Genomic DNA, 56,775 nt, shown 5'->3' with positions numbered 1-56,775 from the left:
CGCTGCAGTGCCTGGACCAGCTCCTCGCGCTTGACCGGCTTGAGCGCGTAGCCGACGGCGCCACGGCCCATGGCCTCCTGCGCATAGTCGGCGACCGAGACCACATGCACGGGAATATGGCGCGTATCCGGGTTGCGCTTGAGCTGGTCGAGCACGCCCAGACCCGAGAAGTCGGGCAGGTTGATGTCCAGCACGATGGCATTGGGCTGGTTGGCCGCCGCCATGGCCAGCCCGTCGGAGGCGGTGTTGGCCACGTCGCACACGAAGTCCATCTCGCGTGCCAGTTCGGCCAGGATGTCGGCGAACCGCAGATCGTCCTCGACGACGAGGATGCGGCGGCCGTCGATACGGCGGCCGTCGATACGGCGGCCGTCGATACGGCGGCCGTCGATACGGCGGCCGTCGATACGGCGGCCGTCGCCCAGGGCATTGCCCTGCGTGGCATCTGTCCGCGGTGTCGCCGTGGCCACGGCGGGCGCGAACGCGGGTGCGAAGGCCGGCGCAGCCGGAGCCATGCCCGCCGATGCCACCGCAGGCACGGCAGCCAGGGGCGTGCGCATGGCCTGGGGCGGCGGTGTGCCCGCGGTGCCCTGGTCCGGCAGCGCGCAGTCCAGTTCCACAGGCACGGTGAGCGTGAACACGCTTCCCTGTCCGGGCGTGCTGGCCACGGTGAGGGTACCGCCCAGCAGCCCTGCCAGATCCCGCGAGATGGACAGGCCCAGCCCCGTGCCGCCGAACTTGCGGTGGGTGCTGCCGTCCGCCTGGCGAAAGGCATCGAAGATGAATTGCTGCTGCTGCTCGGCAATGCCTATGCCGGTATCGCGCACCGCGAAGGACAGCATGCCCTGCGGCGCACAGGACACCTTCAGGTCCACCGAGCCCTTGGCCGTGAACTTGAGCGCGTTGGACAGCAGGTTCTTGAGCACCTGGGCCAGCCGCATGGGATCGGTGTGCATGGACACAGGCACGCCAGGGTCCACGGACCAGGCCAGTTCCAGTCCTTTTTCGTGCGCGATGGGGCGCAGCGGCTCCATCAGCGTCTGCAGGGCCGAGGCGATGACCACGGGTTCGGTCGAGACGCTGACCTGACCCGCCTCGATCTTGGCCAGGTCCAGGATGTCGTTGATCAACGCCAGCAGATCGCTGCCGGCAGCGTGGATGGTCTGCGCGTACTTGACCTGCTCGGCCTGCAGGTTGCCGGGCCTGTTGTCGGCCAGAAGCTTGGCGAGGATCAGCGTGGAGTTCAGCGGCGTGCGCAACTCGTGGCTCATGTTGGCCAGGAACTCGCTCTTGTACTGGCTGGCCAGCTCCAGCTCGCGGGCCTTGCCGGTCAGCGCGTCCTGGGCGCGCAGCAGCTGCTCGCGCTGGTACTCCAGCTGCTGGGTCTGCTCCTCCAGATGGGCATTGGTCTGCTCCAGCTCGGTCTGCTGCTGCTCCATCTGCGCCTGCGACTCCTGCAGCACGCGGCTTTGCTGCTCCAGCTCCTCGTTGCTCACGCGAAGCTCTTCTTGCTGGCTTTGCAGCTCCTCCGACTGGCGGCGCGTCTCCTCCAGCAAGGTCTCCAGTCGTGAACGGTCTATTCCCGAGCGGATGGCAACGGCCAGCATCTCGGACGCGCGCTCCAGCAGGCTGCGCTCGGTCTCGCCCACCTCGCGCAGAAAGCCCAGCTCCAGCACCGCGAAGACCTCGCCATTTTCCATGGCGGGTGCCAGCATCAACTGCAGCGGAGCGGACTGGCCCGTGCCCGACGAGATCTGCAGGTGCTGCGCCGGCAGCTCGCTGACATGCAGCAGCCTGCGCGAAAGGGCCGCCTGGCCGGCCAGTCCCTCACCGGCCAGCAGCCGGTGCTGGAGCCGCTCGCGCGGCAGGGCGTAGCCGCCGAACAGGCGCAGTCCGCCATCGGCACAATCCACCACGTAGGCCGCCCCTACCTGGGCTCGCAGATAGCCGGCCAGATAGTCCATCACCTTCTGCCCCAGATCCTCCAGGCGTTGGTCGCCCTGCAATTGCTGGCCCAGGCCCGACAGGCCGGCCGCTACCCATGACTGGCGGGCCTTGGCACGGTATTCGCGCACCGACAGTGCCGCCGAGGCGAGGATCAGGCCCAGCAACAGGAAAGAACCGCCCCAGGAATAGTAGGCCGAGGTATTGGCGGCCTCCACCCACAGCTGGCGGCGCTGCTCCAGTTCGCGGCTCTGACGGGTATAGAGATCGTCGACCAGCTCGCGCAGCCTGTCCATGGCATTCTTGCCCAGGTCCAGGCGAACCAGGGCCATGGCGGCATCCAGGTCTCCGGCCCGGCGAAGGTCGATGGTCTCCTGCAGCTCGCGCAGTTTCTGGTTCGTGATGTCCTCGATCTGCGCCAGCAGCTTGTGCTGCACGGCATCGCTGGACGTACGCGCCTTGAGCACCTCCAGCTGCTTGCCCATCGCATCACGCGCCTGCTGGTAGGGTTGCAGATAGGCAGGGTCGCCCGTCAACAGAAAGCCCCGTTGCCCGGTCTCCGCATCCTTGAGCGAGGCGTTGAGCAGGCTGAGCTGGCGCATGGCCAGCGTCGTGCGGTCCATGGCTTCCACGGCCTGGGCCCGCATCTCCGAGGCCCGGAAATTGACGAAGGCAATGACCAGCGTTGCAAGAGCTGCCGCGCCAAATCCGGCGACGAGAGTCCACGGGATCGCAAATCGCTGGGTCGATCGGGAACTGGAGGAACGTTGCATGCGAGGGATGATGCGCAAGAGGGCGGAAAAAGGGCGGGAGGGACCGCCAGGGACTGTAACGTCTTTACGGGGCCATGGGAGGCGGCCGTCATCAGTTTCGCGACGCAATGCGAACAGACCCGGCGGACGGTGGCCCGGGCAGCCGTTAACATGGCCCGCTGCATCCCGCTGGTGGATGCCCGCGAACTCTCCAGGAAACAGTCCATGAAGAATCTTGCCCTCACCACTGCCTCGCTGGCCGCACTCGCCTGCCTGGTTTCGCCTGCGGCCGGCGCTGCGCCAGTGACATTTCTGAACAGCACCATCGTTGCCCGCATTCCCGCCAAGGACCTGCCCGACGCCAAGGCCACGGTGGCCAGGGTGCTCAACGAGGCCGCGGATGGCTCGGTGACTGAATGGAGCAGCCGCCCGGGCCGGGCAGGCCAGCGCGTGCAGATGGCACTGAAGCCCGAGCAGACGGTGCAGACCCAGTCCGCCGGCAACTGCCGCCTGCTGTCCGCGCAAGTGCGCCAGCTGTCGACCTCGGAGAACTGGCGTTTCTGGTTCTGCCGCCAGTCCGATGGCTCATGGAAGGCCAGCGGCAGCCAGCCTTGAGCCGGTGCGCCAACGCCCCGGCCCCTGCGGCGGTGAATCCGGCATGGGCCTACGCCAGGACCTTTCGGCGCGTGCGAGCATCCTGCCCATGCCTTTCAGCCTGCGGAGAAAATGCCATGCCCCTTGAATTCCTGACATCTGCCCGGCCGCCGGCCACCCCGCGCCTGGCCGCTGCCCTGGCCGCGCTCTCCTGGGCGTTGCTGGCCGGCTGCACGGCGGAGGTCTCCGCCCAGCGCGCGGGCTTTCCCATGGCCGACGTGGCCCGGTTCAATCAGCCACCGCCGGACCAGCCGCTGCTGGGCCAGCCCGTGATCCTGGCCAGCCAGGTCCTGCCACCGGCCAAGGCCGATCCGCATGAGCCGCTGCCGGCGGCCGTGCCCCTGCCCGCCAAGGCTTCCCTGCCCGACGGTACCGCCAGCACCAACATGGAGGATGCTGGCGGCGTGAACCCCGCCGCCGGTCAGGCGGCGGCCATCAGCGATGGCCAGGGCGAGGGCTCCAAATACCAGCTCGGCGCCCCCAAGTAGCTGCGGCCATTGCGGGACGCATCAGAACGAAGTCCAGTCCCCGTCGTCCGCTGGGGAGCCGGCCGGTGCAGGCGCTGCCGGCTTGGTGGTCGACGCGGGCAACCGTGCGGCAGCGGAGGCTGCCGGTACCGAGGGTGTCGCGGGCGCCGTCGCCGCACGCGCGTTGCTTGCGGCCTTGGCGGCCAAGGGCCGTGCCGGCCCCTGAGCCATGGAGGGCGGGGTGTGCGCCGGAGGCCGGGCCGCCGCGGCGCTCGTGGCAGGCGCGCCATCGATGCGGAACACGCTCACGGCCGCGGCCAGCTGGTGGACCTGGGACTTGAGCGACCCCGTGGCCGCCGCGGCCTCCTCGACCAGGGCGGCGTTCTGCTGGGTCACGCTGTCCATCTGCGAGATGGCCTGGTGCACCTGGTTGATGCCGCTGCTTTGCTCCTGGCTGGCGGCCGTGATCTCGGCCACCAGGTCACTGACACGCTGCACGCTCTGCACGATGCCGTCCATGGTGCGGCCGGCCTCGGCCACCTGGCGCGTACCCGCCTCCACCTTGGAGACGGAGTCGGCGATCAGATCCTTGATGTCCTTGGCCGCCGAGGCGCTGCGCTGGGCCAGCGCACGCACCTCGCCCGCCACCACGGCAAAACCCCGGCCCTGCTCGCCCGCGCGCGCCGCTTCGACAGCGGCGTTCAGCGCGAGGATGTTGGTCTGGAAGGCGATGGAGTCGATCACGCCGATGATGTCGGCGATCCTGCGGCTGGATTCGCTGATGCCGCCCATGGTGTCCACCACGCCTGCGACCACCTTGCCGCCCTGCACCGCCGTCTGCGATGCCGAAGCCGCCAGCTGGTTGGCCTGGCGCGCGTTCTCGGCATTCTGCTTGACGGTGCTGGTCAATTGCTCCATGGCCGCAGCGGTCTGCTCCAGGGAACTGGCCTGCTGCTCGGTGCGCGAGGACAGGTCCTGGTTGCCCGCATCGATCTGGCCCGAGGCCGTGGCGATGCTGTCCGCGCCCGAGCGCACCTGGCCCACGACCTGTGCGAGGTTGTCGTTCATCTGGCGCAGGGCCTGCAGCAACTGCCCGGTCTCATCGCGCGAATCCACGGTGATGCGGCTGGTCAGGTCATTGCTGGCCACGGTGCGCGCCACGCGCACGGCCTCGGCCAGCGGGCGGGTGATGCTGCGCGTGATCCACCAGGCGGCCAGCGCGCCCAGCACGAAGGCCAGGGAGACCACCGCGATGATGGCGCTGCGGCTGGCCGAAAAGCGCGCCAGCACGGTCTGGGCCGAATCGTCGATGGCTGCGCGCTGCATGTCCAGCAGGCGCTGCACCATGTCGATGTAGCGCTGCGTGGCGGGCTGGTACTCCTGGGTGAAGAGCCGCTCGGCGTCCTCGGCCCGGCCCTCGGCCTTGGCCTTGGTCACGACGTCGCGGCCTGACAGGTAGCCGGCACGCGCCTTCTTGATCTCCACCCAGATGTCTTTTTCCTCCTGGCTTTGCAGCAGGGGCTCGATGCGGTCCTGCAGCTTGCCGGACTGGCGCGAGGATTCGGCGGCGTCCTCGGCGAAGAAGGTGGCCAGCGAGGGATCGCTGCTCTTGGCGATGGCCGTGGTGCGGCGCGATCCCGAATGGATGTTGCGGAACCAGTCGCTGATCATCCGCTCCTTGGCCAGGGCCACGTCGGTGATCTCGGTGGTGGAACGGGCCATGTGGCCCATGCTGAGAATGCTGGTGACGCTGATCAGCAGCATGATCAGCAGCAAGATGGTGAAGCCGCCGCCGAGACGGAGACCGATGCGCAGGTTGTTCATGTTGGAAGATGCGGAACGCTGGACGGTGACGGGATCTAGTTCCTGAGGTAGGCGTCCAGCACCATGCGGTTCCAGTTGGCCGAGCCGACCAGCGAGTCGCCCAGTTTCTCGGCCGTGGCGACCACGGCGCTTTGCTGCTGCTGCAGGGCCTTGACCCTATCCCCCAGGCTGGACATCGAAGCGCTCAGGCGGCTGCCCGAGGACAGCGCGCCGTTGGCGCTGTTCTCCACGGCCTTGCCGATGCCGGCCAGTGCCGAGGTCACTCCCGCCGCATCGCTGGCCAGTGCCTTGTCCAGCGCCTTGGCATCCACGGACAGGCTGCCGTCGCTGCCCTGCACGATGCCCATCCGGGTGAGGCTGGGCGCGGACGCGCTGCCACTGACACTCATGATGGCCGCGCGCAGCTCACGCATGGCGCGGGTCGCGCCGATATCGGTCGTGGAGCCGCCCTTGGCCACGCTGGTGTTGTAGCGCGCCACCAGTTTTTCGAGGGCTCCCTGGACGGATTCCTTCGTGCTGGTCGCCGTCAGGGCCGCCAGATCCTTGCCGGCCGACCCCAGATCCACCAGGGAGGACTTGAACTGCCCCAGGGCCGACAGCGAGGTCGATCCCGCCTGCGCCTGGGCCGCGATGCGCTCGTGTGCCTTGGACAGGGAAGGCGCCAGCTTGCGGACCTTCTCGGCCTCGCTGGTCTGGGTCTGGGTGTTTTCCGTCTTGTTCTCGCTGGTGCCGGTCTTCTGCTTGCCGTTGTCCGAGGACGTCTGCGCCGTGCTGCTGGCGTTGAGCCGGGTCTGGGCCCGGGCCAGCAGGCTTTGCACGTTCAGATTGTCTGCTCTGATGCTCATGTTCTCTTCCCTGTGAGTTTCGCGGAGGGCACGGACGCGAGGCCTGCCCATGGTCTGGCGGGAAGACTACCGGGATGGATGCGTGGCGATGCCGGGAAAAGCGGGCTGCTTGCCCGCGACTTGCGCCCTTTGCCGGGCACGTTCCGTGCCGGGCGCGCTTGCGGGGCAGCGGCGGGCGCAGGCTGATCGCCTGCCGCAGACAGAAAAGCCTCCATGCGATCCGCATGGAGGCCGTGGCAAGGCAGACCTTGCGCTTTTCTACTTGTTCGGCGTGGCGGCCGGGCCGGCCGGGATGGGGGCCACACCGTCGGGCTTGACATAGGTGACCGAGGTCACATAGTGCACGCCGTCGTATCTTTCAGCGCCGTTCGGGCCGACGCGCTCTCCGCCGCTGCGCTCGTCGTGCGTGGCCTCGGCCACATAGGTGCCCTGCCAGGGCATGTCGAACTGCACCAGGCCCTGCCCGTCGGCGTGGGCCTCCTTGCTCCAGCCCGATTGCACGGTCAGCACCACCTTGGCCTTTGGCAGGGGCTGGCCCTTGTAGATGACCTTGAATTCGCCGGCCTTGCCCGAGGGCACGACGTCCAGTGTCAGGCGCGGTGCCTGGGCGGCAAAGCCGGTGATCAGGCGCGCGGCCGGGTGGTACCAGTTGCGCAGCTCCTGCCCATCCTTCTTCGTGGTGTAGAGCGGGTAGCCGGCATCCTCGGCCACGATGGTCTCGTCCTTGCCGGCCTTGAAGGGCAGCGCAAAGCCGTTGCCGGTCTTGCGGCCGTCGGCGGCCTTCTCGCCCTGGGCGCCCACCAGGGTCGCCACAGGCCTGCCGAACTTGTCGAGCAGGCCCGGCGAGGTCTCGCGCAGGTTGTCGCCGAACTCGCCGAAACGGATCACGGCGCTTTCGCCGGCGGGCTGCTCCAGCCAGATCTGGTGGGCCTGGCTCGCGCCGCTGGCGGCCAGGAGTGCGGAGACGAGAATCCGGTGCATCTTCATTGCTGCTTCCTCAAGGGACAAAAAACAGCCGCCGGCACGATTGCGGGCCGACGGCAGGGGCGTTCTTCACAGGGGCACGCTGTGCCGCTGTGCCGCTGTGCCGCTGGTTCATTGAATGCGAATTGTTTGCATTCTATGCGCAACGGACACGCCAATGAGGCAAGGCAACCACCATTCGCGGATCTGTCCCCCAGCAGATCCGTACTCAGATGCCATCGTCGATGCGTACGGGTTCGCCGATGAAGGACAGGGCCTGCGCCAACTCCATCCAGGGCCTGCGGTCGGCATGCGTGCTGCCGGTGCGCAGCACGAAGCCCTCGCCTTCCGTGTGGGTGGCTCCGGCGCCGGGCGCCAGGTCCAGGCCTCGCCGCCCGTGGATCTGCTCGACCAGGGTCCGGGCATAGGCTTCACAGGCCATGCTGCGCATGCGCGGCTTGTAGACCTTGCCGACGTTGGTGGTGGGCAGCGCATCCAGGATGCGCACATAGCGCGGCCGTGCCGGCGCCTCGTCCACGCCGGCCGAGGCAAAGGCCAGCAGCGACGCCTCGTCGGCCCGGGCCCCGGGATGCAGTGCCACGAAGGCCACGGGCACCTCCCCCGCATAGGGATCGGGCGCGCCCACGGCGGCACAGGCCTTGACGGCCGGGTGGCGCTCCAGCGCCTGCTCGATGACCTGGGGATCGATGTTGTGGCCGCTGCGGATGATCACGTCCTTGGAACGACCGCGCAGCCGCAGCAGGCCGTCGGCGCCGACCGAACCCAGGTCGCCCGTGATCAGCCAGCCGTCCTCCGTCAGGTAGCCGCCGCGCTCCACGCCTCCCAGGTAGCCGGAGAACAGATTGGGCGACCGGAACAGCACCATGCCGGTCTCGCCGGGCGCGGCCTGCTCCGGCGTGGGCCGTCCGTCCGGCCCCATGCGGCGCACGGCCAGGCGCGCGAACGGCAGGCGCAGGCCCACATGGCCGGCCGCCGCATGCAGGCCCGGCGGCGTGATCGTGGAGATGCCCGTCATCTCGGTCATGCCCAGGCTCTCGTGCACATGAAAGCCGCTGTGGGCCTTGAAACGCGCAGCGACCTCGGGCGACAGCGGCGCCGCTCCCGTGCGGAAGTAGCGGATCGAGGAGACATCCGCTCCGTCCAGGGGCACCTCCGCCAGCGCCGCCAGCACGGTCGGCACGGCCGACATCAGCGTGGGCCGCCATTGCGCCACCAGGCGCCAGAACGCGGCGATCACGGCCTTGTTGCGGAACAGCCCCGTGGTCGGGATGATGACCTGGGCCCCGGCCGAGAAGCAGGCCAGCGAGCCCGGCAGCACGCCGGCCACATGGAACAGCGGATAGCCGTTGATGGTGCGGTCGTCCGTGTTCAGGCCCTGCATCTGCACGCTGGCCCAGGCGGTGTAGACCTGGGCGCCATGGGTCTGTACGGCGATCTTGGGCGCGCCCGTCGTGCCCCCGGTGTGAAAGAAGGCGGCCACATCGCCGGGCCGGACCTGGCGGCCGCTCACCAGCCGGTCGCCGGGCTGCGCGGCCATGGCCGCATGCAGGTCGCCGCAGGGCCAGCGCAGGCCCTGCATACGCGGCGCATTGCCCTCATGCGAAACCCAGAGCACATGCGTGAAGTCCGCATCCAGCGCCGCCACCTTGTCGCGGATGCCGGCATCGTCCTCATCCGCCCAGGCAATCAGAAAGCGCGCCCCGGTGGTCCGGATCAGTGCGGAGATCTTCTCCACGCTCAGCAGCGGGTTGACGGGCTGCACGATGCCGGCCACCTCGCCGCCCCACAGCGCGAAGTGGTACTCGGCACAGCCGGGCAGCAGGATGGCCACGGCGTCGTCGGGGCCCATGCCCAGCGCATGCAGGGCATTGGCGGTCTGGTGGATGCGGCACAGCAGCTCGGCATAGCTCAGGTGGACCGCGTCGTCCACGCTGTCGGCGCGGGGCAGAAAGCTCAGCGCCCTGCCCTGGCCATGCTCTCGGGCCGAATTGCGGAAGATGTCGTGGACCGAGGACGCCGTGACCAGTTCGGCCATGGGCCGGCTTTCGATGGCTTCGACATCGGCCAGGCTGCGCACGGCCCGCAGCGGCCGGAACATGGATTGCGGCATGGGTTGTGTCAGGGCCATGGCCTCATTCCGCGCCCAGGCCGTTGGTGCGCACGACCTCGCCCCAGCGCGTGTAGTCGCTGCGGATCAGGGCCTCGGTGTCCTGGGGACCGAGGTAGGCTGCCGCCACGCCGATCTTCTCGAAGCGTTCACGCACCTCGTCGGTGGCCAGCAGCTGGCGCGAGGTGGCGCTGAGTTTGTCGATGATGGCGCGCGGCGTGTCCCTGGGCGCCACCAGGCCGCCCCAGGACGAGGCTTCATAGCCGCCAAAGCCCTGCTCGGCCATGGTCTGCACGCCATCGAGCGCCTTCACCCGCTGGGGCGTTCCCACGGCCAGCGCCCTCAGGCGCCCGCTGCGGACATGGGGCAACGCCGAAACCATGTCCGCGTAGATCACGGGCACCACGCCGCCCAGCGTGTCGTTCATGGCAGGCGCACTGCCCTTGTAGGCCACGTGCTGCATGGTGTGCAACCTGGCCGACTTCATCAGTTCCATGCTCAGATGGCCCGAGCTGCCCGCGCCGGAGCTGGTGTAGTCCAGGGTCGCGGGCTGCGCCCTGGCGTACTGGAAAAGGGACTTGAGGTCCGTCACCTTCGGCAAGGACTGGGCATTGACCGCGATCACATTGGGCAGGTCATAGATCTTGGTGACCGAGGCGAAGTCCGCGGCCGGATGGAACTTGACGTTCTTGAAGAAGTGCGGCGCCATGATGGTGGGCGTGACCATCATCATCAGCGTGTAGCCATCGGGCGCCGCCGCGCGGAACTGGCCCGCCGCCACCGCGCCCGAAGCGCCGGGCCTGTTCTCGATCACCACCGGCTGACCGAGTTGCCGGGCCAGTGCCTCGGCGTAGACGCGCGCCGCGCCGTCGGTGGGCCCGCCCGGCGGGAAGGGAACCACCAGGCGGATGGGCTTGTCGGGCCATGCGCCCGTGTCGGCCAGTGCCGATCCGCCCGGTGCCGCGAACGCGGCCATGCCCAGTGCCAGGCCTGCCGCCAAGGCCTGCCGTCTTGTCTTTCCTGCCATCTTGTCTCCTTGGATATTGCTCTGTGGATGGTGTCCGTCCAGGCCATTCTGCCCAGTGCTCCTGCTTTGACAATGGCGGCGCCGATTGACATCATGTCAAACAATATTGACACCCTTGCTGTTTTCCACGCATGGATCTCCTCGCATTCAACATCCTGGTCCAGATCATCGAGCACGGAAATCTGAGCCAGGCGGCAAAGTTCTTGAACATGTCGCGGGCCAACGTGAGCTATCACCTGGCCCGGCTGGAAAAGTCCCTGGGCGCCTCGCTGCTGCGCCGCACGCCCCAGGGCGTGGAGGCCACCGAGGTCGGCCGGCGCATCTACCGCCATGCGCGCAACATCCTCGACGAAGCCGAACTCGTGCGCGACCTGGCTCAGAGCAGCACGGACGAGATCTCGGGAAAGATCGGCCTGAGCGTGCCCACCGGCTATGGCCACCTGGTCATGGCGCCCTGGCTGATCGAGTTCAAGCGCCGCCATCCCCAGGTGGTGCTGGACATCCGCCTGGAGAACTTCATCGACAACCTGCTCAAGGACAGCGTGGACATCGCCATCCGCGTCATGTCCGACCCGCCGCCCATGCTGGTGGCACGCGACATGGGCCCCGTGCGCTACAGCCTGTGCGCCTCCAGCGACTGGCTGCGCGAGCACCGCATGCCGCAGACGCCGTCCGAGCTGCAGCGCACGCCCCTGATCACCTCCGGCGGGGAAAGCGGCCGGGTGCGGGTGCAGGTCGCCAAGGTCGGCCAGCCCCTGCAGGAACTGGACATCACGCCCACGCTGATGTCGCGCAGCTACCCCTTCCTGTGCGACTGCATCGCGTCCGGCCTCGGCGTGGGGCTGGTGCCGGACTACATGGTGCGCGAGCCGATACGGCAAGGCCGCATCGTGCCGGGCATGTGCGACCATGAATTCCACATCAACCAGGGACGCATGTTCATGCTCTACATGCCCAACCGCTTCCAGTCGGCGGCCACGCGGACCCTGATCGACTTTCTGGGCGACCGGATGGGGCTGGCACGCGTGATCCGCCCCGGAGATGCCTCCGCAGCATGAATCAAAACTTGTAGACGACTGGTCGGTTTTTGCATTAGACTTCCATCCCATGAAGAAACCCGCCCAGGAAACACGCCAGCACATCCTCGATGTGGCCAAGGCGCTGATGACCCAGAAAGGCTATACGGCCGTCGGCCTGGCCGAGGTGGTCGCGGCCGCGGGCGTGCCCAAGGGGTCCTTCTACTACTACTTCAAGTCCAAGGAAGAGTTCGGCCAGGCCCTGCTGCAGGAATACTTCGACGAGTACCTGGCCAAGATCGACGCACTCATGGAGACGCCCGATCCGGCCATCACGCGGCTGATGAGCTATTTCCGCCACTGGACGCGCAATCAGTGCTCGGCCCAGGCCGGGGGCCAGTGCCTCGTGGTCAAGCTGGGCCCCGAGGTCTGCGACCTGTCCGACGACATGCGCTCCGTGCTGCGCACCGGCACCGACGCCATCATCAACCGCCTCACGCACTGCGTGCAGGCCGGCCAGGCCGATGGATCGATCACCTCCACGCTGGCGCCTGCCGTGCTCGCGGAATCGCTGTACCAGCTCTGGCTGGGCGCCTCCCTGCTGTCCAAGCTGGGCCGGCATGAAGAGCCGTTCGCCGCAGCCCTTGTCTCCACCAGGCGGCTGCTGGGCTGAGCAGGCCCGGCCGCCGCTTTTTATTTGCCCTGCTTGTAGACGACTGGTCAACTTCAATCACCACCTCCTTTCTTCAACCACCACCTCCACACACCATGATTGACCACAGCCTCCACACCGATCTGTTTTCCCCCGCCCGACTGGGCGGCCTGTCCCTGGCCAACCGCTTCGTGATGGCCCCGCTGACGCGCAGCCGCGCAGGCGAGGACGGCGTGCCCACCGAACTGCATGCCGCCTACTATGCCCAGCGCGCCAGCGCGGGCCTGCTGATCAGCGAAGCCGTCAACATCTCGGCCCAGGGCCGCGGCTACAACCTCACGCCCGGCATCTGGACCGAGGAACAGGTCGCCGGCTGGAAGAAGGTCACCGACGCCGTGCACGCGGCCGGCGGCAAGATCGTCGCCCAGCTGTGGCATGTGGGTCGCTACTCGCATGTGGACCTGCAGCCCGGCGGGGCCGCCCCCGTGGCCCCCTCCGCCATCAAGGCCGAGGGCGTGACCTTCACCCCCAAGGGCGTGGCCGAGGTCTCCATGCCCCGCGCCCTGGAAACCGGCGAAATCCCCGGCATCATCGAGCAGTACCGCCACGCGGCCGAGTGCGCCAAGCGCGCGGGCTTCGACGGCGTCGAAGTGCATTCGGCCAACGGCTACCTGCTGGACCAGTTCCTGCGCGACTCCACCAACCACCGTGGCGACGCCTATGGCGGAAGCATCGAGAACCGCGCGCGACTGACGCTGGAAGTCACCGACACCGTGGCCAAGGTCTGGGGCGCGGACCGCGTGGGCATCCGCCTGTCGCCCGTGACGCCCAATGCCGGCAACACCCCTCTGGACAGCGATGTGATGGCGCTCTATGGCTACCTCATCCCCCAGCTCAACCGCTTCGGCCTGGCCTACCTGCACTTCGTGGAAGGCGCCACCGGCGGCTCGCGCGAACTGCCGCCCGGCGTGGACCTGGACGCGCTGCGCAAGCTCTTCGACGGCGCCTACATGGGCAACAACGGCTATGACCTGGCACTGGCCATGGACCGCCGTGCCAAGGGCCTGGTCGATGCCGTGGCCATCGGCCGCCCCTTCATCGCCAACCCCGACCTGGTGGCGCGCCTGCGCCACGGCAAGGAACTGGCCGTGGCGCCGCACGAGGCCTACTACGGTGGCGGCGCCCAGGGCTATACCGACTGGCCGGTGGCCGCCTGAGCGGGCCAACCGCCCCACGATCTGCGGCACACTGGCCGTTCTGCGTTCGCATCAAAGGACCAAGCCATGCAACTGCTGATCGTGGGCGCCACCGGCCTGGTGGGCAGCCAGGTGCTGCAACAGGCCCTGGCCGACAGCCGCATCACCCGCGTGGTGGCCCCGGTACGCCGGGCGCTGCCATCGCATCCCCAATTGTCCGCCCCCGTCGTCGATTTCGAGCACCTGCCCGAAGACGCCGACTGGTGGCAGGCCGACGCCGTGGTCTGCACGCTGGGCACCACCATCAGGACGGCGGGCAGCCAGGCCGCCTTCCGGCGCGTGGACCATGACTATCCACTGCTGGCCGCCCGCCTTGCGCGGCGCCACGGCACACCGACCTATGTGCTGAACTCGGCCATGGGTGCCGATGCGCGATCGCGCATCTTCTACAACCGCGTCAAGGGCGAGCTGGAGCATGACCTGCAAGGAGAAGGCTTCACCTCGCTCACCTTCGTTCGTCCCGGCCTCATCAGCGGCCCGCGCACCGAGCACCGCGCGGGCGAGCGCGCCATGGTCACCGTGCTGGGCGCGCTGGGACCGCTGCTGCCCCGGCGCTGGCGGCTCAATCCCGCCCACCGCATCGCCCAGGCCCTGGTCGACGCGGCGCTGCGCGCCGAGCCCGGTGTCCATGCCGTGGGCTCCGAGGCGCTGGCCGAATGACTTCCCCGTGATTCACAGGATTCCTGAATGCCTGCCCCTATCGCCCCGGTCGATCTCTCCAAGTCCTACCGCCTGATCAACCACGGCCCCACGGTCCTGGTCTCCGCCCGCCACGACGGCGTGGACAACGTCATGGCCGCGGCCTGGTGCTGCGCGCTGGACTTCGCCCCGCCCAAGCTCACCGTGGTCCTCGACAAGGCCACCGCCACGCGGGCGCTGGTCGAGCAAAGCGGCCTGTTCGTGATCCAGGTGCCCACGGCGGCCCAGTTGCGGCTCACGCACGAAGTCGGCACGCGCAGCCTGACCAGCGATGCGCACAAGCTCGCGGACAGCGGCGTCGCGCTGCTCGATTTCGCCGGCTTCGACCTGCCCTTCGTCGAAGGCTGCGCGGGCTGGCTGGCCTGCCGCCTGATCCCCGAGCCCCACAACCAGCAGGCCTACGACCTGTTCATCGGCGAGATCGTCGGCGCCTGGTCGGACACGCGCGTGTTCCGCGACGGCCACTGGCATTTCGAGGACACCGACCCCGCGCTGCGCAGCCTGCACTACGTGGCGGGCGGGCATTTCTATGCGATCGGGGAGGCTCTGGAGGTACGGGACGAATCACCCTGACCTGGCCTGTGCCAGGCCTGTTCCGGAGGAGGCATCGTTGTATTGCACAATCCAGCAATGCCTCCAGCCGTCATCCGCAACGCTCCCACCCGTGAAACCTATGCCGAGCTGCAGCAGGCCTACGAACACTTCAACCATCGCCTGTTCTGCGACACCCTCCCCCACTGTCTGATCACGCTGCAGCGCGAAAAGCGCACCTGCGGCTATTTCTCGGCCGCGCGCTTTGCCTCGCTGGACGGCAGCACCACGGACGAGATCGCGCTGAACCCTGCCTATTTCGCGGCCGTGCCCATCATCGAGACGCTGCAGACCCTGGTGCATGAGATGACGCATCTGTGGCAGCACCACTTCGGCACGCCGGGCCGGGCGCGCTATCACAACGAGGAATGGGCGGACAAGCTGGAATCGCTGGGCCTCATGCCGTCGTCCACGGGCCGGCCGGGCGGGCGGCGCACGGGCGACATGATGGCCGACTACGCCATCGCGGGCGGCCCGTTTCTCGCGGCCTGCGAGGCCTTGCTGACCACCCGCTTCCAGCTCAGCTGGTACGACCGCTTTCCCGCCATCGAGCATGTGGTCACGGGCCAGTGGAGCATGGCCACGCAGATCCAGGGCATGCAGGGCACCCAGCCGCCCATGTCGGCCGTGCCGGCCCTGGCCGAGGCCGTGCGGCCCGTGGGACAGTCCGTGGCGGTGCCGGGCTCGGCCACGGGCGAGACCACCGTGCAGCCGGTCAACAGGTCCCTGCGCCTCAAGTACAGCTGCGGCGGATGTGTCGCGCCCGTCAATGTCTGGGGCAAGCCGGGGTTGAACCTGGTCTGCGGCGATTGCGGCAAGGGCTTCACGGCCTTGCCCTGAGTCGCCGGGGCAAGCGACCGCCGCCACGCGAGAGATGGACGGGAAACGTCGCGAGCCTGAACTCCAGCGGCTGCCCCATATGCCATGCACCGCCCAGGACCCGGCACCTACTGCCGCAGCGTGGCCACCAGCGTCACCTCGGGCACGCCTGCCAAGGCCTTGGACAGCGGGCACTGGGACTTGGCCTCCTGCGCGATCTGCTGGAACTGCGCCTCGTCGATGCCGGGCACCCTGGCCTGCAGCGTCAGGGCGATGCGGTCGATCCTGAAGCCCTCGCCATCCTTGGCCAGCCTCACCTTGGCCGTGGTGTCCAGCATCTCGGTGGCGATGCCGGCCTTCTCGCAGGCGAAGGCAAAGGCCATTGTGAAGCAGGCGGCATGCGCGGCGCCCACGATCTCCTCGGGATTGGTCCCCTTGCGGTCATCCCCGAAGCGGCTGCCGAAGCCATAGGAATGGTCCTTGAGCGCGCCGGTTTCGGTACTGATGCGGCCCTGGCCTGTCTTGCCTGCACCTTCCCAATGGACGGAAGCGGTTTTCTCGGACATGCGTTTCTCCTGTGCGTTGAGTGGACAAGCTGCCATCACAGCACGGACTCACCAACTCCCGGCGTGGTCCCAGGACGCACCAGCCACCCCGCGCACGTCCTACAGCCTCGACGCCTCCCCGATCCCATGGCTGCATGCAGTCCGATGCAATTGCCAGCTGTGTGGAAACCATGCCTTTTTCCCTCGACCACATCACTCCAGCCAAGCCAGCTGTGCCATGCACCGGCACAGCTCATCGGACAGCGCCAGATCGTGCGGCGGCATCGCACCGGCAGCCAACGCCACTGCCGAGGCCTGGCCGCCTTGACCATCTCCAGCGTGACACGCTCGGAACACTGAACGCCGGCGCGCGAGCCGGTCACGCCAAGGAACCCGGAGACGGGGGCCTTCTTCGACCGCAGCCGATCTCCCTGACCGCTGAGCGCCCCCGGAATCAAGGGGTTGTTCATACCCCCACGGAATGCTGCACGGGGATCACAGCCTGCCCAGGCTCGATCGCAGCCACGACAGCACGGCGTCGAAGGTGCCGGCATCATGGTCGCCTGCGGGCGCCAGCAGAACGTAGCACGTGCCATCGGCGACAAAGCCCCGGGGAGCACACAGCACACCGTTGGCGATGTCGTCGGCCACCAGCGCGATCGGGCCGATGGCGATGCCCGCGCCGGCCGTTGCGGCCTGAAGGCTCAGGTAGAAATGCTCGAAGCGCAGTTCGCGCGCGGGCTGCAGACGCACCCCGGCGGCCTGCGCCCACTGTGCCCAGGCCTCTGGCCGCGTCTGGGCATGCAGCAGCACACCGGTGACCGGGCCCGGGCCGGCCAGCGCCGGAGCCAGCTCGGTCCTGCACACGGGCCCCACGCGCTCGTCCAGGAAGGCTTCGGCGCGCACATCATCGGAGATGGGAAAGTCGGCGCGGCGAATCGCCAGGTCAATGCCCTCCCGCGCGAACGCCACCCGGCCACCGGCGGCGACCAGACGCAATTCACGGTCCGCACCCAGCGCGTCCTGCAAATCGCCCAGGCGGGGGATGAGCCAGCGCATCAGCAGGGTCGGCTCGCAGGACAACACCAACGGCCGATCCAGACGGCCGCTGCGCCGGGCCCGCGCCAGCGCGTCATGCAGGCGTTCCAGCGCGCCCTGCACATCCTTGGCCAGCATCCTTGCCGCCGGCGTGGGCTGCACTGCGCGGTGGGCGCGCTCGAACAGCGCGAAACCCACGCTGGCCTCCAGCTCGCGCACCGCCCGGCTCACGGCGCCGTCGGTCAGATGCAGTTCCCTCGCGGCCTTGCTGACGCTGCCGCAGCGCACCGTGGCTTCGAAGGCGCGCAGCGCGGACAGCGGGGGAAGGCGCAGTGAAGCGGGCATGGTGCGAGTGCCTTGCAGTTGAGCATCAATCAATGATTGATTTCATATTAATCCATTTACCCATTGATAGCTTTCATGCAAATTTGAACCGCTGATTGATCTTCAGGCAATAAAAAGCCCGGGGCCTGCCTCGGGAACAGGAGACAAGAGACATGGGTATCCCCGCTGAAAACGCCGGCCTTCCCAGCCTGCCGACCCGGCTGCGGCTGTTCGTCGTGGCCGCCGCCATCGTGCTGGTGGCCGAACTCATAGGCACCTTCCGCCTGCCCCTGGGGCCTGGCAAGGTGGTGCTGCTGCCCATGATCTGGGCGCTGCTGCTGGGTACGGCCCTGGGCATGATCGGAGCGCGGGGCCGCGGCCTGCAGCGCCTGGACGTGAAGACCCAGTTCTATGCGGCCGCCATCCTGCAGCCCGCGCTGCTGCTGTTCGTCGCCAAGCTGGGGCTGATGGTGGGCACGGCCCTGCCCGAAATCGCCAAGGCAGGCTGGGCACTGGCCTTCCAGGAGCTGGGGCACTTCGTCGGGACGATCGTGCTGGGCCTGCCGTTGGCGCTGTTGCTGGGCATCAAGCGTGAAGCCATAGGAGCCACCTTCTCCGTCGGCCGTGAACCCAGCCTGGCCATCATCGGCGAAAAGTACGGCCTCAACTCCCCCGAAGGCAGGGGCGTCATGGCCGAATACCTGACCGGAACCATCTTCGGCAGCGTCTTCATCGCCGTCTTCGCGGGCTACGTGGCCAGCCTGGGCATCTTCCACCCGCTGGCCCTTGCCATGGGGGCGGGCATGGGCTCGGGCTCCATGATGGCCGCTGCCGCGGGCGCAATCGCTGCGCAGCAGGCCCCCGAAATGGCGAAATCCGTGATGACCTTCGCCGCCGCCAGCAACCTGCTCACGACCACCATAGGCACCTATTTCACGCTGTTCCTGTCCCTGCCGATGGCAGTCTGGGGCTACCGCCTGCTCGAACCGCTGATCGGGCGCAACCGCAAGAATGCAGCGCCCCCAGCCGAAACGCCCTCCACGGCCGTGCGGGACACCGTCCCGGAAGCGATCCCCCGGCTCGGCTTTCGGGGCAAGCTGGTTGCCTGGGGGCTCACGGCGCTGTTGGCCATGGCATGCGACTGGATGTCGCGCGGCGCCAGCCCGCTGCAGGCCCTGCCGGGCATGGCCATCCTGCTGGGCGCGACGCTGGCGGGAGAGTTGCTGTGCGCGCTGACGCGGCGCAAGATCCCCGCCGTCTGCACGGTCTCCGTCGTGGCGATGTTCATGGTGTCCCCGCTGTCCCCCTGGGCGGCCCAGGTCACCGAATTGAGCAGCTTCAACAGCTTCCTTGGCTTCACCACTCCCATGCTGGCCTTCGCTGGCCTGTCCATCGCCAAGGACATCCCGGCCTTCCGACAGCTCGGCTGGCGCATCGTCCTCGTCTCGTTCGCCGCCAATGCCGGCACCTTTCTCGGCGCGGCAATGATCGCGCAGGCATTCCACATCTGAACGCTGTTTCGCAGGCAGGCCCCAGACCGGCAACCACCCACAGGAGATTACCCATGACCACCCCGGCCCCCCCCACCCCGCCGCCGCCCTCTCGCAGCCCGCCCTGGATTGGACCCAGCGCCTGGTCAGCCTGGACACCACCAGCCGCAACTCCAATCTCGGCCTGGTCGAGACGGTGCGCGACCACCTTCGCTCAGAGGGCTTCACCTGCCATCTGAGCTACAACGCGGATGGCGGCAAGGCCAACCTCTTCGCCACCCTCGCCGCAGCCAATGGCGACACCCAGGGCGGCATCGTGCTGTCCGGCCATACCGACGTGGTCCCCGTGGACGGGCAGTCCTGGGATACGGACCCCTTCTGCCCCAGCACCAAGAATGGCCGGCTCTACGGCCGTGGCACCTGCGACATGAAGGGCTTTCTCGGCGTGGCGCTGGGACTGGTGCCCATGCTGCGCCAGACGGCGCTGGCGCGGCCCATGCACCTGGCCCTGTCCTATGACGAAGAGGTGGGCTGCGCGGGCGCGCCGGGCATGCTGCTCGATCTGCAGCAGCGCGGCCTGCGGCCCGACGGCTGCATCGTCGGAGAGCCCAGCAGCATGCGCGTCATCGTCGCCCACAAGGGCATGAACGCCTACCGCTGCTGCGTCACAGGCCATGCGGCGCACTCCTCGCTGACGCCGCGCGGTGTCAACGCCATCGAATATGCCGCGCGCTTGATCTGCCATATCCAGGACTTGGCCCGCGAATTCGAGACCCAAGGGCCCTACGACCACGCCTTCGACGTGCCGTTCACTACCGCCTCCACCGGCACCATCCGGGGCGGCATCGCCTTCAACACCGTGCCCGACCAATGCGACTTCGATTTCGAATTCAGGAACCTGCCCGGCTGCGATGCAGCGCAAATCCTGCAACGCATCCGCGACTACGCCGAAGGCAGCCTGGTGCCCCGCATGCGCAAAATTCACGCGCAGGCCGGTATCCGCTTCGAGCCCATCTCGGCATCGCCCGCGCTGGACATGGCCGAGCAGGCCGCCATTCACCAGCTCGTGCGCGCCCTGCGCCGGGACAGGGACACCCGCAAGGTGGCCTACGGCACCGAAGCAGGTTTGTTCCAGCAGGCAGGCATTCCCAGCGTGGTCTGTGGGCCGGGCAGCATCGAGCAGGCGCACAAGCCGAATGAGTACGTGGAACTGGAGCAACTGGCCAGTTGCGAGCGCTTTCTCCGCAAGGTGATCGCCAGCCAGTCGGTCGAGGGTGCTGCCGGTACCTGACCATCCAGGCGATGGTGGGCCGGCCAGGTGAATTGCCTGGCGTGGACCGAGGGCCGGATGGCCGGATCGTCAAAGCTCCACAGCGGCAGGAAATCCGTCCAGTACGGACTTGTAGGTATCTCGCATGCGGTTGAGGTTTCCGAGCGCCTTGCGGGCGAACCAGATCATCGCCGCAGCGACAACCAGGCCCAGGATGCCCACCCCGAACAGCAAGAGCGGCAGGGAAATCAGGCCGATGAGGATGCCTGTCACCAGCACGACCTTCATCAGCAGGTTGCCCAGCGACATCTGCCGGGCATATTCGGGATGCACGCTCCCATAGAGATCCAGCTTGTATGCAGGGCCTTGCACCGGCTGGAACAGCATCAGGCGGCAGGTCTTTCTGTTCCCGAGCAGATGGGCGAACTCATAAAAAATGAACCGGGTCCCGGCCTCCCCCAATGTGGCTTCGAACATCGGCTCCGCCGCGGAGAAGATCTGCACGTTGTGGATACGGCCATGCTCCTTGAATTCCAGATAGGCATACGTGACCCAATCGTCCTGGGCATCGACGACGGCATGACCCCACTCCACCAATTGGTCCACGATATCGGTCTTTTTCCCCATGAGCCCTCTCTCCTCCGAATTTTTTTATCGATGCACTGGACTGTGCCAGCACCGAGAGCATACACGCGAAACCAGCGGTTACACGATGGGGCCGAAAAGATCCCGTCATCGAACTATATCACTGGCGAAATGACCTGATCCACCGGATTCAACGCTTCACCAGAAAAAACCACCAATGTCAACTCTGGAGAATTTCATTGAATACATGGACTGCGGAATCCAGTGCATCCAAAAGTGTTGCAAAATGTGCAATCGTCAGCCAGCCGCCGCTGTCGCAACTCCATGATCTGGCATGCCGCAAGGCTGTTCGATATCGCTGGAAAAGAATTGCCGGATTGCGCCGTGTTCGGTGCAGGTGGCTGGATAGCGATGAAGATTAACTGAAATAATAACTGCCTAACATGGCCCAAAAATCAAAAAACAAACAGGATTTCAATGACATGCAGATAGATATCCCAAACTATACGCTGCCGAAAGTTGGCTAAAACAGTCAATACCATCAAATTCAGACCTCAGATGCCAGCACTCCCCCAGGAGGCATCGAAAATCTTCTCCATTGAATTCAAGGGACTACGGCATGGCCGTCACTGTCAAAAAAGTCATTGAAGCATTTGATCTGTTGTTTTCTTCGATGCATCGCAAAGAGTTTTGCAAAAGCCTGCGATTGAGAGACTTCACAGAGCGAGAACTGCAACCGTTGGTCAGGACATTCCTTTTAGGATATTTTGGAGAATCACTCGTACCCGAAGCTGCCGCAGTTCTTCCGGGCTCGTTGAGCGGCACAGGTCGTGTGGACTATCTCATTGGGAATGTCGCAGTTGAATTGGCCGTTCGCAACAAGGGAAAAGCAAAATCAACAATCTCTTCTTCCGTCAATACAAACGAAGTAAAGAAACTGATGAAGCATGATGGTCTGGCCGTGTTGGTCTTGCTGGACTTCTCTGACTCCCCTGCCAGCGATGAGGAAATAAGTCGCTTCAGGGAATGGCCTTCCTTGGGGCGCGGGAATCACAGGAAATCGCCTTTCAACATTGCTTATTTCCATAAAGAGCAGAAGAGCCTGGAATTGGCATGCATCAAGAAGAACATTCGCGTCAATTCATAGATCTGATTTTCATCAGAAAATGCTGCAGTCCATATACCACATGCAATGAACATGGTACGAGAAGAGAGGTTCTTCTACCTGCTTCAGCATTTCACCGGAATGAAATTTCTCCCGCAGCGGCACCTGTCCAAAGGCCAATGAAGAACCGCCAAACTGCCGCGCAGGCCAGGAGCATGCCGCCTCAGCCTCTTCCCACACGCTGCCCCGGCGCAATGGTGTGAGCTGCGGCATTGAGCGTCTCGATCGCAAAACCTGCCGCTGCCTTGTACCGGGCCATGAAGCCCTCGCGCTCCTCGCGTGGAAGAACGTCGTCGATGTGCTCGAAGACGCCGCCGCAGCGCTCATCCACCAGGCCCAGCAGGCCGAACGGCCCGGCCCCCCGGTTGCGCAGCACCAGCGCCGAGATGTCCTTGCACAGCCTGTCGTCATAGGCGCGCAGGGCCTGCGGGCCCACGCCGTGCGCGATGAGCTGGGCGCCCAGCACGCGGGCGTCCACGATGGCCTGGCTGGCACCGTTGGAGCCCACCGGGTACATCACATGCGCCGCATCGCCCAGCAGCGCCACGCGCCCATCCACCCAGGTGGGCACGGGGTCGCGGTCGATCATGGGGTACTCGAAGACATCCCGCGCCCCGCGCAGCATGGCCGGCACGTCCAGCCAGCTGTAGTTCCAGCCCTCGAAGTGGTGGATGAACTCCTGCAGCGCCACGCGCCGGTTCCAGTCGCCCTGCTGCCAGCCCCCGCCGTTGTCCACGGTGATCTCGGCGATCCAGTTGATGGTGGCCAGGCCCGTGACCGGGTCCGGCGGCGTAATGGGGTACAGCACCACGCGGTGGCGCAGCGAACCCAGGCCCACGAAGGACGCGCCCGTGCGCACCGGCACCCCCGGCGTGGTGCCGCGCCACATGATGGCCCCGCCCCACTGGATGGGCGGCTGCGCGGGATGCATCTGCGCGCGCACGGCCGAATGCAGGCCATCGGCCGCCACCAGCAGCGAACCCGCCACTTCCAGCCGCTGGCCGTCGCGCGTGTCGATGAGCGCCGTCACGCCATCGGCGTCCTGCCGGTAGCCCGCCACGCGCTGGCCCAGCCGCACGGCGCCTTCGCCCAGGCGCTGCTTCACGGCGTCGAACAGCATCATCTGCAGCTGCCCACGGTGCACCGAGTACTGCGGCCAGCGGTAGCCCGCCTCCAGCCCCCGGGGCTCGGCATAGATCTCGTTGCCGTTGCGGCCGACCAGCGCCCATTCCCGCGCCTGCAGGCCGATGGTGTCCAGCACATCGTTGCCGAAGCCCAGGTCATGCAGCTCCCGCACGGCGTTGGGTTGCAGATTGATGCCCACGCCCAGCGGCTGCAACTGCGCCACCGATTCGAGGACCACGCAGGGCACGCCAATCTGGTGCAGCGTGAGGGCCGTGGCCATGCCACCGATGCCGCCGCCGGCAATGAGCACGGGGCGGGATGCATTGTTGTGTGAAGCAGCAGCAGACATGCCGGGATTGTCCATGCAATGGCGGCCGGGGAATGTCGCGCCTGCGGCGCGAGGCAGACAAGCTCCTGCGGCTCCATCACACGCCAGTACTGGCCAAGGGAACGGCTGGCGGCAGGCCGCATGACGGCAATGCCCTCGATGCCGTCCGCATCCGGCACGATGGCCTCCGACAGGAACCGGTTGTAGAGGTGGAACTCGCCCGGCCGGTCACTTGGGGGCGCAGCGCCATGGCTTCGGAAAACTCCAACCGAAACTCGTCCTGCTTTTGCATGCCCAGCATGGCGTGTATCAGCTGCGTGCTGGTCGGGTTGTCGGTCACCGCCGTCTCGAAGAACGTCGTCAGCTCTATCCCGCCGCCGGAACCGAGGACGGAGATACCGCTGTAGATATCGGAAGACGGGGTGAAGGCATTCGTTGAATCTGCAGAAAGCACTGGAGATATGGACAGTCGCCGGGCCGTTTTCCCGAATCAGGACAAGCTGTCCCCTGTGCGACCCATGGCAATGGCCACGGCCAAATCACAGCGTCAAACGACAAGCCAATGAATTCCGTGAGCCCTGTCTGCAATGGCTGCTACGCAATCAGTAGCGCATTGCACGTATCGTTCACCCTGCAGAAAACCAGCCCAATGTCAATTCCTCCTGATTTCATCGCACCCCCATACGCAGGAATTCAGTGCGCCCGCAAATGTTGCAAAATGTTCCGCAATTTGAAGCAATGGGGGCAAGGGAGTGGCAAGAAAGCGCAAGACCAGCACGGCGGAAGATTTCATGGACCTGATCGCCCTGCTGCCCTGGTGGGCCGGTGTGGCATTGGCGCTCATCAGCTACATGGTGCTGCACGCCATTGCCATCCGCCCCCTGCCCTCCGTGCAGAACCCGCAGCAGATCGGCTCCCTGGCCACCACGGCCATCTGGCAAGGCCTGGCCACGGGGGGCCAATACCTTCTTCCCCTGCTCTGCCTGGCCGGCGCCGCCATCTCCGCCATGCGCAAGCGCCGCCGCAACCGGCTGTTTGAATCCACCTCGGCCAGCGCCAGCGCGGACGCATTGCAGAGCATGTCCTGGCAGGCATTCGAAATCCTCGTGGGCGAAGGATTCCGGCGGCGCGGCTACCGGGTGCAGGAAAACGGCGGTGGCGGCCCGGACGGCGGCGTGGACCTGGTGCTGACCAAGGACGGTGAAAAGACACTGGTGCAATGCAAGCAGTGGAAAGCCTTCAAGGTCGGCGTCTCCACGGTGCGCGAACTCTATGGCGTGATGGCGGCCACCGGTGCGGCGGCGGGCATTGTGGTGACTTCGGGGAAGTTCACGCAGGACGCCGAAGCATTTGCCGAGGGACGCAATATCCGGCTCATGAATGGAGCGGCGCTGATGAAGCTGCTGCGCGAGGCACGGGAACAGACCGGCGCATCACCCCGGCCAGGAACCCGAAAGGCCGCAGATTTCGCGGATACCGTGGCCGTGGAGATGCCGACTGAATTGCTGCCTTTGGAGCCGCGAGCCGTGCTGTCGCGTGAGCCTGAATGCCCGCAATGCGGGAAGGCCATGGTTCGGCGCGTGGCCAAGCGGGGGGGCTACGGCGGGGAAGGCGTTTTGGGGTGTTCGGGGTTTGGGGCGGGGTGTCGGGGACTAGGGAGATTGGGTGATGTGTTGGGTTCAGGTTGGTGGTGGACTGCTTCCGACCCAAAGCAGTCTTATGCGGTTCCCCATAGCAGTCTTTGGAGGGCTGCACTTCATGGGCTATCCTGACGGCATGAAATCCTCCTGCCCCCCAGTGCCATGGCACAACAGAATTTAGCGAAGCTGGGGGGCTATTCGAGCTTCACTGCCAGCGCTGTGATCGGAATGTCGAGGGCACAGTCAGCTACACCTGGCCGGACATGCCGCCTTCAGAACGCATGCCGGTGATGGCGGCTAAAGCCATGCCCCCCAGTATCAGCGGCCGCACTCAAGTGTGTGCGAGACCTATTCGCTGAGGCACGACAGATTCCTTTGAGTGTGCTTGCGGCGCAACTCTCGTCGTGCGACGGACTGCTGGTCGGCTTATTGCAGGCTTATCGCCTGCCAGAGGTGGAAATGCGGCTCTCTGGGACTGGAGTGCATTTGGCGCGGGTGCCTCATGAGGAGGATGAGTATTAGCAGCTCCACAGTTTGGTTGAACCAAATGGACAAAGACCGTTATTGGCCGAGCACAGCCCCCCAGTCAACCCACCCCCCACCACACCACCCCTCGCTCACTCACCCCGCCCATCACCCCCCTCCAGCGCCTCTTCCTGCGCCTGAATGAACGCCAGCAATTGCCCGGGGGTTACGGGCTCCAAAGCACTGGCCGGATAGCCGACTATGAGCAGCCCGGAAATCAGCCCCAACTGAGCCTGCACGCGCCGCAGGCTGTTGTACTCAGACTCGGAAAGTTGAAAGTACAGCATGGCAACTCCTCAGCGCACGCATCTGGAGGTGATGACACAAACGAAGGAATGCCCAGTTGCCAGAGGCAATGAGCCATGCGATGGATGGGGAGATGCGCCGGGCATTGACACGCCCGCAGAGAAAGCAGCCATAAGGCCTCCTGTGAGTACGTCCAACTGCTTTCGGGAGTGTGGCGGAGTCCGCCTGTGAAGGTGTGTTCAGCACCAAGGGCGAATGATACAGCCCCCTGTCGGCGCCAACGCCACAGGAGCCGGCCGCACGCTGCGCTCAAAGACCCAAGTGCCCCCGCAACACCAGCAACGCCACCCCGGCCCCGCCTAACGTCTTGACACGCTTTAGCCCTACAAGGAGCCTGCCCGCATCCGAAAACCTTGGAACAATTTGCGCCGCGTGCCGAAGAGCGAGACAGTCCGTTACCCCGCCCCGGCCGCTGCCCGAAAGCCCACCATGCACCCCACCCCACAGGCCACGGCCTCCACGCCGCAGCCGCCCGACCGAGCGCCCTCGACTTCCTCCCCGGCCTGCGCAGAGCCGGGCCGCCTCGGCCAGGAGCCGACGGGTTCCTCGATGCTCCCGGCCATGGCGGCCTCCCTGGCGGCCGCCATGCTGGTGGCTTGCGGGGGCGGGAGTGGTGGAGGCGATGCGGCTCCGGGTACCGGCAACCCCGGCACCGGCCCCGGAACCGGTAGCCCAGGCACTGGCACCACGGCCACCCCCGCCAGCGACGAGGAAGCCGCTCGTTTCCTGCTGCAGGCGCAGTTCTCGGCCACCGACGAGGAAATCGCCGCGCTGCGCGCCAAGGGCTATGGCCCCTGGCTGGCCGAGCAGTTCGCGCAGCCCATAGGCACCACGGGCACGGCCTGGCTGATGCAGCGCGGCTACGGCGTGGCGGCGACGGGTACGCGCTACGACAACGTCTCGTATCCCGCCGATTTCATGCTCTGGAACCAGCTCTTCGTGGAGCGCGACGCCGTGCGCAAGCGTGTGGCCCTGGCGCTGTCGGAGATCATGGTCGTCTCCACCACCGGGCTGGAGCAGCCCTGGAGCATCTTCCTGGCCTCCGGCTACTGGGATCTGCTGAACCAGCACGCCTTCGGCAACTTCCGCGCGCTGCTGGAGGCCGTCACGCTCAGCCCTGCCATGGGTGTCTATCTGAGCACGCGCGGCAACCAGAAGGAAGATGCCCGCACCGGCCGCCAGCCCGACGAGAACTACGCCCGCGAGGTGATGCAGTTGTTCACCATCGGCCTGTACCGCCTCAACCCCGACGGCACCGAGCAGCGCGACGGCAGCGGCAACCGCATCGACACCTATTCGGCAGCCGATGTGAGCAACCTCGCGCGCGTCTTCACCGGCTACGACTACGACACCAGCAAGAACCAGCCGACCACCCTGGGCGGCAGCACGGTGACGGGGCTGCAGCAGGCGCTGCTGCCCATGGCCTTCAACGCCGCGCGCCACTCCACGCTGGCCGCCACCTTCCTGGGCACCACCGTGAGTGCGGGCGCGTCAGGGGATGCGGCGCTGAAGACCGCGCTGGACACGCTGTTCAACCACCCCAATGTCGGGCCCTTCATCGGTCGCCAGCTGATCCAACGGCTGGTCACCAGCAACCCCAGTCCCGCCTATGTGGGGCGCGTGGCCGCCGCTTTCGCCGACAACGGCAGCGGCACGCGGGGCGACCTGCGCGCGGTGATCGCCGCCGTGCTGCTGGACCCGGAGGCGCGCGGCGCGGCCGGGCTGGCCAACCCCCAGTACGGCCGCCTGCGCGAGCCCATGGTGCGCTTCGTGCAATGGGGCCGCACCTTCGGGCTGCAGTCGGCACGCGGCAGCTGGAAGATCGACAACCTGAGCGACCCGGCCACCCGCCTGGGCCAGAGCCCGCTGCGCTCCGGCTCGGTGTTCAACTTCTTCCGCCCGGGCTACGTGCCGCCCTCCACCACCCTGGCCACGGCCGGCAGCGTGGCGCCGGAGTTCCAGATCGTCACCGAAACCAGCGTGAGTGGCTACCTGAACTTCATGCAGAACGTGATCCGCTTCGGCTACTACGTGAACGCGCCCGACCTGCCCCAGGGCGGCAGCAGCGCGGCCAACGGCTTCGACATCACCTGCAGCTATGCCAACCTGCTGCCCCTTGTGGGCGACGCCACCGCGCTGGTGCGCAAGGTGGCGCTGCTGCTGTCGGCAGGGCAGGTATCGGCCGCCACGCAGGCCCGCATCGTGGCCGCGCTCGATGCCACGCCGGTGACGGCCACCAGCAGCGCCGCCGCCAGGCTCAACCGCGTTGCCGCCGCCGTGCTGCTGGTGATGGCCAGCCCCGAATACCTGGTGCAGAAGTGACCGATCGACCGGAAAGCCAAGCGACACCGCCATGAACTTCATCGACCCCGCCCGCCATACGCGCCGCGCCTTCCTGCGCCGCAGCACGCAGCTCGCCGCCGCCGGTACCGCCCTGCCCTTCGCCCTGAACCTTGCCGCGCTGGGCGAGGCCGCCGCCCTCGAGGCCAGCGACTACAAGGCGCTGGTCTGCGTCTTCCTCTACGGCGGCTGCGACTATGCCAACACCGTCGTGCCGTACGACAGTGCCCGCTACGGGCGGTACTCCACCATCCGCGGCGGCAACAGCGACGGCACGGCCGGTGGCATCGCCCTGGCCCGCAACGCGCTGGGCGGCACGCTGCTGCAGCCCCGCACGGCGCTGGCCGATGGCATGCAGTACGCGCTGCACCCGGCCATGACGGGCATGGCCGGCCTCTTCAACGCGGGCCGCGCGGCCGTGCAGCTGAACGTGGGCCCGCTGCTGGTGCCGCTCACGCGCGCCCAATACACCAGCGGCGACCGGCGCAGCTACCCGCTGCCGCCCAAGCTCTTCTCGCACAACGACCAGCAGTCGGTCTGGCAGTCGCAGGGCGCCGAAGGCTCCACGGTGGGCTGGGGCGGCAACCTGGGCGACCTGGCGCTGTCGGCCAACGCCACCTCGCTGTTCACCTGCATCTCGGCCACAGGCAACGCGGTGTTTCTCTCCGGCGACCAGGCACTGCAGTACCAGATCAGCCCGGGCGGCGCCGTGCCCATCAACGCCGTCAAGAGCGCCAGCGTCTATGGCTCGACGGCCGTGCGCGGCCTGCTGGGCGAGCTGATACAGACGGTCGGCCCCCACGCGATGGAGGCCGAGTACGCCCGCGTCACGCAGCGCTCCATCAGTGCCGAGGGGCAGATCTCTTCCGCCCTCTCCAGCGCCAGCCTGTCCACCGCCTTCCCGGCCAGCAACCCGCTGGCCGACCAGCTCAAGGTGGTGGCCCGGCTCATCGCCGGACGCAACGCGCTGGGCACGCGCCGGCAGGTGTTCTTCGTCTCGCTGGGCGGGTTCGACCTGCACGACAACCTGATCGCCAACCAGCCGCAGTTGCTCGACAAGGTGAGCAGCGCCATGACGGCCTTCTACAACGCCACGGTCGAACTGGGCGTGGCCGACAAGGTCACAGCCTTCACCGCGTCGGACTTCGGCCGCACGCTGACCTCCAACGGCGACGGATCGGACCACGGCTGGGGCAGCCACCACTTCGTCGTGGGCGGCGCGGTGCGCGGCGCGGCCTTCTATGGCACGCCACCGCCCATCAGCGTGGGCAACGGCAGCGGCAGCGAAGACCAGTGGCACGTCGGCCAGGGGCGCCTTCTGCCCAGCACCGCCGTGGACCAGTACGCAGCCACCCTGGCACGCTGGTTCGGCGTGGCGTATACCGAGCTGGCGGGGGTGCTGCCGCACATCGGCAACTTCGGCGGCTCGGCCTATCCCATCGATCTGGGATTCATGGGCTGAAGCCGCCCGCGCGGGAGCTTCACCACCGCTGCGGCAGAGTCCTTGTTCGCAGCCCCACGTTTCAAGCCCGCAGGCCGGGTCCGGGGTCCATGGGGAGGTCCAGCGATCCGGCCAACCGCAGCTGTATCAGTTCCAGCAGCGCCCTGACACGCCCGGTCACGGAATGGCGATGGCTGTAGGCCCCCAGCAATTGCAGTGGCGCGGGGCGCAGGTCCAGCGGGACCTCCTGCAATCGGCCCGCAGCCAGGTCTTCCCGGCAGGGATAGGCCGCCACCATTGCGAATCCGATGCCTTGCCGTGCGCCTGCCACGGCCAGTTCCCCGCTGTTGACGCGATAGCGGCTGCGGACCGGTACCTTGACGATTTCGCCCGCAGCGTCCTGGAACTGCCAGGGCTGGCCCTTCAGCGCGCTGAGGGTGGTGATGCAAGGCAGGGACTTCAGTTCGCGCACATGGCGCGGCATGCCGGTCCTGGCCAGCAAGGAGGGAGCGGCCACCACGATGCTGGGCAACGTGGCGAGTTCACGCGTGATGAACGCACTGTCTTCCTGATGGCCCCGGTGGAAGACGATGGAAAGGTCGACGTCCTCCCGAAGCACCTCCAGCCCGGTCATCCGGGTATCGCACTCCAGTTCGATGCCCGGATGGAGGCTGCAGAATTCGGCGAGGATCGGAGCCAGCAGCCTGGGGGCCTCCCCAGGCATGCACATCTTCAGGGGACCGCGCAGTTCGCGCTGTACGGCACCCAGCTCTTCCTGCGTGGACAGCAGGGTCTCGAGCAAGGGCTTTGCCCGTTCGTAGAGCAGGCGACCGGCTTCCGTCATGCGCAGGTGGCGCGTGCTTCGCTCCAGCAGTCGTGTGCCCAGTCTGCTTTCCAGTGCGGCAACGTGGCGGCTGACGTTGGAGGAAGGCATGGCCAACAGACGCGATGCGCCGGCAAAGCTCTGCTCGTCCACCACGGCCACATAGACGCGGACCGTGTTCAGATCGAGTGAATCGCGCATTGATTATCCCGATTGAGGTATGAAAACGTCCCATTTTTGCACGCTAGTTCTCTGTATTGACGAAATCTAAGATGCCCTTCTGCCCGATGTGACGCGGTGGTTCGTGCACCGGGCACCGTATGAGCAAGGAGAGCTTCAGCGTGGAAATTGGAATACTTGGCGGCGGCATTGCGGGCCTGAGCGTGGCACTGGCATTGCGCAAGCAGGGTTACAGCCCTCGGGTCTATGAGCGCCGTGCCGTGCCCTCGACCATGGGGGCCGGCGTGACGCTGTGGCCCAATGCCGGCTTTGTGCTGGAAGAGCTGGGACTGCTGCAGGACATTGCAGCCATTGGCGGTCGACTGCGGACCGTGCGTCGCCAGGATGCGGCAGGAAATCCGCTCGGAGGCCTCGATATCGGTCTGCTGGACCGGACCATGGGATACCCGACCTACACGGTGCTGCGCAGGCACTTGCAGGAAGTGTTGCTGGACCATGCGGCACGGCAGGGGATTGCGGTCGAGTTCGGGCGCCGGGCGGTGGCCCTCGAGCTGGATGCCCATGGCAGGGCCGTGGCCCATTTCGGACATGGCGCGAGCATCCGCCCGGATCTGCTCATTGGTGCCGACGGCCGCATGGAGTCCGTGGCGCGCAAGTTTGTCGCGGGGGACAACACACCCGTCTATCAAGGCTTCGTGAACTGGATCGGCGTGGCGCAGGGGCCGCATGCGCTGGTGGACGATATTTCGATCCAGGACTTCTGGGGGACCGGCCAGCGCTTTGGTTGCGTGGCGATTCGGCCCGAACTGGTGTATTGGGCTGCGGCGCAGACACGACCCTTCCATGAGGCCAGGCCCGGCGCGGATATGCACAAGCAGATCGAGAATCTGTTCGCGCAATGGCCCGAGCCGGCCTCACGCATCATCCGTGCCACGCCCGAGCATGCCATCCGGCTGATTGCGGTGCATGACCTGGAGCCGCTGCAAGCCTGGAGCCGGGCGAATGTACTCCTGGTCGGGGATGCCGCACACGCGCCGTTGCCGACGTCGGGGCAAGGCGCCTGCCAGGCGCTGGAGGATGCGTGGCACCTGGCCCGGTGCCTGGATGGAGCAGGTCCAGGCCTGGAGGAGATTTTCCAGGCCTTTGCGAAAATCCGCACGCCCAAGACCGTCAGGCTGGCGGAACAGGGCCGGGTCTTCGCACGCGGGCTGTTCGCCGCGGATCCTGAAACCTGTCGCATTCGCAACGAGAGGGCCAAGGCGTCCGACCCTGTGCGCGACGTACAGGTCCTGGCGGCCGAATGGGCACAGGGTCTGCCGATGCCTGGCGGCGTCGATGGCGCGTCCGTGGAAGGAGGCAGCCTCGGCAGCCTGTACCGCATCGAATGACGTATGCCGGGCTGCCTCTAGTAGCTGAGACTGGCCACTGCACGCGCAACGGCCTGCAAGGCCCCTTTCAGCTGGTCATGGGAGATCGAGCCCAAGGCCAGCCGAATGGCATGCGGAGGCTGGGCCCCCATGGCGTAGGGCGCCGCAGTCGATACCAAGATGCCTTCTCCTTCAAGCCGCATGGCGACTGCATCTGCCCGCACTTCATCGGGCATGGGCAGCCAGACGAAGTACGACGCTGGATGGCGGATCGTCCCGAGCCCTGCGAGCGCCTCGGCCGCGATGGCCTGGCGCGCGCTGGCATCGCGGCGCTTTTCCTGCTCCAGCCGTGCCACGGTGCCGTCCCGCAACCAGTTGCAGCAGAGAGAAGTCACAAGAGTGGGCGTACTCCAGACCGTGGCGCGTATGGCGCGGTTGATCCTGGGAACGAAATCGGTGGGCGCGCATATGAATCCGAAACGCAGGCCTGCCGCCACGCTCTTGGACAAGCTGGAGACATACACGGTGATGTCAGGCGCCAGCGCAGCCAGGGGGGGCGGAGCCTGCTTCTCCAGAAAGGCATAGGTACCGTCCTCCAGCAGCAGCAGGCCATTGCGCCGGGCCACTTCTATCAGCGCAAGGCGCTGATTCAACGACATCACCCAACCCAGCGGGTTATGCAGCGTGGGCATGCAGTACATCGCACGCACCTTGCGGGCATGGCACAACGTCTGCAGCGCATCCAGGTCGGGGCCGGCGCCGGATGCCGGGATGGCAACCAGTTCCAGCCGGCCCTGCTCGGCCACGACCTTGATGCCTGGATAGCTCAAGGCATCCACGGCCACCACGTCACCCGGTTGCAGCAAGGACATGGCCGCCGTGGCGAGGCCGTGGATGGCGCCACTGACGATGAGCACGGCATCGCTGGTCGCCGACAGGCCTCGGCTCTTCAGGTGCTCGGCCACGACGGCCCGCTCGTGGGGGCGGCCTCCATGCGGCTGGTAGCGCAGAACCGACTCCAATTCACCCGCCGAGGCAAGCTGCCTGAGCGCCGTGCGCAACATCTCCGTCTGCGTGGGCAGGGCTGGATAGTTGAAGGTCAGATCCACCAGGTCGTCGCTGGCGGCGTGCATCGCGACCTCGCGGCCCATGGGGATGGGTTCGCGGACAAAGGTGCCGCGGCCAACCTCGCCAGCGACCAGCCCCATGGCTTGCAGTTCGGAATAGGCGCGTGTCGCCGTGGCCAGCGAAATACCCTCCCGAGCCGCCAGCTGCCGATGAGGCGGCAGCACCGTTCCCGGCCTCAGCCGCCCCTGCCGGATGTCGTCGGCAAGCCGGTCCACCACTTGCTTGTAGCGCGCTTGGGGCATGGGAAATTGTATCTATGACAATAATTTGATTGTACTGGATATGATGCATAGGATGCCGGCATGGAACTGACTGCCACCACCGTCCTCGTCACCTTCGCCGGTGTCTTTCTGATCTGCTTCATGAAAGGCGCCTTCGGCGGCGGCTTTGCCATCATCGGTATTCCATTGCTGTCGCTCGTGATGGATCCGGTCACGGCAGGCGGCCTGCTGGCGCCGTTGTTCATTGCGATGGATCTGTACGGCCTGCGCTACTGGAAGCCGTCCACCTGGTCGAAGCCCGATCTGCTGATGCTGGTGCCCGGGCTGGTGGCCGGCATCGGTTCCGGCTATCTGCTGTTCCAGGTGCTCGATCACCGGGCCATCGCCATCCTGATGGCCGTCATCACCCTGGCCTTCGTGGGACTTTGGTTTCTGCGCGGCGGCGAAGTCGTGGTGCGGCCACGCTCATCGCCCAAGGCCGTTGCGGCCGGCGTGGCGTCAGGCATCACCACCATGGTCGCGCATTCAGGAGGGCCACCATTGGCGATGTATCTCCTGCCGCTGGGACTCAGTACACAGGTCTATGCGGGCACCACGAGCATTTTCTTCACGGTGGGCAACCTCATCAAGGCGGTGCCGTGGCTGGCGATCGCCGCGCCAGCGGGCAACATCTGGGTCTTGATGGCAATCTGTTTGCTGGCGATTCCTGCTGGAGTCGGGCTGGGCTGGCACTTGCATGCCAGGCTGGATCAGCGCCAGATGTACAAGGCCTGCCATGGCTTGCTGGTCGTCACAGCGGCAAAGCTGCTGTGGGATGGGGTGTCGGGGTATTGGCCGGGCATGTTGGCAGCCCTGGGGCACTGAGCCCCTCCCACTTTTGCAACCGGGAGCAGAACCATGCCGGATGCGGTGTCCTTGCATGGGCGGATGTCCTGTGGAAGTTGATGCAAAGGGATGGGTGGTGATCACTGGGCGGGTGCCGGGTCAATGCCGTGGCACACGGCCCAGGAAGCTGCGCGTGCGCTCCTGGCGCGGCGCGTCGAAGAGTTGCGCGGGCGACCCGTCTTCCAGCACCCTGCCTTGGTCCATGAAGGCGACGCGGTGGGCCACCTCGCGGGCGAAGCCCATTTCGTGGGTGACGACCATCATGGTCATGCCTTCGGCGGCCAGCTCGCGCATGACCTGCAGCACCTCGCCCACCATTTCGGGGTCCAGGGCGGAGGTGGGTTCGTCGAACAGCATCAGCTCGGGCTCCATGGCCAGGGCGCGGGCGATGGCCACGCGCTGCTGCTGCCCGCCCGACAACTGGCCGGGGTACTTCTGGGCGTGGTCGGCCAGCCCCACGCGCTCCAGCAGCCGCCGCGCCGTGGACTGGGCCTCGGCGGGGCTTTGGCGCCGCACGCGCAGGGGCGCCAGGCAGATGTTGTCCAGCACGGTCTTGTGCGGGAACAGGTTGAACTGCTGGAACACCATGCCCACGCGCCGGCGCACGCCCGCCAGGCGTTTGTCCTCGCCGGGCGCGCGGTCCGCCTCGCAGGGCAGTTCGCAGCCGTGCACGGTGATGCGGCCCTGCTGGAACACCTCCAGGCCGTTGACGCAGCGGATCAGCGTGGATTTGCCCGAGCCGCTGGCACCGATGATGACCAGGACTTCGCCCCGGGCCACCTCCAGGCTCAGGCCGCGCAGGATGTGGGCGGTGCCGAAGTATTTGTCGACCGCCTGCATCTGGACGACGGGGGTATGGACGATGGAAGGCATGGGGGGGGTCTCCTTCGGTCAGCGATAGCCCTCGGCCATCCGGGCCTCGATCCGCCGCGCACCGAAGGTGACCAGGGACGAGACGGCCAGGCAGACCGCGAACAGGAACAGATAGATTTCGTAGCCGTGTCCGCTGGAGCGCGGATCGACCAGGACCATCTGGCCTGCGCGCAGGAAGTCGGTCAGGCCGATGATGAACAGCAGGGGCACGGTGTTGAACACGTCGAGCACATGGCCCACCAGGGCGGGCATGGCCACGCGCAGCGCCTGGGGCAGCACGATGTGGCGGGCCGTCTGCGCGCCGCTCAGCCCCAGCGAGGCCGCTGCCTCCACCTGGCCCCGGGGCACGCTTTGCAGGCCGCTGCGGACGTACTCGGCCGCATAGGCCGCGAAGAACAGCGTGAAGGCGGCCACGCCGCGCACCAGGTCGGGCACGGTGGCGCCGGGCGCCAGCAGCGGGGTGACGATCCATATCCAGTAGACGACCAGGATCAGCGGCAGCGCGCGCATCAGCTCGATATAGCCCGTGCAGACCACGCGCAGGCCGGCATGGCGGCTGCCGCGCCCCAGGGCCAGCAGCACGCCCAGCACCATGCTCAGCGCCGCTGCGGCCAGCGTGACCAGCACGCTCAGCAGCAGGCCGCCCCAGTGCGCCATGCCCACGGGGGCCAGCGCCACCCCCACCGCCAGAAGACACAGCAGCCACACCGCCCCCAGCGCCTTGCGCAGCCAGGGCGCATGGGGCCGCGCCAGCACCCAGAGGCTGGTCCCCGCCGCCAGGGCCAGGGCCGCGCTCGCGCCCCAGGCGCGCGCCATGTCCTGCGGCGGAAAGGTTCCCACCATGAGCACGCGCAGGTTGTCGCCGACGATGCTCCAGCGCGCCTCCTGCACGGTCCAGGCCAGCAGACGCCCGGCGGCCAGCAGGAGCAGCGGCAGCAAGGCACATGTCAGCGCCATGTCCAGCGGCGTGGCGAACAGGTTGCGGCGGCACCAGCGCAGCAGGGACGGGGCGGTCATTGCACGCCTCCGCGGGTGGCCAGCCAACGGTTGAGCCGGTTCACGGCGCCGCTGATGCCCCAGCTGATGGCCAGGTAGGCCAGCATCACCACGATCACGCCCTCCAGGCTGCGGCCCGACTGGTTGGCTACCGTGCCATAGACGTTGAAAAGGTCCGGGTAGCCGATGGCAATGCCCAGCGAGGTGTTCTTGGCCAGGCCGATGTACTGGTTGCCCAGGGCCGGCAGCACCATGCGCAGGACCTGGGGCAGGACCACGTCCGCCTGGGTGCGCCAGCGCCCCAGGCCCAGGGCCGCCGCTGCCTCCCACTGCCCACGAGGCAGCGCCGCGATGGCGCCACGCACGATCTCTGCGATGAAGCCCGCCGTATAGACCGAAAGGCCCAGCAGCAGCGCGATGAACTCGGGCGACAGCGACAGGCCGGCGTCGACCATGAAGCCCTTCACCTCGGGCGGCGACAACGCCAGCGGAAACCCGAGCGCAGCCGAAAGGGCCAGTGCCAGCAGGCCGGCGAACGCAAGCGCCCGGCGATGGCGCCTGCCGGCGAACGCGCCGGCCAGCAGGGCTGCGCAGGCCATCAGCGCCCACACCGCCCCAGGTGCCGCGCCCTGCTCCACGGCCACGCCCGGCAGGAACACGCCCTGCCGGCTGAACAGCAGGCCGCCGTACCACTGCACGGACTGGTCCAGCCCCGGCATCTTCAGCACCACGGCGAAGTACCAGAACACCAGCTGTATCAGCAGCGGCGTATTGCGCACCAGCTCCACCAGGCCAAAACACAGTTGGCGCACCAGCCAGTTGCCGGACAGGCGCCCCAGGCCCAGGCAGGTACCTGCCACAGTGCTCAGCGCCATGGCCAGCGCAGCCACCTTCAGCGTGTTGAGAAAGCCCGCCAGCAGCGCGCTGGCGTTGCTGTCGCCGGACTGGAATGGCCGCAGCCCGCCATTGCCCAGGACCCAGCCTTCGCTGATGTCGAAGCCCGCCACCTGGTTCAGAAACCCCATGTCGAAGGCGATGCCGTTGCGCGCCAGGCCGGCGCGCACGCTGAGCCCGAACCAGGCCAGCAAGGCGATGGCGGCGATGACCAGAGCGGCCTGCTGGCCGGCATGCAGCAGCCTGCGATGGCGCCCCCGGCTGCGGGCCTGCGATGGGTGCGGGATCGTCATGGGCGTGATGGGCGTGATGGGCTGGTCCATGCCTGTGTCCCGCCGTTCAGATCCAGGGCGGGGAGTAGAGGGCGCCGCCCTGCGTCCACGGCGCGTTCGGCGTGCCTTCGCGGCCGATGGCGTAGGGGGTGCCCGGCCCCAGGTTGCGGTCGTAGATTTCCGCGAAGTTGCCCACCTGTCCGATCAGCCGCGACACGAAATCCGCCGGCAACCCGAAGTCGGGGCCGAAGCTGCCGTTCACGCCCAGGAACTTCTGCACGAAGGGGTCGCGGGACTTTTGCGCCTGCGCCAGGGTCTTGGAGTCGATGCCGCTTTCCTCGGCCTGGAAGGTGGCGAACATGATCCAGCGCAGCGCGTTGCGCCAGCGCGAGTCGTTGGCCACGGTGAAGCCCGCGAACGGCGACTTGTCCAGTACCTCGGGAAGAATCGTGTAGTCCTGCGGCCGGGATGCATTGGCTCTCCACGAGGCCAGAAGCGAGCGGTCCGTGACCATGGCGTGGCAGCGGCCCGACTCCATGGCCGCGAACAGCTTTTCCTGGTTCTCGTAGGTCAGCACTTTGGTCGAGGCGCTCCAGCCCTGTGCCTTGATGTAGCCGGCCAGCGTCTGTTCGGTGGCCGATCCCTGGGTGGTGCACAGCGTGGCGCCGTTCAGTTCCTTGACGCTCTTGACCCGGTCGCCCTTCACCATCGCGCCGTTGCCGTCATAGAAATAGATCGGCAGGAAATCCACGGTGATGGCGGACTCGCGCGCGGGCTTCACCGTGGTGTGCGCGAAGACCACATCCACCTGGTTGGTCTGCACTGCGCTGAAGCGGCTCTTGTCCGTGACCACGATGAACTTCACCTTCTTCGCATCGCCCAGCACGGCAGCGGCCACGGCACGGCACAGGTCCACGTCCAGCCCTTCGAGCTGGCCCGTGCGGGTGTTGAGGTAGCCGAAGCCCGGCGTGGCGTTGTCGGTGCCGCAATGCAACACGCCGCGTTGCCTGACCTTGTCCAGCAGCGAGGACTGGGCCTGGCCTTGCGCATGGGCCGGCATCGCGAAGGCGGCGGCGAGTATGGCAGCCGCGAGGCCGTGAATGGAGAGGTCCGCAGGCTTCATTTCTGGCTCCTGTTCAGAGGGGTGGATGAACAGAGCCCATTGAAGAAGATCTGTCTATTTCGGTCTACTGATGTTTTCTGACGCGATATGGTTAGTAAAACTGCTCAACAATCAGGGTAGTCACCTAAGGGTTTTGCGTTGAGGCATGAATCCGGGCCCGGTCGGATATCAAGGCCGGCCTGACGCTGGCCGAGCGCGTGATGGTGATGCCTCAGAGCATCATGGCCCCGCCCCCCCGTACTCGCCCGCCCCACCACCTCGAACCCCACATCCTGCGCCGCCACCGCCGTGCCGCCTGCCATGCGCGCGATCAGCGCCTCGGCGCCCAGGCGGCCGATGGCGGCGCCGTCCACGCGCACGGTGGACAGAGCCGGCCAGGCGTCCTGTGCCTGGGCCTGGTCGCCAAAGCCCAGCACGCCAAAGGCCCCGGGAACGTCCAGGCCCAGCGCATGGGCGTGGGACAGCACGCCCTGGGCCAGGGCGTCGGAGCTGCAGAACACGGAATCGGCCCCGGGGGCCTGGGCGCGCAGGGCGTCGAGGGCGTCGCGCCCCCGGCCGGCCTGGGGAATGCTTTCGGAGAAGACGATCTGCACGGGCTCGGGGGCGCCGGCCTCGGCGGCGGCCCGGGCGAAGCCCCGGGCGCGGCGGGCGGCGCGGCTGTCGTCGGCGCGCAGGATGGCCGGGCGCCGGTAGCCGCAGGCGGCCAGGTGGCGGAAGGCGGCTCGGCCCGCGTCTTCCTGCGAGAAGCCCACCACCATGTCCAGCGGATGGGGCTGGTAGTCCCACAGCTCCACCACGGGCACGTCGGCGTTGACCAGCAGGCGCCGCGTGCGGGCCGTGTGCTCGGTGCCGGTGAGCACGATGCCGTCGGGGCGGCGGCTGAGCATGGTGGTCAGCCAGGTTTCTGCGACTTCGACTTCCTGGAAACCAGCTTCGGCGCGCCCGTGCCCGAACCCGACATCTTCTAGGCGAGGCTTTCCACGTCCCGCACGATGGCCGCGAGCTGGCTGCGCAGGTCCTGGCCGTCGGCCGGATACTTGCCGTCCAGCGCGGCCGTGCCGATGGTGAAGCCAGAGGCGCCCGCGTTCTTCACCACGGCGATGCGCTCGGGCGTGTCGATGGAGCCGGCCATGATCAGGGGCTTGTCCACGGCGGCGCAGACCGCCGCCATCAGGCGGGGCACGTCCTGACTGGAGCGGTAGGCCAGCAGGTCCAGCCCGTGCACGCCCTCGCGCGCGGCCAGTGCCTTGGCGCTGGCAACGATGTCCGCGATGCTGCCCTCCAGCACGCTGGGATGGCCCGTGATGCGGCCGGGAAACGGGTAGTAGCGGATGCCCGTGCCTTGCAGGATGGGCAGCACCTCGTCCACGCGGGTGCCGCCCAGCAGCACATCGACACCTATGTCCACGGCCGCCTGCGCGGAGGCGACCTCGCTGTCGCGGTCCAGCGAAACCACCTCCAGGTAGGAAGTGGCTCCGCCCTCCTGTATGGCCCGGTTCAGGCCCTTGAGCTGCTCCAGCGGCAGGCCGATGTCCTTGAATCCTATGTCGCCGATGCCCAGGGACAGCGCAGTGTCCAGGTGCTGCCGGGCATCGGCCACGGTGCGGTCGTTGCGGGTAAGCATGAAGATGAAGCGCAGGGCCATCACGGTGTCCTTTCCAGCGGCAGACCTTGTCGCGCGGCGACCAGCCGGCGGGCGTATTGGAGAGCGGTGACCAGGCTGGCGTGCTCGGCAATGCCCCGGCCCGCGATGTCGAAGGCCGTGCCATGGTCCGGGCTGGTGCGCACGAAGGGCAGGCCCAGCGTGATGTTCACGCCCTGATCCAGGCCCAGGTACTTCACGGGTATCAGGCCCTGGTCGTGGTACTGGGCGACCACGACGTCGAAGCGGCCCTGGCGCGCCTGCATGTAGACGGTGTCTCCAGGATAGGGCCCGCTGGCGTCGATGCCCTCGGCGCGCGCGGCCTCGATGGCCGGCCGGATGATGCGGATTTCCTCGTCGCCGAACAGCCCGCCCTCGCCTGCATGGGGGTTCAGGCCGGCCACGGCCACGCGCGGCGCGGCAAAGCCCAGGGCCCTGCCGCCTTCATGGGCCAGGCGGATGGCGGACATCTGCGCGTCGAAATCGCCCCCCTCGATCGCCTTGCGCAGCGAGGTGTGGATGGTGACCAGCACGGTGCGGATCTCGTCGTTGGCCAGCATCATGGCCACACGCTTGGCACCGCTGTAGTCGGCCAGGATCTCCGTGTGGCCGGGGTAGCGGATGCCGGCGCTGGCCATGGCCTCCTTGTGGATGGGCGCCGTCACGATGCCGCCGACCTGGCCCGACCGGGCCGCTGCGATGGCGGCGATGATGGCGTCGAACGCCGCCTGGCCCGACACGGCGCTGATCCTGCCCGGCGGCGGCGGCTCGGTGATGCGCGTGCACTCGATGACCTCGATGGTGCCGGCGTCCAGGCGCGCCTGGGCCGGCGATGCGAGCGGCCGCACGGCCAGCCCCAGCCCCAGGCGGCGTACGGTATCGGCCATGACGGCGAAGCTGCCATAGACGACGGCGCGCTCGGGCGCCTGTGCCAGGGCCTTGGCGATGATTTCCGGGCCTATGCCCGAGGCATCGCCCATGGTGATGGCCAGAACTGCGGGGGCGGTCATGCGGGCTCCTTGGCAACGGCGCCGAGCGCCGGAAAGTGGTCGCGCAATGCCTTGACGGCGCGGCACAGGGCCTGGTCGTCGCCGAAGCCGCCAGCCTTCATCGCGACCAGCAGCTCGCTGCCGTCCGCGCGCAGCACGCGCCCCAGCGCGAAGCCCGGCTCCAGCTCCTTGAGGACTTCGAATTCGCCGACATCCAGCCGGTCCAGGATGGCCTGGAGGGTGTCGCCGCCGGTCGCCACGATGGCGCCGATGTGCGTGGTGCTCAGCACCTGCATGGCCTGGTCGGCAAGCCCTTGCAGCACGGCAGCGGGATGGGGCTGGCGTTCGCGCGGGCCCCGCAGCAGGGTTACGCCGGGCATGCGGGCCACGGCATCGGCCTGCTGGTGGCTGCACGGGTTGGCACTGCCCACGGCGACCAGGATGCCGCCGTGGCGAGCCACGGCCGGTGGCGTGAAACGCCGGGCCAGCGCCATCGCCAACCCAGGCGAGCCGACCCAGAGGATGGTCTCGGGAGACGGCAGGCCGGCCACCTGCTCGTCCAGTTGCTCCTGGGTGCTGGCGTCCAGCAGCAGGGCGCTCTTGATGCAGGCGGGCACCAGACTGGCCAGGTCGGAGTGCAGCGCCGGGTGTACCGGGTCGCGGCCATAGGCGGTATCGGCCACGGGCACGCCGTCCACCCGCTGGATACCGCCGACCGTGGTGCGCCCGGCCGCGGGAAAGGCCGGTGCGAACACCAGCGTGCTGCGCCCGCTGGCCTGCCAGCAGGCCTGCAGCTCGGCCTTGACATGGCCGCGCAGCGTCGAATCCACGGTCTTGTACAGCAGGGGCCGGGCCGCCAGCACCCTCGTCAGTTGCTCCACCCGCCGGGCCGCACGCTCCTCGCCGAGGGACCTGGAGCCCGCGTCGATGGCCATGACGGACACCGCATGGGCGGGCAAGCGCCCCCGGCCTATCCATGCCCGATGGCCACGGGCGACAAAGGGAGCAGCCCCATCGGCCGCGCTCGTGAGATCGTCGGCCAGGATGGCGATGTCAAAGTTCTCATTGGTGTTCATTTCTCAATTATTCGAAAAGCCACACAACGAGAAAAGCGATAGTTTCTGCGATCATCGAGTGATATATTTTCACCAATGGATCGCTCTGACATCCCTTCGCTGGACGATTTGCGTGCCTTCGAGGCCGTGGCCCGCCTGGGCTCGGTGCGCGAGGCCGCCGACAGCCTGTCCCTGACCCATGGGGCCGTCAGCCGCCGCATCACCAAGCTCACGGAAGACCTGGGCTTTCGGCTGTTCGAGAAAAGCGGCCGGGGCCTGAGGCTCACGCCGGCGGGCCATACGCTGAACCTCACGATCAGCCGCTTCTTCGGCGAACTGGCGACCACCGTCGAGAACCTGCGCATCAAGAGCGTCGAGCAAAGCGCCCTGGTGCTCTCCTGCGAGTCTTCGGTGGCCATGCGCTGGCTGATTCCCCGGCTGGGCGGCTTTCAGAGCCTGCATCCCGACATTGCCTTGCACCTGTCGGTCGGCGGGGGCCCGGTGGACTTCCGGCGCGACCGCATCGACCTGGCCATACGCCGGCTGGACTTCGGGCTGCCCGAGGAATGGCAGGTCCAGCGTCTGTTCGGCGAAAGAGTGGGACCGGTGATGGACCCGCGGCAGGTTCCTGCCTTCGAGCGGGGCGGCTACATCGCGCTGGGCTCCAGGACCCGGCCCGAAGCCTGGGCGCGGTGGCTCAAGACCCATGCGTCAGCGCCCCGCCCCGCCGAAATCCGCTACTACGACCACCATTTCCTGACGCTGGAGGCCGCCACCGCCGGCCTGGGCGTGGCCATGAGCCCCGAGGTGCTGGCAGCGGACGATGTCCTCAAGGGCCGCCTCGCCGCTCCCGCAGGGTTCGCGGCCGATGGCAGCCACTACGGACTGTTGTGGCTGGGCCCGCAGCCGCTGGAAGCTGCCGGGCTTGCGCTGTCTCGCTGGCTGGTGGCCCAATGCACCACGCTGTCCCAGGCAGGCCAGACGGTGCCGTGAAAGGTGTGCCAGGCGGACCTGGCGCTGTATTCTCCCGGCTCGCAAGGGCCTGGCTTCGGCTTTCGATTTCCCGCATGCGGACCGGCCAGCACCATCGCCCGGTTCCTTTCTCTTGCAAAAAACCGCCGCCCCGAGTCTGACGGCGCAGTCCTACATCGCCATGCTTTCATGTCATGAATAGTGGTGATATTCGAAAAAAACAGTATTCAAGCAAGCCAATGAGAGCGCCATATCCGATTGAATATTCTTCAATCCAGAGAATGCGTGAATCCGCATTTTCCGATAGGCGTTTTCTAATGACGCCCCGCCGGTTTCCCCAATCCATGCGCTGATGAAGCCACCGCCCTTTGCGGGTGGGAGTTTCGCTTTGCCCTGCGGTCCCCCGCGGGGCCGGGGCATGGGCTTTCAATCCAGAAGCAGAGGTGACTGTGGAATTTCTCAGAAGCATCTTTCATCAGGCTCCGGAAATCGCGCTGTTCGCGGCGCTGGCCCTCGGGTACTGGGTGGGCAAGTTCCGGTTCGGATCGTTCCAGCTGGGAGGCGTGGCGGGGTCGCTGCTGGCGGCGGTGCTGATCAGCCAGGTGGGCGTGACCATCGATTCGGGCATCAAGGCCGTGCTGTTCGCGCTGTTCATCTATGCGGTGGGCTTCGAGAGCGGGCCGCAGTTCTTCCGTTCCCTGGGCCGGCAGTCGGTCAAGGAGATCCTGATGGCCGTGGTGGTCGCCGTGTCGGGGCTGCTCACGGTGGTGGTGATCGCCCGGGTATTCCACCTGGACAAGGGCCTGGCTGCGGGCCTGGCTGCGGGCGGCCTCACGCAGTCGGCCATCATCGGCACAGCGGGCTCGGCCATCGAGAAGCTGGGCCTGGCGCCCGACGAGGTGCAGCGCATGCAGGCCAATGTGGCCATCGGCTATGCGGTGACCTATATCTTCGGCTCCTTCGGCGCCATCATCATGTGCGTCAACGTGCTGCAGTGGCTCACGGGTCGCAAGATCCGCGAGGACGCGATCCAGGCCGAGCAGGAACTGCTCAAGGGCGTGCGCGTCTATGGCGTGGGCGAATCACCGGCCGCGCCCGACCTGGTGGGCCGCATCTTCCGCGTGGGCCAGGGAGGGCGCACCGTCGCCGAGCTGGAGGCCGGCGCCAGCCACGGCCCGGTGACGGTGGAGCGCATACAGCGCAGGAACGCGCTGGTCGGCGTGGACGGGAACCTCAGGCTGGAGGCCGGTGACGTGCTGCTGCTGGTGGGCCGCCGCGCGGCGGTGGTGTCGCTGGGCTCCTCCGTGGGCGAGGAGCTGCAGGACGCCGAAGGCATGGACGTGGTCATGGTGCGGCGCGACGTGGCCATTGCCAACAGCCAGTACCTGAACCGCAATGTGAAGGACATCCTGGACAGCCTGTCCCGGGAATTCAGGCATGGCGTCTATGCCGTGGCGCTGATGCGCGCGGGCTCGCCCGTGCCGATCGCACCGGCCACCGTGGTCATGCCCGGCGACGTGGTGACGCTGTACGGCACACCCCAGGACGTGCAGAAGGCGGCGCAGTCGGTGGGCCCGGTCATCGTGCCCAGCGACAAGACGGACTTCGTGTTCCACGGCCTGGGCATCACCGTGGGCCTGCTGATCGGTCTGCTGGTACTGCGCCTGGGCTCCATTCCCATCACGCTGGGCAGCGGCGGCGGCGCCCTGCTGGCCGGCCTGCTGTTCGGCTGGTGGCGCAGCCGCAAGCACACGCTGGGCAACATGCCCACGGCAGCGTCCACGCTGCTGCGCGATCTGGGGCTGGCGGGCTTCGTGGCCATGGTGGGCCTGCAGTCGGGCCAGCAGGCGGTGACCACGGTGATGCAGCAGGGCGTGACGCTGTTCCTGCTGGGCGTGGTGGTGACCATCGTGCCGCTGCTGATCGCCATGCTCTTCGGCAAGTACGTGCTGCGCTACGACAACGTGGCCGTGTTCGCCGGCTCGCTGTCGGGGGCGCGCAGCGCCAATCCGGCCTTCGGCGAGATCCTGGACAAGGCCGGCAATTCGATCCCCACCGCGCCGTTTGCGATCACCTACGCGCTGGCCAATGTCTTTCTGACATTGCTGGGGCCGCTGGTCATCGCGTTTGCCTGAAACCCTGTATTCATTCCCTGAGACGACCACAAGGAGTTGCGCAATGAGCAAGGATTATCGGAGTCTGGCGAATTTGAGCCCGTTCGAGCTCAAGGACGAACTGATCAAGGTGGCCTCCGGCAAGGCGAACCGCCTCATGCTGAACGCCGGCCGGGGCAACCCCAACTTCCTGGCGACCACGCCCCGGCGCGCCTTCTTCCGGCTGGGACTGTTCGCGGCGGCGGAGTCGGAGCTGTCGTACTCCTACATGACGGTGGGCGTGGGCGGCCTGGCCAAGATCGATGGCATCGAGGGCCGCTTCGAGCGCTTCATCGCAGAGCACCGCGACCAGGAAGGCGTGCGCTTCCTGGGCAAGTCGCTGAGCTATGTGCGCGACCAGCTGGGGCTGGACCCCGCCGCCTTCCTGCACGAGATGGTGGACGGCATCCTGGGCTGCAACTACCCCGTGCCGCCGCGCATGCTCACCGTGAGCGAGCAGATCGTGCGCCAGTACATCATCCGCGAGATGGCGGGCGGCGCCGTGCCTCCGGAATCGGTGGACCTGTTCGCGGTCGAGGGAGGTACGGCTGCCATGGCCTACATCTTCGAGAGCCTGCGCATCAGCGGACTGCTGAAGGCCGGCGACAAGGTGGCCATCGGCATGCCGGTGTTCACGCCCTACATCGAGATCCCGGAGCTGGCCCAGTACGCGCTCGAGGAGGTGGCCATCCACGCCGACCCGGACAACGGCTGGCAGTACTCCGACGCCGAGCTGGACAAGCTCAAGGACCCGGACGTCAAGATCTTCTTCTGCGTGAACCCCAGCAATCCGCCGTCCGTGAAGATGGACCAGCGCAGCCTGGAGCGCGTGCGCGCCATCGTGGCCGACAGCCGGCCCGACCTCATGATCCTGACCGACGATGTCTATGGCACCTTCGCCGACGAATTCCAGTCGCTGTTCTCGGTCTGCCCCCGCAACACCCTGCTGGTGTATTCGTTCTCCAAGTACTTCGGTGCCACGGGCTGGCGCCTGGGCGTGATCGCGGCGAACAAGGACAATGTGTTCGACCATGCGCTGGCCCAGTTGCCCGAGTCCGCCAAGCAGGCGCTGGACCACCGCTACCGCTCCCTGCTGCCCGATGTGCGCTCGCTCAAGTTCATCGACCGCCTGGTGGCCGACAGCCGCGTGGTGGCGCTGAACCACACGGCCGGCCTGTCCACGCCGCAGCAGGTGCAGATGGTGCTGTTCTCGCTGTTCGCGCTGATGGACGAAGCCGACGCCTACAAGCAGGCCCTCAAGCAGTTGATCCGCCGCCGCGAGGCCACGCTGTACCGCGAGCTGGGCATGCCCCCGCTGGAGAACCCCAATTCGGTCAACTACTACACGCTGATCGACCTGCAGACGGTGACCTGCCAGCTCTACGGCGAGGCCTTCTCCCGCTGGGCCGTGCAGCAGTCCTCCACGGGCGACATGCTGTTCCGCGTAGCCGACGAGACCGGCATCGTGCTGCTGCCCGGCCGGGGCTTCGGCTCGGACCGCCCCTCGGGCCGCGCCTCGCTGGCCAACCTCAACGAGTACGAGTACGCCGCCATCGGCCGCGCGCTGCGCCGGCTGGCCGACGAGCTGTACCAACAGTACAAGGCACTGGGCAAGGCGTAGGCGCCGTGGCGGGGCCCGCGGACTGGCGGGTCTTGACCACCAGCAGCGCCAGCGCCATGAGGGCCACGCCCGCCAGCTGCACTGCATCCAGAGTGCGGCCGTAGACGACCCGGTCCAGCACGATGGCCGTCAGCGGGTAGATGTACTGCAGCACGGCGATGCGGCCCAGCGCAAGCCGTGCCATGCCCGCGAAGAGGATGGCGTAGGCCAGGCCCGTGTGCAGCACGCCCAGCCCGGCCAGCCAGGCCCAGGACGATGGCGCCTGGGGCCAGCCCTGCACCGACGGCACCCACATCAGCAGCACCGTGCCGACGGCGCACTGCCACCAGGCCAGTGCAAACGGCGTGACGCTCTTTTCCCCGTGGGCCAGGATGGTCACGGCCGCATAGCACAGCGATCCGGCCAGGCACATCAGCAGGCCTGACACATGGCCCGGCCCCCAGGCCGCCGCCGCCCCTGCCCCGCTCCACAGCCCGGTGGTCATCGCCAGGCCCAGCAGGGCGGCCAGCGTCGCGGCCACCTGCGGGGCCGGGACGGCCTCGCGCAGCACCACGGCACCGAACAGCATGATCCATACGGGCTGGATGTGGAACACGATGGTGGCCAGGCCGATGGAGGTGCGCGGTATGGCCGCGAAGAACAGGGCCCAGTTCAGCACCATGAGAATGCCCGTGGCCACCACCACGGGCAGGCTCGCTGCGCGCACACGCAGCTCCCGCACGCGGCCCGTGGCCAGACCCCAGGCCAGCAGCGCCAGGGCCCCGAAGGCGCAGCGAAACAGCACGGTGACCAGCGGGGGCTGGCGGGCCTGCTCCACGAACACGCCCACCGTGCCCAGCAGCATGCCGCCCGCGACCATGAGCCACTGACCCCGGGCATCGTGGCGCATGGGGGCGGCAGCGGCCCGGCCGGAAGCAAAGGTGGGGGTTCTTTCTTGCATGGCCTTGATGCTCGCGCGGCCCTCAAGCCTCGTAAAGCAAATAGTTTTCAGGGTTAGCATTCGAAAATCGAATACAGGAGCGCGCCGTGAACCATCCCGACCTGCAGATCGACTGGCTGCGCGCCCTGGTGGCCGTGGTGGACGCGGGGTCGCTGTCCGCCGCCGCACCGCTGGTGCACCGATCCCAGGCAGCCGTGAGCATGCAGCTCAAGAAGCTGGAGACGGCCCTGGGCCGGCCCGTGCTGCTGCGCGGCCCCCGCCACCTGCAGCTGACGGCGGCGGGCGCCGAACTGCTGGGCTATGCGCGGCGCATGCTGGAGCTGCAGGCCCAGGCCCAGGCGGCGCTGTTCGGCCCCGAGCTGTCGGGGCGCGTGCGGCTGGGCGTGCCCGATGACTACGCCAGCACCTATCTGACGCCCGTGCTGCGCAGCTTCGCGGGCCGCTACCAGGGGGTGGAGATCGAGCTGACCTGCGAGCAGTCCACCGCGCTCATCCCCCAGGTCGTGCGCGGCACGCTGGACCTGGCCCTGGTCTCGCGCGACAAGCCGCAGCGCGGGCGCCTGCTGTTCCACGAACCCCTGGTCTGGGTGGGCGCGCCACAGCACGAGGTCTGGCGCAGGGACCCGCTGCCCATCGCCGTCTATGAGGCCGCCAGCCTGGCGCGCACGGCAGCCCTGTCCAGCCTGGCGGCCCAGCGACGCGCGCACCGCGTGGTCTACCACAGCTCCAGCCTGGCAGGCCAGCTGGCCGCCGTGGAAAGCGGCCTGGCCGTGGCCGTGTTCACGCGCTGCAGCGTGCCCGCGCATCTGCAGATACTGCAAAACCTGCCAGCCGGCTTCGAGCTGCCCCCGCTGCTGTCCATGGAAGTGGCGGCGCTGCGCAGCAAGGCCTCGCGGGGCCAGGCGGCCGTGGATGCCATGTATGGGCAGCTGGTGGCCACGCTGGCGAATTCCCCACGCGCGCCCTGACAAATCCCTCGCCAGCCTTGCCTTCCAACCATGGCACCGTTGCATCGTGCGCTTGTCGATGACCGACTCAGCCTCGCGAGGAAGACATGAAAGTAAAACTAGCGCGCAAAACCGACATTGCACAGGACATTGCCAGCTTCGAACTCGTGCACCCCGACGCAGCCGCACTGCCGGCTTTCAGCGCCGGGGCGCACATCACCGTCCACCTCCCGGACGTACCCTGCGGACCGCAGGGGCTCAGCCGCCAGTACTCCCTGTACAACTGCCCCTCGGAAACGCACCGCTACCAGATCGCCGTGCTGAAAACGGCAGACTCCCGGGGCGGGTCGGCGGCCATGCATGCGCTGGCGGCCGGCGATACGCTGGAGATCAGCGAGCCCAGGAACCAGTTCCCGCTGGCGCCCCAGGCCAGGCACTGCCTGCTGCTGGCCGGAGGCATCGGTGTCACTCCGCTGATGTCCATGGCCAAGGCCCTGGTGCGGCAGGGCGCCTCGTTCGAGATGCACTACTGCGCGCGCAGTGCACAGCGCATGGCGTTCCGGCAAGACCTGGAGCGCGATGCCCGCTGCGGCCTGCGGGTCCACCTCTACTTCGACGATGGGCCGCTCGACCAATGCATCGATCTGCCTCGCCTGCTGGAGGCCCCCGGCCCTGGCCGGCACCTGTATGTCTGCGGGCCCACCGGCTTCATGGATGCCGCACTGGCGCAGGCTGCGCGCGCAGGCTGGCCCCAGGCCCGGTTGCACAGCGAGCGCTTTTCGGCAGCGCCTTCACTGGAACAGGAACCGGCACGGGAATTCACCGTCGAGCTGCGGCGCAGCCGCAGGCGGGTGGTGATTCCCAAGGACCGCAGCGTGGCCGAAGCGCTGCTGGCGGCCGGCGTCGATCTGCCCACCTCCTGCAACGAAGGCGTTTGCGGAACCTGCATCACGCCGGTGCTGTCCGGCGAGCCCGACCACCGGGACCATTGCCTGAGCGAGGAGGAAAAAGCCTCGAATGCCTGGTTCACACCGTGCTGCTCCCGCGCGAAGACGGCATTGCTGGTGCTGGATCTGTGACCGCCGGCACGGCCATCCGGCGCAGGCATTCACCTTCCGAGTTCATGGCCAAGGTGGTGTGCGCTGATGGCCCGCCTCAATCATCGAAGTCCCACAGCTCATGCAGGTCCAGCCGCAGGCGGCTGTCGCCTTCCAGCGCCTCGCTGCGGGCCTGATGCCCGGCCAGGATGGCATCGGCCAGGGCGCGGCGCACGGCCAGCAGCTCGGTCAATCCCGTCTCCCCGGCGCGGTAGGCACGCAGCGCACGGTCCGACGCGGCCTGCTGGAGCGCGGCCGCCCGGGCCTGGGCCTGGGCGGCCGCGTGCTTGCCGGCCAGCTGGCTCCAGAGCACGTCGAATTCCGCACCCAGCCTGCGCTCGGCGGCCAGGCGCCGCGACAGCGCGGCCTCGGCATCGGCCAGGGCCTGGTCCGCCAGGGCCTGGCGATGCACCGAGCCCAGGGGCAGGGACAGGCTGACGCCGGCGATGCGCTCCGTGCCGCCGCGCTCGCTGGTGGCGAACACGCCCATGGTGGGGTCGGGGCGGCGCTCCAGGTCGGCCCGGCGCGCCTGGCGCAGGGCCAGGGTTTCCTCGGCCTGGGCCAACAGGTATTCGTGGCTTTGCTCGATGTAGCGCAGGCGCAGGCTGGCGCGTGGCTGCGGTGGCAGCTCCGGCAGCGGTGAACCGTCTTCGGGCGGCAACGCAGGCTCCGGCGGCGGCTCGCCCAGGCCTGGGAACCGGGCCTGCAGTTCGCCCCGCGCGGCCTCATGCCGACCCCGGGCCGCCTCCAGGGCGGCCTGCATGCGCGCCTGCTCCGCCGATGCCAGTTCGCTGTCCAGCCTGGCGGCATCTCCGGCGCGTACGCGGCGCTGGGTGACGCGGGCCAGCTCGACCGCGGCCTCGGCATTGTCCTGCGCCGCCCTCAGGCCCTGCCCTGCCCGCTGCGCGGCAAACCACAGGGCCAGCAGTTGGCGCGCCGCCTCATGGCGGGCATCCTGGGCCGCCACACGGCCCAGGGCCTGGGTGGCTTCGGCCAGTTGGGCATCGGATTCGGACTTGCCGCCCAGGCGCAGCGGGCGCTCGATGGCCACCTGGCCTTCGCTGAAGCGCTGGCCCGAACCATCGTGCACCCAGCGGCGCTGGCCACTGGCGCGCACCACGGTTTCATGCGGGCCTGCGCGCAAGGCCTGGGCACGGGCCTGGGCGCCGCGCCGGGCCGCATCGGCGGCCTGCACGGCGGGTGACTGGGCCACGGCCTCGCGCACGACAGCCTCGGGCGGCAGGTAGCTTTGGGCCCGGACGGCGCCTGCCAGCAGCAAGGCAGCGGCCAAGGCAGGCAGCAGGGGTTTCATGGACGGGCTCCTGAGGAGTGGGCCGACAGGGCCTTGCGCCCTGCCGCATGGGGTGAAGAAGGTGCTCATGACCGGGCCTGCCTTTGGTGGCGCGCAAGCCCGAAGCGTTCGAACAGCAGGGGTAGCAGCAGCAGGGTCAGCGCCGTGGAGCTGACCAGCCCCCCGGCCACCACGATGGCCAGTGGCCGCTGGATTTCCGAGCCCGGGCCGCTGGCCAGCAGCAGCGGCACCATGCCCAGGGCGGTGATGCAGGCCGTCATCAGCACGGGCCGCAGCCGGTCGCGGACGCCCTGGCGCACGACCTGATCCAGCGGCTGGCCGGCCGCCAGCAGGTGGTTGAAGTGCGACACCAGCACCACGCCGTTGAGCACCGCGATGCCCAGCAGGGCGATGAAGCCCACCGAGGCCGGCACCGACAGGTACTCGCCTGCGGCGCCCAGCGCCGCCATGCCGCCCACGAGCGCGAACGGGACGTTGGCGATGACCAGCAACGCCTGCCTGGGCGAGCGGAAGGTCAGCACCAGCAGCACGAAGATGGCGCCCAGGGCCAGCGGCACCACGAGGGCCAGCCGCGCTGCGGCGCGCTGCTGGTTCTCGAACTGGCCGCCCCAGACGATGCGCATGTCCATGAGGCCTTCGTCGGCCGCGACGGCGGCCTGCGCATCACGCACGAAGCCGGCCAGGTCCCGGCCCTCGACGTTGACCTGCACCACGGCGAAGCGCATGCCGTTCTCATGGTCCACGCGCACCGGGCCGTCCCGCGCTGCCAGCGTGGCCAGCGAGGTCAGGGGCCAGGTATTGCCATCGGGGGCCGCCACCAGCAGTCCGGCCAGCCCTTCGGGAGACTGGCGCAAGGCCGCACCGCCGCGCAGGATCAGCGGCGTGCGAGCGACACCCTCCGGGACGATGCCGATGCGCTCGCCTTCGACCAGGGAGCGCAGTTGGGCCTGCAACGCGTCACCACTGAGCCCCGACTGGCCCAGCGCGGCGCGATTGAGCGCCACCTGCAGGTACTGCACGCCACTGTTGCCGGGCGCGATGACTTCGGACGCGCCCGGCACGTCACGCATGCGCGCGGCCACGGCATGGGCGGCGGCATCCAGGCGAGCCAGGTCGTTGCCGAAGATCTTGATGGCCACGTCCCCGCGGGTGCCCGTGAGCATTTCGGACACACGCATCTCTATGGGCTGGGTAAAGCCGTAGATCAGGCCCGGAAAGCCCTCCATGACATGGCGTATGGCGCTGGCGATGTCGTCCTTGCCCCCGCGCCACTCACTGCGCGGCCGCAGCACCAGGAAGGTATCGGTCTCGTTCAGGCCCATGGGATCCAGGCCCAGGTCGTCCGACCCCGTGCGGGCCACGATGGAGCGGATCTCGGGCACCTGCTCCAGCAGCGCACGCTGCACGCGGATGTCCATGTCCAGCGAGGCGGCCAGCGAGATGGAGGGCGCCTTTTGCAGTTGCACGATCATGTCCCCCTCGTCCATGGTGGGCATGAAGGTCTTGCCCACGGACAGGTACAGCACGCCGGCACCGGCCAGCGCCGCGCCGGCCATCCCGAACACCGTGGACCGGTGCGCCAGGCTCCAGCGCTGCATGCGCCCGAAGCCCCGCGCCACGCGCCCCATCAGCCAGGGCGTGTCGGCACCATGGGCCCGCAGCAGCAGCGAGGCCAGCGCCGGCACCACGGTGAAGGCGATGAGCACCGAGGCGCCCAGCGCCAGCACGATGGTCAACGCCACCGGGGCGAACAGTTTGCCTTCCAGCCCCTGCAACGTGAGCAGCGGCAGGAACACGATGCCGATGATGGACACGCCAGCCAGCATGGGCGTGGCAACGGCGCAGACCGCGTCCCGGATCAACACCGACCTGTCCATCCCCGTCCTGGCCTGCGAATCGCCCGGGGCGTGGCCCAGCGCGGTCTCGATGTTCTCCACCACCACCACGGCGGCGTCCACCAGCATGCCCAGGGCGATGGCCAGTCCGCCCAGGCTCATCAGGTTGGCCGTCAGGCCCACGTGGCGCATGAGCAGGAAGGTGGCCAGCATGGACAGCGGCAGCGTGGCCGCCACCACCAATGCGGCGCGCACGCCGCCCAGGAACAGGTAGAGCATGACCACGACCAGCACGCTGGCCTCCACCAGGGCACGCACCACGGTGCCGGCCGCACGCGAGACCAGTTCGCCGCGGTTGTAGAAGACCTGGGTGCGCATTCCCTTGGGCAGCCGGGGCGCCAGTTCGTCCAGCCGAGCCTGCACGGCATCGACCAGGCCGCGCGCGTCCACGCCCCGCAGACCCAGGACCAGACCCTGGACCGCCTCGCCACGCCCATCGCGGCTGACCGCGCCGTTGCGCGTGGCCTCGCCCAGGCGCACCGTGGCTACGTCGCCCACGGTGGCTGCGGCCCGACCACCCTGCGTGGGCACGACCACGATGGTGCGCAGATCATCCAGCCCGCGCACGCCCCCCTCCACGCGCACCACCCAGTGCTCCTCGCCACGGTCCAGCCGACCGGCTCCGTCGTTGCGGTTGTTGGCCTCCAGCGCCTGCCGCAGCTGGTCCAGCGTGACGCCGCGCGCGCGCAGCCGCGCCGGGTCGGGAACCACCTCGTAGCTGCGCACCGCTCCTCCCAGGGCGTTGACGTCGGCCACGCCGGCCACGGTGCGCAACGCGGGACGGATCACCCAGTCCAGCACATGGCGGCGCTCGGCCAGCGACCAGTCCTCGCCGTCCACGGTGAACATGAACATCTCGCCCAGCGGCGTGGTGATGGGGGCCAGCCCGCCTTCGGCCGTGGCGGGCAGGTCGCGCTGCAGGCCGGCCAGCCGCTCGGAGACCTGCTGGCGCGCCCAGTACACGTCCGTGCCTTCGGTGAAATCCACCGTCACGTCGCTGATGCCGTACTTGGAGACCGAGCGCACCATGGTCTTGTTCGGCAGGCCCAGCAGTTCCTGCTCGACGGGAGTGGAGACGCGCTGCTCCACCTCCTCGGGCGTCATGCCCGGCACTTTCAGGATCACCTTGACCTGGGTGGGCGAGATGTCGGGAAAGGCATCGATGGGCAGGTTCACATAGGCCCAGGCACCGGCAAGGGCCAATGCGCAGGCCGCCATCAGCACCAGCGCGCGCTGTCGCAGCGAGAAATCGATGAGGCGCCCGAGCATCATTCGCCTCCGGACAGCAGGCCCTTGAGCGCGGCGATGCCCGTCACCGCGATGCGTGCCCCGGCCGGCAGCGCGCCGCGCACCACGGCCGTGGCCTCGTCGCCGGCCTCCACGGACAACGGCGCGAAACGCACGCCCTGGCCGGTGGCCACGAACACGCCGGCGCGGCCCTGCCAGTGCGCCAGCGCCGCCGCCGGTATCCGCCGGCGCGCGCCAGCGGGATCTGCCGGCCCTGCGTCAAGGGCCAGCGTGGCGGACACGCTCTCCCCCAGGCGCAGGTCGCCCTGCCGCCGCAAGGCCACGCGCACGCGCATGCCCGCCGAGCCATCACCCACGGGCGCGATGCCCGCGACCTTCCCGGCCGCACTGCGGGCGGCGACCTCTACCGCATCCCCCACGGCGGGCAGTGGTACTTCACGGCCCAGCAGCAGGTCCAGCTCCAGCGCCTGGGGGTCGGCAACGCGCACCAGGGGTGCCGAGGCCTCCACGCGGGCGCCGGGCACGGCCAGGACCTCGGTCACCAGGCCGGCGCGGGGCGCAACCAGGTGCGCCTCGTCGCCGCTGAAGCGCAGGCCGCTGGAGGCCAGCTCGGCACGGCGGGCCAGGGCCATGGCCGCCGTCTCGGCGGCACGGGCCTGCGTGGCCTGCCAGCGGCTGGCGGCGATGATGCCGTCCTCATGCAGCGCCTGGTCGCGCGCCAGGGATTGGCGTGCCAGGCGCGCCTGGGACTCGGCTTCCTGCAGCGCGCGGCGCGCCTCGTACTGCTGAGGGCTGGTGAAGGAGACCACCGCCTGGCCGGCCTTGACGGTCTGGCCGAGGGCCACCAGCACACGCGGCACCGCACCCGCATAGGGCGCGGCCACCACGGCCTGGGCATCGGGCCGGAGCACGACGCGCGCATGGACCGCGATGTCCAGCCGCCCGGCGGGCGCAAGGGGTTCGAAGCGCACGCCCAGCGCGCGCGCCTGCTCGGCTGACAAGGCAAGGGATGCCGGTTCGGCCTGGGCCGGCGCGGCCATGCCGACGGCTGGCAGCGCGAGTGCGCCGGCCAAAAGCCATGGGGAGAAGAACATTCCTGACTCCGGGGGAAAACACGAACGCCGTCCACGCGCAGCCGTTCGCGGCGCGCGGGCGATGGCAGGCCCGGGCGACGGGCCCGGGGGTCAGGAAGCGAGAGGTGGCGCCTGGGCCGGGGATGGCCGTATCACGCGGCCCCGCCAGCGCGCACTCAGGCGCAGGGGCGGTGCAATGGGCGCAGGCCTGGGGGCGATGGAACGCATGCGCGCGGCACGCAGCCCCAGGGTGAGCAGGGCCAGACCGATGACGGCCAGCAAGGGCATGGGCAGCAGGTCCAGCGGCTGCAGCGCGTCCTGCACATCAACCTCGAAGGGCTCGACAGGCTGCTCGTCCATGTCGCCGACTGAACCATGCGCCATGAACAGATGGAAATGGGAGTCCGCCACCCGCGACGGTGCGGCATGGATGTGCAGGCCCGCCTGGTTCGGCGTGCCGAAATGGCTGTGCAGCAGCGGGATCAGCAGTTGCGCCACCATCATGAGCAGCAGCGCGCTCTTCAGGGACAGGCGACGGATGGCATGCAGCATGGTCTGATTGTAGTGCCCGGTCCCGCGCGACCCGCGCAATCCCGCACTGCAACATAGGGCGAAGCCCCATGCCCGGGCATCGCAACGCAGGGCGAACAGTTCCCGGCCCGGGACGGTTAGAGTATCGGACTGCCCATCCCGAGCGAGCCCCCATGATCATCCGGCCCCGTCCCCACTGGCTGCGCATGCTGTTCGTGCTGCGCGGCTCCGTGCTCCTCGACATCCTGCCCCAGCTGCTGGCCGCCACCGGGTTTGCCGTGGTGGTCACGGCCTTGCACGGCCAGCTGTTCGCGTGGAAGGTGCCGCTGAACTTCGTGCCGTTCTCCCTGATCGGGCTGACGCTGGCCATCTTCCTGGGGTTTCGCAACAGCACCAGCTATGCACGCTACTGGGAGGCGCGCATGCTCTGGGGCAGCGTGCTCAACGAGACGCGCTCCCTGGTGCGCCAGGCCCGGACCCTGTGCGACGCGCCCGAGCACACCCCTGCCCTGGCCATGACCCTGGCCGCCTTCGTGCACGCGCTGCGCCATCAGTTGCGCGGCACCGACGCAGGCGCCGACATGCAGCGCCTGCTGCCGCCCGGCGACTGCGAGCGCCTGGCCCCCGTGCGCTTCAAGCCGGCCGTGCTGCTGCTGATGGCTGGAGAGTGGCTGCTGGCGCGTCGGCGCGAAGGCAGCCTGGATCCCGTGCTGGTGCCCGCCATGGAGGCGCCGCTGTGCAAGCTCGGCGAAGCGCTGGGCGGTTGCGAGCGCATCGCG

47 protein-coding genes and 2 pseudogenes (2 of these 49 only partly in view) are annotated in these 56,775 nt (G+C 67.9%); 22 read left to right on the top strand and 27 right to left on the bottom strand.

The features are described from left to right. Nucleotides 1–2,717, bottom strand: partial view of a response regulator gene (locus L1Z78_RS14070; RefSeq protein WP_234637028.1) — the 5' portion only. It extends 844 nt beyond the left edge of the window; only the first 2,717 of its 3,561 coding nucleotides appear in the window; its start codon is at nt 2,715–2,717; the stop codon falls past the left edge of the window. A gap of 204 nt (nt 2,718–2,921) precedes the next feature. On the opposite strand from L1Z78_RS14070, the gene L1Z78_RS14065 reads away from it, so the two are divergent. Both L1Z78_RS14065 and L1Z78_RS14060 read left to right on the top strand, forming a co-directional pair. Then, a complete protein-coding gene (locus tag L1Z78_RS14065) occupies nt 2,922–3,311 on the top strand; it encodes a hypothetical protein (RefSeq protein WP_234637027.1) in 390 nt (129 codons plus the stop codon). A 116-nt stretch (nt 3,312–3,427) separates the two neighbouring features. Beyond that, nucleotides 3,428–3,838, top strand: a complete 411-nt coding sequence (locus L1Z78_RS14060) for a hypothetical protein (RefSeq protein WP_234637026.1) — start codon at nt 3,428–3,430, stop codon at nt 3,836–3,838. Nucleotides 3,839–3,859: 21 nt separating this feature from the next. Here the strand turns inward: L1Z78_RS14060 and L1Z78_RS14055 are convergent, their stop codons facing one another. The 5 genes from L1Z78_RS14055 to L1Z78_RS14035 all read right to left on the bottom strand — a co-directional run bounded on the left by L1Z78_RS14055 (nt 3,860) and on the right by L1Z78_RS14035 (nt 10,604). Further along, nucleotides 3,860–5,641, bottom strand: a complete 1,782-nt coding sequence (locus L1Z78_RS14055; RefSeq protein ID WP_234637025.1) for a methyl-accepting chemotaxis protein — start codon at nt 5,639–5,641, stop codon at nt 3,860–3,862. Nucleotides 5,642–5,676: 35 nt separating this feature from the next. Beyond that, entirely contained in the window at nt 5,677–6,486 is an 810-nt protein-coding gene (gene fliD, locus L1Z78_RS14050; RefSeq protein ID WP_234637024.1) for a flagellar filament capping protein FliD, read from the bottom strand. Between the two features lie 258 nt (nt 6,487–6,744). Then, nucleotides 6,745–7,473, bottom strand: a complete 729-nt coding sequence (locus tag L1Z78_RS14045; protein ID WP_234637023.1) for a DUF4198 domain-containing protein — start codon at nt 7,471–7,473, stop codon at nt 6,745–6,747. Nucleotides 7,474–7,678: 205 nt separating this feature from the next. Continuing rightward, nucleotides 7,679–9,598 (bottom strand): AMP-binding protein, encoded by a 1,920-nt coding sequence (locus tag L1Z78_RS14040; protein ID WP_234637022.1) that lies wholly within the window; start codon nt 9,596–9,598, stop codon nt 7,679–7,681. Nucleotides 9,599–9,602: 4 nt separating this feature from the next. Continuing rightward, on the bottom strand, nt 9,603–10,604 hold the full coding sequence (locus tag L1Z78_RS14035; protein ID WP_234637021.1) for a Bug family tripartite tricarboxylate transporter substrate binding protein: 1,002 nt from the start codon (nt 10,602–10,604) through the stop codon (nt 9,603–9,605). A 131-nt stretch (nt 10,605–10,735) separates the two neighbouring features. Here L1Z78_RS14035 and L1Z78_RS14030 point away from each other — a divergent pair, with 131 nt between their 5' ends. From L1Z78_RS14030 to L1Z78_RS14005, 6 genes are all read left to right on the top strand, one after another. Further along, the gene (locus L1Z78_RS14030; RefSeq protein WP_234637020.1) at nt 10,736–11,662 is read left to right on the top strand and encodes a LysR family transcriptional regulator; all 927 of its coding nucleotides are present in this window, start codon (nt 10,736–10,738) and stop codon (nt 11,660–11,662) included. 49 nt (nt 11,663–11,711) lie between these two features. After that, entirely contained in the window at nt 11,712–12,293 is a 582-nt protein-coding gene (locus L1Z78_RS14025; protein WP_234637019.1) for a TetR/AcrR family transcriptional regulator, read from the top strand. A 95-nt stretch (nt 12,294–12,388) separates the two neighbouring features. Continuing rightward, entirely contained in the window at nt 12,389–13,489 is a 1,101-nt protein-coding gene (locus tag L1Z78_RS14020) for an alkene reductase (RefSeq protein ID WP_234637018.1), read from the top strand. Between the two features lie 66 nt (nt 13,490–13,555). Continuing rightward, nucleotides 13,556–14,188: an NAD(P)H-binding protein gene (locus L1Z78_RS14015; protein WP_234637017.1), complete on the top strand. Its 633-nt coding sequence runs from the start codon at nt 13,556–13,558 to the stop codon at nt 14,186–14,188. A 27-nt stretch (nt 14,189–14,215) separates the two neighbouring features. Further along, nucleotides 14,216–14,800, top strand: a complete 585-nt coding sequence (locus tag L1Z78_RS14010) for a flavin reductase family protein (protein ID WP_234637016.1) — start codon at nt 14,216–14,218, stop codon at nt 14,798–14,800. Between the two features lie 57 nt (nt 14,801–14,857). Then, nucleotides 14,858–15,658, top strand: coding sequence for a SprT-like domain-containing protein (locus tag L1Z78_RS14005; protein WP_234637015.1), 801 nt, complete (start codon nt 14,858–14,860; stop codon nt 15,656–15,658). Nucleotides 15,659–15,765: 107 nt separating this feature from the next. Here L1Z78_RS14005 and L1Z78_RS14000 read toward each other — a convergent pair whose 3' ends face one another. Together L1Z78_RS14000 and L1Z78_RS13995 are read right to left on the bottom strand one after the other, a co-directional pair. Then, the gene (locus L1Z78_RS14000) at nt 15,766–16,203 is read right to left on the bottom strand and encodes an OsmC family protein (protein WP_234637014.1); all 438 of its coding nucleotides are present in this window, start codon (nt 16,201–16,203) and stop codon (nt 15,766–15,768) included. A 474-nt stretch (nt 16,204–16,677) separates the two neighbouring features. After that, the gene (locus L1Z78_RS13995; RefSeq protein WP_234637013.1) at nt 16,678–17,565 is read right to left on the bottom strand and encodes a LysR family transcriptional regulator; all 888 of its coding nucleotides are present in this window, start codon (nt 17,563–17,565) and stop codon (nt 16,678–16,680) included. A 152-nt stretch (nt 17,566–17,717) separates the two neighbouring features. On the opposite strand from L1Z78_RS13995, the gene L1Z78_RS13990 reads away from it, so the two are divergent. Both L1Z78_RS13990 and argE read left to right on the top strand, forming a co-directional pair. Continuing rightward, entirely contained in the window at nt 17,718–19,055 is a 1,338-nt protein-coding gene (locus tag L1Z78_RS13990) for a DUF3100 domain-containing protein (protein ID WP_234637012.1), read from the top strand. A gap of 46 nt (nt 19,056–19,101) precedes the next feature. Beyond that, on the top strand, nt 19,102–20,325 hold the full coding sequence (argE, locus tag L1Z78_RS13985; RefSeq protein WP_234642170.1) for an acetylornithine deacetylase: 1,224 nt from the start codon (nt 19,102–19,104) through the stop codon (nt 20,323–20,325). A gap of 69 nt (nt 20,326–20,394) precedes the next feature. On the opposite strand, the gene L1Z78_RS13980 is transcribed toward argE, so the two are convergent. Continuing rightward, nucleotides 20,395–20,931, bottom strand: a complete 537-nt coding sequence (locus tag L1Z78_RS13980; RefSeq protein WP_234637011.1) for a hypothetical protein — start codon at nt 20,929–20,931, stop codon at nt 20,395–20,397. Between the two features lie 577 nt (nt 20,932–21,508). Here L1Z78_RS13980 and L1Z78_RS13975 point away from each other — a divergent pair. Further along, a complete protein-coding gene (locus L1Z78_RS13975; RefSeq protein ID WP_234637010.1) occupies nt 21,509–22,036 on the top strand; it encodes a hypothetical protein in 528 nt (175 codons plus the stop codon). Nucleotides 22,037–22,217: 181 nt separating this feature from the next. On the opposite strand, the gene L1Z78_RS13970 is transcribed toward L1Z78_RS13975, so the two are convergent. After that, on the bottom strand, nt 22,218–23,528 hold the full coding sequence (locus L1Z78_RS13970; RefSeq protein ID WP_234637009.1) for a flavin-dependent oxidoreductase: 1,311 nt from the start codon (nt 23,526–23,528) through the stop codon (nt 22,218–22,220). A 76-nt stretch (nt 23,529–23,604) separates the two neighbouring features. Further along, the gene (locus L1Z78_RS13965) at nt 23,605–23,961 is read right to left on the bottom strand and encodes a hypothetical protein (RefSeq protein WP_234637008.1); all 357 of its coding nucleotides are present in this window, start codon (nt 23,959–23,961) and stop codon (nt 23,605–23,607) included. 298 nt (nt 23,962–24,259) lie between these two features. Between L1Z78_RS13965 and L1Z78_RS13960 the strand changes: the two are divergent. Next, nucleotides 24,260–25,162: pseudogene (locus tag L1Z78_RS13960) on the top strand (restriction endonuclease); the annotation flags it as partial. Nucleotides 25,163–25,764: 602 nt separating this feature from the next. Here L1Z78_RS13960 and L1Z78_RS13955 read toward each other — a convergent pair. Next, nucleotides 25,765–25,959 (bottom strand): hypothetical protein, encoded by a 195-nt coding sequence (locus tag L1Z78_RS13955; protein WP_234637006.1) that lies wholly within the window; start codon nt 25,957–25,959, stop codon nt 25,765–25,767. A gap of 448 nt (nt 25,960–26,407) precedes the next feature. Between L1Z78_RS13955 and L1Z78_RS13950 the strand changes: the two genes are divergently transcribed. After that, nucleotides 26,408–28,300, top strand: coding sequence for a DUF1800 domain-containing protein (locus L1Z78_RS13950; protein WP_234637005.1), 1,893 nt, complete (start codon nt 26,408–26,410; stop codon nt 28,298–28,300). Nucleotides 28,301–28,331: 31 nt separating this feature from the next. After that, nucleotides 28,332–29,780: a DUF1501 domain-containing protein gene (locus L1Z78_RS13945; protein ID WP_234637004.1), complete on the top strand. Its 1,449-nt coding sequence runs from the start codon at nt 28,332–28,334 to the stop codon at nt 29,778–29,780. Between the two features lie 61 nt (nt 29,781–29,841). On the opposite strand, the gene L1Z78_RS13940 is transcribed toward L1Z78_RS13945, so the two are convergent. Continuing rightward, nucleotides 29,842–30,783 (bottom strand): LysR family transcriptional regulator, encoded by a 942-nt coding sequence (locus L1Z78_RS13940; RefSeq protein WP_234637003.1) that lies wholly within the window; start codon nt 30,781–30,783, stop codon nt 29,842–29,844. A 140-nt stretch (nt 30,784–30,923) separates the two neighbouring features. On the opposite strand from L1Z78_RS13940, the gene L1Z78_RS13935 reads away from it, so the two are divergent. After that, entirely contained in the window at nt 30,924–32,150 is a 1,227-nt protein-coding gene (locus L1Z78_RS13935) for an FAD-dependent monooxygenase (protein ID WP_234642169.1), read from the top strand. Nucleotides 32,151–32,167: 17 nt separating this feature from the next. On the opposite strand, the gene L1Z78_RS13930 is transcribed toward L1Z78_RS13935, so the two are convergent. Next, nucleotides 32,168–33,499, bottom strand: a complete 1,332-nt coding sequence (locus tag L1Z78_RS13930) for a PLP-dependent aminotransferase family protein (RefSeq protein ID WP_234642063.1) — start codon at nt 33,497–33,499, stop codon at nt 32,168–32,170. A gap of 60 nt (nt 33,500–33,559) precedes the next feature. On the opposite strand from L1Z78_RS13930, the gene L1Z78_RS13925 reads away from it, so the two are divergent. Further along, a complete protein-coding gene (locus tag L1Z78_RS13925; RefSeq protein ID WP_234642062.1) occupies nt 33,560–34,342 on the top strand; it encodes a sulfite exporter TauE/SafE family protein in 783 nt (260 codons plus the stop codon). Between the two features lie 120 nt (nt 34,343–34,462). Here L1Z78_RS13925 and L1Z78_RS13920 read toward each other — a convergent pair whose 3' ends face one another. The 8 genes and pseudogenes from L1Z78_RS13920 to L1Z78_RS13885 form a co-directional block, all read right to left on the bottom strand. Beyond that, complete coding sequence (locus L1Z78_RS13920) at nt 34,463–35,236, bottom strand: amino acid ABC transporter ATP-binding protein (protein WP_234642061.1); 774 nt, start codon at nt 35,234–35,236, stop codon at nt 34,463–34,465. A gap of 18 nt (nt 35,237–35,254) precedes the next feature. Continuing rightward, nucleotides 35,255–36,253 (bottom strand): amino acid ABC transporter permease, encoded by a 999-nt coding sequence (locus L1Z78_RS13915; protein WP_234642060.1) that lies wholly within the window; start codon nt 36,251–36,253, stop codon nt 35,255–35,257. Continuing rightward, entirely contained in the window at nt 36,250–37,449 is a 1,200-nt protein-coding gene (locus L1Z78_RS13910) for an ABC transporter permease subunit (RefSeq protein ID WP_234642059.1), read from the bottom strand. Before L1Z78_RS13910 ends, L1Z78_RS13915 begins: the two co-directional genes overlap by 4 nt. Before the next feature lie 16 nt (nt 37,450–37,465). Further along, nucleotides 37,466–38,521 carry a transporter substrate-binding domain-containing protein gene (locus tag L1Z78_RS13905; RefSeq protein WP_234642058.1) on the bottom strand — a complete coding sequence of 352 codons (1,056 nt, stop codon included), beginning with the start codon at nt 38,519–38,521 and terminating at the stop codon, nt 37,466–37,468. Nucleotides 38,522–38,625: 104 nt separating this feature from the next. Further along, nucleotides 38,626–39,420: pseudogene (locus tag L1Z78_RS13900) on the bottom strand (substrate-binding domain-containing protein); the annotation flags it as partial. Between the two features lie 65 nt (nt 39,421–39,485). Next, nucleotides 39,486–40,166, bottom strand: coding sequence for a 4-hydroxythreonine-4-phosphate dehydrogenase (locus tag L1Z78_RS13895; protein WP_234642056.1), 681 nt, complete (start codon nt 40,164–40,166; stop codon nt 39,486–39,488). Beyond that, complete coding sequence (pdxA, locus tag L1Z78_RS13890) at nt 40,166–41,173, bottom strand: 4-hydroxythreonine-4-phosphate dehydrogenase PdxA (protein ID WP_234642055.1); 1,008 nt, start codon at nt 41,171–41,173, stop codon at nt 40,166–40,168. The genes L1Z78_RS13895 and pdxA overlap by 1 nt, the downstream gene beginning before the upstream one ends. Beyond that, nucleotides 41,170–42,228 carry a four-carbon acid sugar kinase family protein gene (locus L1Z78_RS13885; RefSeq protein ID WP_234642054.1) on the bottom strand — a complete coding sequence of 353 codons (1,059 nt, stop codon included), beginning with the start codon at nt 42,226–42,228 and terminating at the stop codon, nt 41,170–41,172. The genes pdxA and L1Z78_RS13885 overlap by 4 nt, the downstream gene beginning before the upstream one ends. 75 nt (nt 42,229–42,303) lie before the next feature. Here L1Z78_RS13885 and L1Z78_RS13880 point away from each other — a divergent pair, with 75 nt between their 5' ends. The 3 genes from L1Z78_RS13880 (at nt 42,304) to L1Z78_RS13870 (ending at nt 46,953) form a co-directional block, all read left to right on the top strand. Then, nucleotides 42,304–43,200: a LysR family transcriptional regulator gene (locus tag L1Z78_RS13880; protein ID WP_234642053.1), complete on the top strand. Its 897-nt coding sequence runs from the start codon at nt 42,304–42,306 to the stop codon at nt 43,198–43,200. A gap of 428 nt (nt 43,201–43,628) precedes the next feature. Further along, nucleotides 43,629–45,314, top strand: coding sequence for an aspartate-alanine antiporter (gene aspT, locus L1Z78_RS13875; protein ID WP_234642052.1), 1,686 nt, complete (start codon nt 43,629–43,631; stop codon nt 45,312–45,314). A gap of 43 nt (nt 45,315–45,357) precedes the next feature. Then, a complete protein-coding gene (locus tag L1Z78_RS13870; RefSeq protein ID WP_234642051.1) occupies nt 45,358–46,953 on the top strand; it encodes a bifunctional aspartate transaminase/aspartate 4-decarboxylase in 1,596 nt (531 codons plus the stop codon). Here the strand turns inward: L1Z78_RS13870 and L1Z78_RS13865 are convergent. Then, nucleotides 46,862–47,893 (bottom strand): DMT family transporter, encoded by a 1,032-nt coding sequence (locus L1Z78_RS13865; RefSeq protein WP_418921702.1) that lies wholly within the window; start codon nt 47,891–47,893, stop codon nt 46,862–46,864. The genes L1Z78_RS13870 and L1Z78_RS13865 overlap by 92 nt on opposite strands. Nucleotides 47,894–47,979: 86 nt before the next feature. On the opposite strand from L1Z78_RS13865, the gene L1Z78_RS13860 reads away from it, so the two are divergent. Then, nucleotides 47,980–48,861, top strand: a complete 882-nt coding sequence (locus L1Z78_RS13860) for a LysR family transcriptional regulator (RefSeq protein ID WP_234642050.1) — start codon at nt 47,980–47,982, stop codon at nt 48,859–48,861. 86 nt (nt 48,862–48,947) lie between these two features. Then, complete coding sequence (locus L1Z78_RS13855) at nt 48,948–49,919, top strand: PDR/VanB family oxidoreductase (RefSeq protein ID WP_234642049.1); 972 nt, start codon at nt 48,948–48,950, stop codon at nt 49,917–49,919. Between the two features lie 76 nt (nt 49,920–49,995). Here the strand turns inward: L1Z78_RS13855 and L1Z78_RS13850 are convergent, their stop codons facing one another. The 4 genes from L1Z78_RS13850 to L1Z78_RS13835 all read right to left on the bottom strand — a co-directional run bounded on the left by L1Z78_RS13850 (nt 49,996) and on the right by L1Z78_RS13835 (nt 56,017). Then, entirely contained in the window at nt 49,996–51,249 is a 1,254-nt protein-coding gene (locus L1Z78_RS13850) for a TolC family protein (RefSeq protein WP_234642048.1), read from the bottom strand. Between the two features lie 65 nt (nt 51,250–51,314). After that, entirely contained in the window at nt 51,315–54,413 is a 3,099-nt protein-coding gene (locus L1Z78_RS13845) for an efflux RND transporter permease subunit (RefSeq protein WP_234642167.1), read from the bottom strand. Beyond that, nucleotides 54,413–55,486, bottom strand: coding sequence for an efflux RND transporter periplasmic adaptor subunit (locus L1Z78_RS13840; protein WP_234642047.1), 1,074 nt, complete (start codon nt 55,484–55,486; stop codon nt 54,413–54,415). Before L1Z78_RS13840 ends, L1Z78_RS13845 begins: the two co-directional genes overlap by 1 nt. A 90-nt stretch (nt 55,487–55,576) precedes the next feature. Then, nucleotides 55,577–56,017: a hypothetical protein gene (locus tag L1Z78_RS13835; RefSeq protein WP_234642046.1), complete on the bottom strand. Its 441-nt coding sequence runs from the start codon at nt 56,015–56,017 to the stop codon at nt 55,577–55,579. 152 nt (nt 56,018–56,169) lie between these two features. Here L1Z78_RS13835 and L1Z78_RS13830 point away from each other — a divergent pair, with 152 nt between their 5' ends. Next, nucleotides 56,170–56,775 carry the 5' portion of a bestrophin family protein gene (locus L1Z78_RS13830; RefSeq protein WP_234642045.1) on the top strand. 306 nt of this gene lie beyond the right edge of the window, so only the first 606 of its 912 coding nucleotides appear in the window; its start codon is at nt 56,170–56,172; its stop codon lies beyond the right edge, outside the window.

This window comes from Delftia tsuruhatensis (assembly GCF_903815225.1).
Taxonomy (GTDB): Bacteria; Pseudomonadota; Gammaproteobacteria; order Burkholderiales; family Burkholderiaceae_C; genus Comamonas; species Comamonas tsuruhatensis_A.
Note: the sequence above shows the minus strand (reverse complement) of the source record. Positions and strands in the feature narration are given on the sequence as shown.

What these genes read in the sequence shown, in the direction of transcription:
- L1Z78_RS13870 (WP_234642051.1), top strand. Translation starts at nt 45,358, where the DNA reads ATGAGCAAGGATTATCGGAGTCTGGCGAATTTGAGCCCGTTCGAGCTC.
- L1Z78_RS13895 (WP_234642056.1), bottom strand. Translation starts at nt 40,166, where the DNA reads ATGGCCCTGCGCTTCATCTTCATGCTTACCCGCAACGACCGCACCGTG.
- L1Z78_RS14035 (WP_234637021.1), bottom strand. Translation starts at nt 10,604, where the DNA reads ATGGCAGGAAAGACAAGACGGCAGGCCTTGGCGGCAGGCCTGGCACTG.
- L1Z78_RS13840 (WP_234642047.1), bottom strand. Translation starts at nt 55,486, where the DNA reads ATGTTCTTCTCCCCATGGCTTTTGGCCGGCGCACTCGCGCTGCCAGCC.
- L1Z78_RS13910 (WP_234642059.1), bottom strand. Translation starts at nt 37,449, where the DNA reads ATGGACCAGCCCATCACGCCCATCACGCCCATGACGATCCCGCACCCA.
- L1Z78_RS13880 (WP_234642053.1), top strand. Translation starts at nt 42,304, where the DNA reads ATGGATCGCTCTGACATCCCTTCGCTGGACGATTTGCGTGCCTTCGAG.
- L1Z78_RS13975 (WP_234637010.1), top strand. Translation starts at nt 21,509, where the DNA reads ATGGCCGTCACTGTCAAAAAAGTCATTGAAGCATTTGATCTGTTGTTT.
- L1Z78_RS14000 (WP_234637014.1), bottom strand. Translation starts at nt 16,203, where the DNA reads ATGTCCGAGAAAACCGCTTCCGTCCATTGGGAAGGTGCAGGCAAGACA.
- L1Z78_RS13930 (WP_234642063.1), bottom strand. Translation starts at nt 33,499, where the DNA reads ATGCCCCAAGCGCGCTACAAGCAAGTGGTGGACCGGCTTGCCGACGAC.
- L1Z78_RS13945 (WP_234637004.1), top strand. Translation starts at nt 28,332, where the DNA reads ATGAACTTCATCGACCCCGCCCGCCATACGCGCCGCGCCTTCCTGCGC.
- L1Z78_RS13970 (WP_234637009.1), bottom strand. Translation starts at nt 23,528, where the DNA reads ATGTCTGCTGCTGCTTCACACAACAATGCATCCCGCCCCGTGCTCATT.
- L1Z78_RS13925 (WP_234642062.1), top strand. Translation starts at nt 33,560, where the DNA reads ATGGAACTGACTGCCACCACCGTCCTCGTCACCTTCGCCGGTGTCTTT.
- L1Z78_RS13920 (WP_234642061.1), bottom strand. Translation starts at nt 35,236, where the DNA reads ATGCCTTCCATCGTCCATACCCCCGTCGTCCAGATGCAGGCGGTCGAC.
- L1Z78_RS13915 (WP_234642060.1), bottom strand. Translation starts at nt 36,253, where the DNA reads ATGACCGCCCCGTCCCTGCTGCGCTGGTGCCGCCGCAACCTGTTCGCC.
- L1Z78_RS14030 (WP_234637020.1), top strand. Translation starts at nt 10,736, where the DNA reads ATGGATCTCCTCGCATTCAACATCCTGGTCCAGATCATCGAGCACGGA.
- L1Z78_RS14005 (WP_234637015.1), top strand. Translation starts at nt 14,858, where the DNA reads ATGCCTCCAGCCGTCATCCGCAACGCTCCCACCCGTGAAACCTATGCC.
- L1Z78_RS14040 (WP_234637022.1), bottom strand. Translation starts at nt 9,598, where the DNA reads ATGGCCCTGACACAACCCATGCCGCAATCCATGTTCCGGCCGCTGCGG.
- L1Z78_RS13845 (WP_234642167.1), bottom strand. Translation starts at nt 54,413, where the DNA reads ATGCTCGGGCGCCTCATCGATTTCTCGCTGCGACAGCGCGCGCTGGTG.
- L1Z78_RS13885 (WP_234642054.1), bottom strand. Translation starts at nt 42,228, where the DNA reads ATGAACACCAATGAGAACTTTGACATCGCCATCCTGGCCGACGATCTC.
- L1Z78_RS13980 (WP_234637011.1), bottom strand. Translation starts at nt 20,931, where the DNA reads ATGGGGAAAAAGACCGATATCGTGGACCAATTGGTGGAGTGGGGTCAT.
- L1Z78_RS13995 (WP_234637013.1), bottom strand. Translation starts at nt 17,565, where the DNA reads ATGCCCGCTTCACTGCGCCTTCCCCCGCTGTCCGCGCTGCGCGCCTTC.
- L1Z78_RS13950 (WP_234637005.1), top strand. Translation starts at nt 26,408, where the DNA reads ATGCACCCCACCCCACAGGCCACGGCCTCCACGCCGCAGCCGCCCGAC.
- L1Z78_RS13940 (WP_234637003.1), bottom strand. Translation starts at nt 30,783, where the DNA reads ATGCGCGATTCACTCGATCTGAACACGGTCCGCGTCTATGTGGCCGTG.
- L1Z78_RS13990 (WP_234637012.1), top strand. Translation starts at nt 17,718, where the DNA reads ATGGGTATCCCCGCTGAAAACGCCGGCCTTCCCAGCCTGCCGACCCGG.
- L1Z78_RS14045 (WP_234637023.1), bottom strand. Translation starts at nt 7,473, where the DNA reads ATGAAGATGCACCGGATTCTCGTCTCCGCACTCCTGGCCGCCAGCGGC.
- L1Z78_RS14010 (WP_234637016.1), top strand. Translation starts at nt 14,216, where the DNA reads ATGCCTGCCCCTATCGCCCCGGTCGATCTCTCCAAGTCCTACCGCCTG.
- L1Z78_RS14055 (WP_234637025.1), bottom strand. Translation starts at nt 5,641, where the DNA reads ATGAACAACCTGCGCATCGGTCTCCGTCTCGGCGGCGGCTTCACCATC.
- pdxA (WP_234642055.1), bottom strand. Translation starts at nt 41,173, where the DNA reads ATGACCGCCCCCGCAGTTCTGGCCATCACCATGGGCGATGCCTCGGGC.
- fliD (WP_234637024.1), bottom strand. Translation starts at nt 6,486, where the DNA reads ATGAGCATCAGAGCAGACAATCTGAACGTGCAAAGCCTGCTGGCCCGG.
- L1Z78_RS14060 (WP_234637026.1), top strand. Translation starts at nt 3,428, where the DNA reads ATGCCCCTTGAATTCCTGACATCTGCCCGGCCGCCGGCCACCCCGCGC.
- L1Z78_RS14020 (WP_234637018.1), top strand. Translation starts at nt 12,389, where the DNA reads ATGATTGACCACAGCCTCCACACCGATCTGTTTTCCCCCGCCCGACTG.
- L1Z78_RS13835 (WP_234642046.1), bottom strand. Translation starts at nt 56,017, where the DNA reads ATGCTGCATGCCATCCGTCGCCTGTCCCTGAAGAGCGCGCTGCTGCTC.
- L1Z78_RS13905 (WP_234642058.1), bottom strand. Translation starts at nt 38,521, where the DNA reads ATGAAGCCTGCGGACCTCTCCATTCACGGCCTCGCGGCTGCCATACTC.
- L1Z78_RS13865 (WP_418921702.1), bottom strand. Translation starts at nt 47,893, where the DNA reads ATGCAAGAAAGAACCCCCACCTTTGCTTCCGGCCGGGCCGCTGCCGCC.
- L1Z78_RS13955 (WP_234637006.1), bottom strand. Translation starts at nt 25,959, where the DNA reads ATGCTGTACTTTCAACTTTCCGAGTCTGAGTACAACAGCCTGCGGCGC.
- L1Z78_RS13850 (WP_234642048.1), bottom strand. Translation starts at nt 51,249, where the DNA reads ATGAAACCCCTGCTGCCTGCCTTGGCCGCTGCCTTGCTGCTGGCAGGC.
- L1Z78_RS14025 (WP_234637019.1), top strand. Translation starts at nt 11,712, where the DNA reads ATGAAGAAACCCGCCCAGGAAACACGCCAGCACATCCTCGATGTGGCC.
- L1Z78_RS14015 (WP_234637017.1), top strand. Translation starts at nt 13,556, where the DNA reads ATGCAACTGCTGATCGTGGGCGCCACCGGCCTGGTGGGCAGCCAGGTG.
- L1Z78_RS13855 (WP_234642049.1), top strand. Translation starts at nt 48,948, where the DNA reads ATGAAAGTAAAACTAGCGCGCAAAACCGACATTGCACAGGACATTGCC.
- L1Z78_RS14065 (WP_234637027.1), top strand. Translation starts at nt 2,922, where the DNA reads ATGAAGAATCTTGCCCTCACCACTGCCTCGCTGGCCGCACTCGCCTGC.